The 57671-nt window shown below is 49.4% G+C and carries 51 protein-coding genes, 1 other RNA gene, 1 riboswitch and 1 other annotated feature (2 of these 54 cut by a window edge); of the genes, 11 read left to right on the plus strand and 41 right to left on the minus strand.

Features of this window, described 5'->3' with window-relative positions:
* On the minus strand, positions 1-96 hold the 5' end (the start) of the coding sequence (locus tag LBCZ_RS16395) for an acyltransferase family protein (RefSeq protein ID WP_225421675.1). 276 nt of this gene lie to the left of the window's left edge; only the first 96 of its 372 coding nucleotides appear in the window; its start codon is at positions 94-96; its stop codon lies beyond the left edge, outside the window.
* A gap of 134 nt (positions 97-230) precedes the next feature.
* Here LBCZ_RS16395 and LBCZ_RS10335 point away from each other — a divergent pair, with 134 nt between their 5' ends.
* A complete protein-coding gene (locus tag LBCZ_RS10335; protein ID WP_025012734.1) occupies positions 231-1688 on the plus strand; it encodes an MDR family MFS transporter in 1458 nt (485 codons plus the stop codon).
* A complete protein-coding gene (locus LBCZ_RS10340) occupies positions 1685-2188 on the plus strand; it encodes a DUF4811 domain-containing protein (protein ID WP_010491943.1) in 504 nt (167 codons plus the stop codon). The genes LBCZ_RS10335 and LBCZ_RS10340 overlap by 4 nt, the downstream gene beginning before the upstream one ends.
* 331 nt (positions 2189-2519) lie before the next feature.
* On the opposite strand, the gene LBCZ_RS10345 is transcribed toward LBCZ_RS10340, so the two are convergent.
* The 7 genes from LBCZ_RS10345 to groES all read right to left on the minus strand — a co-directional run bounded on the left by LBCZ_RS10345 (position 2520) and on the right by groES (position 12591).
* Complete coding sequence (locus LBCZ_RS10345) at positions 2520-3068, minus strand: Maf family protein (RefSeq protein ID WP_025012733.1); 549 nt, start codon at positions 3066-3068, stop codon at positions 2520-2522.
* The gene (mutL, locus tag LBCZ_RS10350) at positions 3065-5020 is read right to left on the minus strand and encodes a DNA mismatch repair endonuclease MutL (protein ID WP_010491947.1); all 1956 of its coding nucleotides are present in this window, start codon (positions 5018-5020) and stop codon (positions 3065-3067) included. Before mutL ends, LBCZ_RS10345 begins: the two co-directional genes overlap by 4 nt.
* Positions 5021-5024: 4 nt before the next feature.
* On the minus strand, positions 5025-7598 hold the full coding sequence (mutS, locus tag LBCZ_RS10355; protein WP_025012732.1) for a DNA mismatch repair protein MutS: 2574 nt from the start codon (positions 7596-7598) through the stop codon (positions 5025-5027).
* A gap of 177 nt (positions 7599-7775) precedes the next feature.
* On the minus strand, positions 7776-9605 hold the full coding sequence (locus LBCZ_RS10360; protein WP_039639293.1) for an APC family permease: 1830 nt from the start codon (positions 9603-9605) through the stop codon (positions 7776-7778).
* Between the two features lie 468 nt (positions 9606-10073).
* Positions 10074-10415: a DUF1827 family protein gene (locus LBCZ_RS10365; RefSeq protein WP_025012731.1), complete on the minus strand. Its 342-nt coding sequence runs from the start codon at positions 10413-10415 to the stop codon at positions 10074-10076.
* A 221-nt stretch (positions 10416-10636) separates the two neighbouring features.
* The gene (groL, locus tag LBCZ_RS10370) at positions 10637-12274 is read right to left on the minus strand and encodes a chaperonin GroEL (protein ID WP_010491955.1); all 1638 of its coding nucleotides are present in this window, start codon (positions 12272-12274) and stop codon (positions 10637-10639) included.
* A 35-nt stretch (positions 12275-12309) separates the two neighbouring features.
* Positions 12310-12591: a co-chaperone GroES gene (gene groES / locus LBCZ_RS10375; RefSeq protein WP_003567052.1), complete on the minus strand. Its 282-nt coding sequence runs from the start codon at positions 12589-12591 to the stop codon at positions 12310-12312.
* A gap of 154 nt (positions 12592-12745) precedes the next feature.
* Between groES and LBCZ_RS10380 the strand changes: the two genes are divergently transcribed.
* Entirely contained in the window at positions 12746-13390 is a 645-nt protein-coding gene (locus LBCZ_RS10380; protein ID WP_025012730.1) for a CPBP family intramembrane glutamic endopeptidase, read from the plus strand.
* An 80-nt stretch (positions 13391-13470) separates the two neighbouring features.
* Positions 13471-14529, plus strand: a complete 1059-nt coding sequence (locus LBCZ_RS10385; RefSeq protein ID WP_025012729.1) for an LCP family protein — start codon at positions 13471-13473, stop codon at positions 14527-14529.
* 78 nt (positions 14530-14607) lie between these two features.
* On the opposite strand, the gene LBCZ_RS10390 is transcribed toward LBCZ_RS10385, so the two are convergent.
* From LBCZ_RS10390 to LBCZ_RS10405, 4 genes are all read right to left on the minus strand, one after another.
* A complete protein-coding gene (locus LBCZ_RS10390; RefSeq protein WP_025012728.1) occupies positions 14608-15651 on the minus strand; it encodes a hypothetical protein in 1044 nt (347 codons plus the stop codon).
* A complete protein-coding gene (locus LBCZ_RS10395; RefSeq protein ID WP_025012727.1) occupies positions 15652-16539 on the minus strand; it encodes an ATP-binding cassette domain-containing protein in 888 nt (295 codons plus the stop codon). It lies immediately after the preceding gene.
* Entirely contained in the window at positions 16536-16904 is a 369-nt protein-coding gene (locus LBCZ_RS10400; RefSeq protein WP_025012726.1) for a GntR family transcriptional regulator, read from the minus strand. The genes LBCZ_RS10395 and LBCZ_RS10400 overlap by 4 nt, the downstream gene beginning before the upstream one ends.
* A 107-nt stretch (positions 16905-17011) precedes the next feature.
* Positions 17012-17665 (minus strand): redox-sensing transcriptional repressor Rex, encoded by a 654-nt coding sequence (locus LBCZ_RS10405; RefSeq protein WP_010491991.1) that lies wholly within the window; start codon positions 17663-17665, stop codon positions 17012-17014.
* Positions 17666-17882: 217 nt separating this feature from the next.
* On the opposite strand from LBCZ_RS10405, the gene LBCZ_RS10410 reads away from it, so the two are divergent.
* The gene (locus tag LBCZ_RS10410) at positions 17883-19835 is read left to right on the plus strand and encodes an ABC-F family ATP-binding cassette domain-containing protein (protein ID WP_039639296.1); all 1953 of its coding nucleotides are present in this window, start codon (positions 17883-17885) and stop codon (positions 19833-19835) included.
* A 108-nt stretch (positions 19836-19943) separates the two neighbouring features.
* Here LBCZ_RS10410 and LBCZ_RS10415 read toward each other — a convergent pair whose 3' ends face one another.
* The 6 genes from LBCZ_RS10415 to LBCZ_RS10440 form a co-directional block, all read right to left on the minus strand.
* Positions 19944-20270 carry a PTS sugar transporter subunit IIB gene (locus LBCZ_RS10415; RefSeq protein WP_010491995.1) on the minus strand — a complete coding sequence of 109 codons (327 nt, stop codon included), beginning with the start codon at positions 20268-20270 and terminating at the stop codon, positions 19944-19946.
* A 97-nt stretch (positions 20271-20367) separates the two neighbouring features.
* Positions 20368-21390 carry a tRNA (adenosine(37)-N6)-threonylcarbamoyltransferase complex transferase subunit TsaD gene (gene tsaD, locus LBCZ_RS10420; protein ID WP_025012725.1) on the minus strand — a complete coding sequence of 341 codons (1023 nt, stop codon included), beginning with the start codon at positions 21388-21390 and terminating at the stop codon, positions 20368-20370.
* Between the two features lie 35 nt (positions 21391-21425).
* Complete coding sequence (gene rimI / locus LBCZ_RS10425; RefSeq protein WP_025012724.1) at positions 21426-21959, minus strand: ribosomal protein S18-alanine N-acetyltransferase; 534 nt, start codon at positions 21957-21959, stop codon at positions 21426-21428.
* The gene (gene tsaB, locus LBCZ_RS10430) at positions 21943-22665 is read right to left on the minus strand and encodes a tRNA (adenosine(37)-N6)-threonylcarbamoyltransferase complex dimerization subunit type 1 TsaB (RefSeq protein ID WP_010492002.1); all 723 of its coding nucleotides are present in this window, start codon (positions 22663-22665) and stop codon (positions 21943-21945) included. Before tsaB ends, rimI begins: the two co-directional genes overlap by 17 nt.
* Positions 22666-22813: 148 nt before the next feature.
* A complete protein-coding gene (locus LBCZ_RS10435) occupies positions 22814-23425 on the minus strand; it encodes a hypothetical protein (RefSeq protein ID WP_025012723.1) in 612 nt (203 codons plus the stop codon).
* 304 nt (positions 23426-23729) lie between these two features.
* Complete coding sequence (locus LBCZ_RS10440) at positions 23730-24248, minus strand: folate family ECF transporter S component (protein ID WP_039639299.1); 519 nt, start codon at positions 24246-24248, stop codon at positions 23730-23732.
* 37 nt (positions 24249-24285) lie between these two features.
* A riboswitch (THF riboswitch) is annotated at positions 24286-24380 on the minus strand.
* A gap of 524 nt (positions 24381-24904) precedes the next feature.
* Here LBCZ_RS10440 and LBCZ_RS10445 point away from each other — a divergent pair.
* Positions 24905-25885, plus strand: coding sequence for an asparaginase (locus LBCZ_RS10445; protein WP_025012722.1), 981 nt, complete (start codon positions 24905-24907; stop codon positions 25883-25885).
* Between the two features lie 88 nt (positions 25886-25973).
* On the opposite strand, the gene LBCZ_RS10450 is transcribed toward LBCZ_RS10445, so the two are convergent.
* The 15 genes from LBCZ_RS10450 to mprF all read right to left on the minus strand — a co-directional run bounded on the left by LBCZ_RS10450 (position 25974) and on the right by mprF (position 38306).
* The gene (locus LBCZ_RS10450; RefSeq protein ID WP_039639301.1) at positions 25974-26717 is read right to left on the minus strand and encodes an acyl-[acyl-carrier-protein] thioesterase; all 744 of its coding nucleotides are present in this window, start codon (positions 26715-26717) and stop codon (positions 25974-25976) included.
* Positions 26718-26898: 181 nt separating this feature from the next.
* Complete coding sequence (gene rsmI / locus LBCZ_RS10455; RefSeq protein WP_025012720.1) at positions 26899-27774, minus strand: 16S rRNA (cytidine(1402)-2'-O)-methyltransferase; 876 nt, start codon at positions 27772-27774, stop codon at positions 26899-26901.
* A 1-nt stretch (position 27775) separates the two neighbouring features.
* Entirely contained in the window at positions 27776-28114 is a 339-nt protein-coding gene (locus LBCZ_RS10460) for a DNA replication initiation control protein YabA (protein ID WP_025012719.1), read from the minus strand.
* A 4-nt stretch (positions 28115-28118) separates the two neighbouring features.
* Positions 28119-29096, minus strand: coding sequence for a DNA polymerase III subunit delta' (gene holB, locus LBCZ_RS10465; protein ID WP_025012718.1), 978 nt, complete (start codon positions 29094-29096; stop codon positions 28119-28121).
* The gene (locus LBCZ_RS10470; RefSeq protein ID WP_010492028.1) at positions 29096-29425 is read right to left on the minus strand and encodes a cyclic-di-AMP receptor; all 330 of its coding nucleotides are present in this window, start codon (positions 29423-29425) and stop codon (positions 29096-29098) included. Before LBCZ_RS10470 ends, holB begins: the two co-directional genes overlap by 1 nt.
* Positions 29426-29588: 163 nt before the next feature.
* On the minus strand, positions 29589-30233 hold the full coding sequence (tmk, locus tag LBCZ_RS10475; protein WP_025012717.1) for a dTMP kinase: 645 nt from the start codon (positions 30231-30233) through the stop codon (positions 29589-29591).
* 246 nt (positions 30234-30479) lie between these two features.
* On the minus strand, positions 30480-30743 hold the full coding sequence (locus tag LBCZ_RS10480; protein WP_025012716.1) for a YaaL family protein: 264 nt from the start codon (positions 30741-30743) through the stop codon (positions 30480-30482).
* On the minus strand, positions 30743-31342 hold the full coding sequence (gene recR, locus LBCZ_RS10485; RefSeq protein ID WP_010492034.1) for a recombination mediator RecR: 600 nt from the start codon (positions 31340-31342) through the stop codon (positions 30743-30745). The genes LBCZ_RS10480 and recR overlap by 1 nt, the downstream gene beginning before the upstream one ends.
* Positions 31343-31426: 84 nt before the next feature.
* Positions 31427-31735, minus strand: coding sequence for a YbaB/EbfC family nucleoid-associated protein (locus LBCZ_RS10490; protein WP_025012715.1), 309 nt, complete (start codon positions 31733-31735; stop codon positions 31427-31429).
* Between the two features lie 16 nt (positions 31736-31751).
* Positions 31752-33452 carry a DNA polymerase III subunit gamma/tau gene (dnaX, locus tag LBCZ_RS10495; protein WP_025012714.1) on the minus strand — a complete coding sequence of 567 codons (1701 nt, stop codon included), beginning with the start codon at positions 33450-33452 and terminating at the stop codon, positions 31752-31754.
* 190 nt (positions 33453-33642) lie between these two features.
* An RNA gene (gene ffs / locus LBCZ_RS14445) (signal recognition particle sRNA small type) lies at positions 33643-33729 on the minus strand.
* A 16-nt stretch (positions 33730-33745) separates the two neighbouring features.
* Positions 33746-34252, minus strand: coding sequence for a tRNA adenosine(34) deaminase TadA (tadA, locus tag LBCZ_RS10500; RefSeq protein ID WP_025012713.1), 507 nt, complete (start codon positions 34250-34252; stop codon positions 33746-33748).
* Positions 34253-34629: 377 nt separating this feature from the next.
* Complete coding sequence (locus tag LBCZ_RS10505; protein ID WP_025012712.1) at positions 34630-34956, minus strand: hypothetical protein; 327 nt, start codon at positions 34954-34956, stop codon at positions 34630-34632.
* 57 nt (positions 34957-35013) lie between these two features.
* Complete coding sequence (locus tag LBCZ_RS10510; protein WP_039639304.1) at positions 35014-35610, minus strand: class I SAM-dependent methyltransferase; 597 nt, start codon at positions 35608-35610, stop codon at positions 35014-35016.
* 86 nt (positions 35611-35696) lie between these two features.
* Positions 35697-38306 (minus strand): bifunctional lysylphosphatidylglycerol flippase/synthetase MprF, encoded by a 2610-nt coding sequence (gene mprF / locus LBCZ_RS10515; protein WP_039639307.1) that lies wholly within the window; start codon positions 38304-38306, stop codon positions 35697-35699.
* 318 nt (positions 38307-38624) lie between these two features.
* On the opposite strand from mprF, the gene LBCZ_RS10520 reads away from it, so the two are divergent.
* Together LBCZ_RS10520 and LBCZ_RS10525 are read left to right on the plus strand one after the other, a co-directional pair.
* The gene (locus LBCZ_RS10520) at positions 38625-39038 is read left to right on the plus strand and encodes a hypothetical protein (RefSeq protein WP_025012711.1); all 414 of its coding nucleotides are present in this window, start codon (positions 38625-38627) and stop codon (positions 39036-39038) included.
* A gap of 113 nt (positions 39039-39151) precedes the next feature.
* Positions 39152-40087, plus strand: coding sequence for a LacI family DNA-binding transcriptional regulator (locus tag LBCZ_RS10525; protein ID WP_025012710.1), 936 nt, complete (start codon positions 39152-39154; stop codon positions 40085-40087).
* Between the two features lie 163 nt (positions 40088-40250).
* Here LBCZ_RS10525 and LBCZ_RS10530 read toward each other — a convergent pair whose 3' ends face one another.
* Positions 40251-46133 (minus strand): S8 family serine peptidase, encoded by a 5883-nt coding sequence (locus LBCZ_RS10530; RefSeq protein ID WP_025012709.1) that lies wholly within the window; start codon positions 46131-46133, stop codon positions 40251-40253.
* A 286-nt stretch (positions 46134-46419) separates the two neighbouring features.
* Between LBCZ_RS10530 and LBCZ_RS10535 the strand changes: the two genes are divergently transcribed.
* Entirely contained in the window at positions 46420-47322 is a 903-nt protein-coding gene (locus LBCZ_RS10535; RefSeq protein WP_039639310.1) for a peptidylprolyl isomerase PrsA, read from the plus strand.
* Between the two features lie 173 nt (positions 47323-47495).
* Here the strand turns inward: LBCZ_RS10535 and rplL are convergent, their stop codons facing one another.
* Positions 47496-47864 (minus strand): 50S ribosomal protein L7/L12, encoded by a 369-nt coding sequence (gene rplL / locus LBCZ_RS10540; RefSeq protein WP_025012707.1) that lies wholly within the window; start codon positions 47862-47864, stop codon positions 47496-47498.
* Between the two features lie 41 nt (positions 47865-47905).
* On the minus strand, positions 47906-48412 hold the full coding sequence (gene rplJ, locus LBCZ_RS10545) for a 50S ribosomal protein L10 (RefSeq protein ID WP_010492058.1): 507 nt from the start codon (positions 48410-48412) through the stop codon (positions 47906-47908).
* Between the two features lie 31 nt (positions 48413-48443).
* Positions 48444-48567, minus strand: a sequence feature (ribosomal protein L10 leader region).
* A 167-nt stretch (positions 48568-48734) separates the two neighbouring features.
* On the opposite strand from rplJ, the gene LBCZ_RS10550 reads away from it, so the two are divergent.
* A complete protein-coding gene (locus LBCZ_RS10550; protein ID WP_025012706.1) occupies positions 48735-49967 on the plus strand; it encodes an MFS transporter in 1233 nt (410 codons plus the stop codon).
* Between the two features lie 139 nt (positions 49968-50106).
* Here the strand turns inward: LBCZ_RS10550 and LBCZ_RS10555 are convergent, their stop codons facing one another.
* Positions 50107-50637, minus strand: coding sequence for a hypothetical protein (locus LBCZ_RS10555; RefSeq protein ID WP_025012705.1), 531 nt, complete (start codon positions 50635-50637; stop codon positions 50107-50109).
* Positions 50638-50892: 255 nt separating this feature from the next.
* On the opposite strand from LBCZ_RS10555, the gene LBCZ_RS10560 reads away from it, so the two are divergent.
* Positions 50893-52116, plus strand: a complete 1224-nt coding sequence (locus tag LBCZ_RS10560; RefSeq protein WP_039639312.1) for an MFS transporter — start codon at positions 50893-50895, stop codon at positions 52114-52116.
* Positions 52117-52302: 186 nt separating this feature from the next.
* Here the strand turns inward: LBCZ_RS10560 and LBCZ_RS16625 are convergent, their stop codons facing one another.
* The 4 genes from LBCZ_RS16625 to LBCZ_RS10575 all read right to left on the minus strand — a co-directional run.
* Positions 52303-54276 (minus strand): LPXTG cell wall anchor domain-containing protein, encoded by a 1974-nt coding sequence (locus LBCZ_RS16625; protein WP_052253359.1) that lies wholly within the window; start codon positions 54274-54276, stop codon positions 52303-52305.
* Entirely contained in the window at positions 54212-56131 is a 1920-nt protein-coding gene (locus LBCZ_RS16630) for a hypothetical protein (protein WP_052253360.1), read from the minus strand. Before LBCZ_RS16630 ends, LBCZ_RS16625 begins: the two co-directional genes overlap by 65 nt.
* Positions 56132-56293: 162 nt before the next feature.
* Positions 56294-57346 (minus strand): IS30 family transposase, encoded by a 1053-nt coding sequence (locus LBCZ_RS10570; protein ID WP_041084764.1) that lies wholly within the window; start codon positions 57344-57346, stop codon positions 56294-56296.
* Positions 57347-57456: 110 nt separating this feature from the next.
* On the minus strand, positions 57457-57671 hold the 3' portion of the coding sequence (locus tag LBCZ_RS10575; protein WP_039639314.1) for a pectate lyase-like adhesive domain-containing protein. It continues 187 nt past the right edge of the window; the window shows 215 of its 402 coding nt (coding positions 188-402); its start codon lies beyond the right edge, outside the window — the gene reads right to left on this strand; the stop codon is at positions 57457-57459.

Below are 57671 nucleotides of genomic sequence, written 5' to 3' on the forward strand. Positions count from 1 at the left end.
TGCAATGATTCCGAGGCCTTTGGCAACATCAATCCATTCAATGCGTTGATGCGTCGATTGGACTTTCACGTTTTGAAACGCCCCTTCCGTATTCATTAACTTACTTTTAGGCTAACAAGTCGCAACGATGTTTTTTTGATACCTTTTTAAAGATTTTGTGAAGGCCATTCACCCAAACCTGCTGTTGACGTGCTAGACTGGATTATAACGTTTTTAGAAAGGACACGATTTTGTTGACACCAACTGATGTTAATGGGCATCCATATAATCGTTTGCTACTTGTCATCACCCTATTGATCGGCACGTTTACGACCTTCTTAACTCAAACCATTCTCACCACGGCTTATCCGACACTGATGGCTGATTTTCATATTAGCGCCAGCGCGGTTCAGTGGCTGACAACCGGCTTCATGTTAATTATGGGTATCATGATTCCGGTTTCCGCGTGGCTGTTGGACAAATTCAACGTCAAACACCTTTATTTGACGGCCATGACCATTTTCTTCTTAGGTTCGCTGATTTGCTGGCTTGCCGGCGATTTTCAGATGCTGCTGGCCGGCCGCCTCATCCAGGCGATTGGTGTCGGCATGTCCATGCCCACCTTTCAGACCGTGATGTTCACTATCTTCCCGCCGGAAAAACGCGGCAGCGCCATGGGCTTAGCGGGCATCGTCATTGGCTTGGCGCCGGCAATCGGTCCGACGCTTTCCGGCTGGATTTTGCTGCATCATACCTGGCGTGCGTTATTCGCCGTCATCATGCCAATTGCTGCCGGGGTTGTGTTACTGGCCACTTACAGCATGCGGAAAGTTTTGCCGACGTCACATCCCAAGATTGACGTGCCATCGATTATTGCTTCGACGCTTGGGTTTGGCGGCTTATTGTATGGCTTCTCAACAGTCGGCGATGCCGGCTGGACGGACACTCAGGTTCTGATCAGTCTCGCGATTGGCATTATCTTTGTCGCCTTGTTCTGCTGGCGGCAACTGCATCTCAAAACACCGCTACTGGAATTGCGAGTCTTTAAATCCAAGACCTTCACGTTAAGTGTCATTTTGACCGCGGTCGCCTTTATGTCGATGGTCGGGGTTGAAATGGTGCTGCCGATGTATATTCAGACAATTCGTGGCGAAAGTGCCTTTCATTCCGGGATGATTTTGTTCCCGGGGGCAATTATGATGGGGATCATGAGTCCGATCACCGGCCGGATTTTCGATCGAATTGGCGCCAAACGTTTGGCTGTCGCTGGCCTGTTTCTGCTGGTCACCGGCACCTTGCCGTTGATGACGTTAACTGAAACCACGCCGCTGATTTATATCACGACAGTTTATACCGTGCGGATGTTCGGGATCACCATGGTCACTATGCCGGTCACGACTGCCGGGATGAACGCCTTACCGACGCATTTAATAAACCACGGAACGGCCGTGAACAACACGATTCGGCAAGTGGCGGCATCAATTGGGACCGCGATCCTGGTCTCTGTTTTGTCGGTCGTCACCAAGGGCGCAACGCCGGCAGCTAGCGGCAAGGCCCTTGATCCAATTGATTACGCCAACGCGCTACATCAGGCCACCTTGGCTGGCTATCGGGCGGCTTTTGCCGTTTCGTTGGTCATGGCAGCGCTAGGCTTAATACTGAGCTTCTTCTTGAAAAATGACGCCATGGATCGGAGGGACGCCTCATGATTATCTTATTGTTGATCATCGGTGCCATCGCCTTTTTCTGGGCTGTCGTGTTAATGAAACCCAGCCGCCAGCGGCCATTAGCCATCATTGTGAGTGGCTTGCTGGTTTTAGGCCCGATTGCTTTGTTGAGTGTGAATGATCTTTACCATGTTGGGTTTACGATTGACGAAACCACCGAGTTGCAACCACTGGCACCCATGAATGACCAATTGCAGATTATCAGCCAGCCCATCGGTACGGCTAAAAAACATATTGCTTACCGCTACCGGATTTCCGGCGACGCCATCGATCACACAGTCAAGCCAAGTGCCACCATCAAGACGAAACTGAAACACGGCACCATTCCGCAAGTCGCTGTCACCGAGCAGAAACTCAAATACAGCAACGTCTTTGCCGCCATCATGTTTGCCGGCTCCGGGGAACAAGGCAAAACCATCGGCAAGGTCTACACCTTCACCCTACCAAGCAACTGGCAGGTTGTTAAATCACCTAAGAGTTAGAGATATTGAATAATCCATTAGTGACAGCATTCAAAAAAGACAAATGGCGCCCTATAACCCACACACGGGAGGAGCGTCATTTGTCTTTTGTTTTCGGATAGACAATTTATACAAGCCTAAGAATTGTAGTGCCAAAGCGGAGCAATCGTAGGCCAGATGGGGCTCAGGGGTGCAATTGTTGTTGGTGGGGCGACTTTTGCCCCGCCTACAACAAGGCCGAGCTTAGAGACTCTGCCGATTTTGCAGAGGCTCTAAGTCGTGCCCACCCCGTTCCAGCCCCAGCTGGCCGGAGATTGCGGAGTTTGGCACGGCAAAGAATTCTTTTTATAAGCTAAGCCAACAACATGCGATACAACGTGCTGATCGGTAGACCCATCACATTGTAAAAGTCGCCGTGAATGGACTTAACCAGCAAGGCTCCGGCATCTTGAATCCCGTAAGCACCGGCCTTGTCTTGATAAGCATCTTCCTGCAAATAGGACTCGATTTCTGCTTCCTCAAGTGGCCAGAAGGTGACGTCGGTGCCTACGACTTGTTGGCGCACCGTGCCATTATCCAAACGTACCCATAAGCCGGTATACACTTGATGGGTTTGGCCGCCAAGTGCGGTGATCATCTGCTTGGCTTCTTGCCGGCTATGCGGCTTGCCCAGCAATTTGCCCTGAAACGCCACCATAGTATCTGCCGCGATAATCGTAGAACCCGGATAGCTGGGCACCAGCGATTCGCCTTTTGCCTTCGCGAGACTCTGGACATATTCCGGCGGCGCTAAAACCGGCAGCGCCCGCTCATTAATCGCGGCCGGATGGCTCTCAAAACTGGGAATAATTCGCTTGAGCAATTCCTGCCGCCGCGGTGAGTGACTTGCCAATATGATCATGCCTGCATTTCCCCGCTTTCATGACTATCTTGAATCCGTTTGAACATTTTCTCCAGATCTGTATTGGAAAAGTGCACCAGAACCGGCCGGCCATGCGGGCAATTAAACGGATTCTCGCATTGCGGCAGCTTTTGAATCAGTGCGCGCGCCTGCTTGTCGTCCAAATGATGATTAGCCTTGATGGCCCGTTTACAGCTCATCATGATGGCGGTTTTTTCCCGAAACGCCGCCACCGTAATTTTACCGTCGCGCAGCACCCAATCCACCATTTCCTTGATCGTATCCTCTTCCTGGCCGGCTTTAAACCAAGTCGGGTGATGTTCAACTACAAAACTATTTTGGCCGAAGTCTTCCAGATACAGGCCGACTGATTCCAAAACATCGCGGTGCGTCCGAATATCAATCGCATCGGCGGCGGAATAATCCAGGACAATCGGCACTAATAAGTGTTGCTGATCGGTGCTGACTTTGCCGATTTCCTGACGATAAAATTCGTAGTTGACCCGCTCCTGCGCGGCATGCTGATCCAAAATATACAGACCGTCGCTGGACTCAGCTAGCAAGTAAGTGCCGTGAACCTGCGCCAAATACGTTAAATCCGGAAATCGCTCAGCTGGTTCGTTCCGCTTCAGATCTTGCGCTGGCAAGTCTTCCACCAGCGCTGGCGCTACATTGGCATCCAACTGCTGATAACGCTGATCCCACGCAGCCAGCCGTTGCGGTTCGCTAAAGATTGGCCGATCATCCAAATCATCCATGGTTAAGTCCGGCGCTGTCTCGGCAGACGGCGTTGATCCAGCTTGAGGCGTATTTACAGGCTGGTCATGGGTTTCTTCGCGTAGTTCAGTTCCCTGCGGCGGCGTTGGTGCAGCTGTTTTCGGGCTGATTTTATTCAGCGTTAATTCCAGCTGATCCAGGTCATAGTGCTCACGTTTAGGCAGGTTATCCAACGCGTCTGGAATGAGATTTTCTTTTGCTAACCGACTCCGAATCGCTTCACTCAGCAGATGGCTGAGCTGATCTTCCTTGCTCAGACGCACTTCCGCTTTCGTCGGATGCACGTTGACATCGACCAAGGCTGCATCCATCTGAATCGTGATGACACCCATCGGATACCGCCCGACCATGAGCTTGGAGCCGTAACCGGCAATCACGGCTTTGGTGAGCTGAAAATTCTTGATATAACGACCATTGACGACCAGGCTCAAGTAATTGCGCGAGGCCCGCGTGGTTTCTGGCAAACTGGTTAACCCACTCACTTGAAAATCAAGATCCTGCGCCTGAAAGTCAACCATCGACCGCGCTACTGGCAAGCCATAGATTCCCGCAAGCGTCTGCCGCAGATCGCCTTGACCCGCAGTCCGAACGACCATATTGCCATCGTGCGACACCGTAAAAGCAATGCTGGGATTAGCCAAGGCCAGCCGACTAACGATATCGACAATTTTCCCAAGCTCGGTCTGCTGTGACTTCATGTACTTCAGGCGCGCTGGTGTATTGAAGAACAGATCAGACACTTCAACATCCGTGCCCCGGCGATGCGCCGCCGTAGTTTGATCCTCGACTTTGCCACCCTTCACGTGAATCTTGGCGCCGATGCCAGAATCTGTCGCCGTCGTTAACGTGACATCGGCAACCGCCGCAATACTGGCCAAAGCTTCACCGCGAAACCCTAACGAATGCACATTAAACAAATCCCGCGTCGTCAGAATTTTGCTCGTCGCATGGCGCAAAAAGGCGGTCGCAACATCGTCAGGATCAATCCCGACCCCGTTGTCGCTGACCTGAATTTTCTGCAAGCCAGCTGCTGACACCTTCACGTCAATCTGGGTTGCCTGGGCATCGATGCTGTTTTCCACTAATTCTTTTACCACGCTGGCCGGGCGTTCAATGACTTCCCCGGCAGCAATCTGATTACTTAACGTGGCCGATAGCTGATGAATTTTTGGCATAAAATCACTTCTTCTTTAAACGTTTCTGAAGGTCGAAAATCAAATTCATGGCGTCCATTGGCGTCGCATCCATCAAATCAAACTTAGCTAGTTTCGCCAAAATCGGACTGTTCTTCGGTTGCGGTTTAGGCTCTTCAAAAAGCGACAATTGTTGGTCCGTCACCTGGCTTGGGGCTGCAGGCACGGTTTTCTCCGGCGTGGCGGCTTCAAGCTGCTTCAGAATCGCATCGGCACGATTCAATAAGTCTGACGGCAGGCCAGCCAATTTGGCCACATGAATCCCATAGCTTTTATCTGCCGGCCCCGGCATCATTTTGTGCAGGAAAACCAGGTTGCCATGCTCTTCGACCGCACCGACATGGACATTCTTGAGCTTCGCCAATGAATCCGACAGACTGGTCAGTTCATGATAATGGGTGGAAAATAGCGTCTTGGCATGCACGTGATCATGCAAATATTCGATAATCGCCTGTGCCAGCGCCATGCCATCATAAGTCGCCGTTCCGCGTCCGATTTCATCAAAGAGAATCAGACTCGAAGCCGTTGCATGACTCAGTGCCGCGTTGGCCTCTAGCATTTCGACCATAAACGTGCTTTCCCCATTCGCCAAGTCGTCCGCCGCGCCAATGCGGGTGAAGATTTGATCAAAAATCGGTAAATCCGCAGCATCAGCCGGGACGAATGATCCAGCTTGTGCCATGATCACAATTAACGCCAACTGCCGCATGTAGGTACTTTTCCCGGACATGTTAGGGCCGGTAATCAGCAGCATATCCGTATCCTGATCCATGATGACATCGTTAGGGATATAGCTGTCTTGCCCCAAAACGTGTTCGACAACCGGATGGCGGCCGCCTTTAACATTAATGTCGTGGGTGCCGGCATGCATCGTCGGCCGGACATAGTGATTGTTTTCAGCCACTGTCGCAAAACTTTGCAAGACATCCAATGCCGAAATCTGGGCGGCTAACGCTTGGAGTCGTTTAATCTGAGCTTTGACCTGATCGCGAATATCCTGAAAAAGATCATACTCCAGCGCGGTTGAACTTTCCTGTGCTTCAAGAATCAAGGTTTCTTTTTCCTTCAGCTCAGGCGTGATAAACCGTTCGGCATTTGTCAGCGTCTGTTTGCGCTCGTAGCGGCCTTCCGGTACCTTGTCCAAATTGGACTTAGTAACCTCGATAAAGTAGCCAAACACCTTGTTATAACGGATTTTCAAGTTGTGGATGCCGGTGGCCTTGCGTTCTGATGCTTCCAGTTCCGCAATCCACTGCTTGGAATTCTTCATGGCATCGCGGTACTCGTCTAACTTCTTATTGTAGCCGCGTAAAATCAGGCCGCCGTCGGTCACCGAAATCGGCGGCTCCGGCTCGATCGCCCGGCGAATCAACCCGGCAACATCACTGACTGGGTCGATTTTACCGCGAAGTGCCTTAAAACTGCCATCATCAAGCTTGCTTAAGACATCCTGAATCGCCGGCACCTGATCAAGTGAAGTTTGCAGCTGAATCAAGTCGCGCCCGTTAACCGTACCAAAAGCCACGCGACCGGCTAACCGCTCCAGATCATAAACCTTTGTCAGACGTTCCTGTAACTCGCTACGTTCAAAAAAGTGATCCAGCAAGTCCTGAACCTGATTTTGTCGTACGCTGATCGCGCCAATATCCAGCAGCGGCCGCTCTAACCACTGCTTCAGCAAACGCCCGCCCATCGCGGTTTTCGTTGCGTCCAGCAAAGACAATAACGTATCGCCTTTGCGCCCGGTACGACTGTTTTGCAGAATATCAAGATTGCTGCGGGCATCCTGATCCATTTCCAGATACGCTGACGGTTGGTAAGCCACGGCTTTTTGGATATGGGCCAAGCTCCGTTTCTGCGTGTTCAACAAATAAGCCATCAGCATTTGCACAACGGCGGCTTCGGCGGGATCGGTCAGATCTTGCGACACATAACTGCCTTCACTCGTTGGCTGACTGTCAGGCTGAACTGACAACAAACGCTCGCCTTTTTTCAACATGGCTGCGTCATCATCAGTCAGGTCTTCTGGCACCACGATTTCTTTGGTCGCGAGGGCACTCAATTCGTTTTCCAAGGCAAATTTACTTTTGAGATCGGTCACCTTCAGCTCGCCGGTGGAAACATCGCCATAAGCAAAGGCATAACCGCCAGCGTGTGGCAAAACAGCAGTAATGTAATTATTTGTCTTTGCGGCGCCGGCTTTGATGTCGACATTGGTCCCCGGGGTAATCAGCTGGATCACGGCGCGCTTGACCATCCCCACGGCTTTTTTAGGATCTTCCATTTGCTCACAGATAGCGACTTTATACCCATGATCAATCAGAATATCAACATAACTCTGCACCGCATGATGCGGCACCCCCGCCATCGGAATCGGATCATCCGCACTCTTATTTCGTGCCGTCAAGGTCAGCTCAAGCAACTGTGCGCCTTTAATGGCATCATCGTTGAACAATTCGTAAAAATCGCCAATTCGATAAAATAAAAATGCATCCGGATACTGCGCCTTAATCGCATTATACTGTTGCATCATTGGCGTATCACTGGTTTTTTGCGGCACAAACTTCACCCTTTGTCTTTGACTATCTCTGACGTTCTATAACCTATATTTTAACAGGTGCGTCAACTTCACGCCAAACCTGTTCAAAACTGTTTAGCAGAAAACAAAAAGCGAATGAACCCACACCTATGGAATTCATCCGCCTCTATTGCATGTCTCTCCAACCTGCCTAAACGGTCACTTCTTCAAATGATAACTGTAAGTGGCAATAATCACGTTTTCGCGGCTTGCAAACGCAGCGCGTAAACGGAAGTTGGTTTGGTTATGGAGAATATTTTGCCATTTTTTGCGCGGTACGAATTGCGGAATTAGCACCGTGGTCGTGAAGTTGCGTTTAGCAGCATTCCGCGCCACGATGTCGACGAAGCGAATTGTCGGTACCTCAATCGAACGATACGACGAGTGAATATCGACAAACCGGACATCCGGAAAATCAGCCCGAAATTCGCTTTGCGTTTCTTTTTCCTTATTCGGATTCTCATCCATCGAGACGTGCATCGCAATGACATAATCGCCGATGGACTGCGCATAATTCAGCGCGGCGCGGGTCACCCGCGTCACATTCCCGACAAGCACAATGACGGTGCTGCCATCGTACTCATGCTCCTCAACATCTGCCGGCAATCGTAACTGCGCGGCCACTTTACGATAATGATCATGAATCTTGTAAAACATAAAGATGGCGAGCGGCATGACGATGAAGAACGGCCAGATATCAAACAGCCGGTAAGCAAATAAGATGACCAGAATCGCGAACGAAATCAATGCACCAGAAAGGTTGGCGACCGTTTTGCCAATCCAGCCCTTGCCGCGGTGCCGGAACCAGTGAATGATCATCCCGGTTTGCGACAACGTAAACGGAATGAACACGCCTACCGCATACAACGGAATCAGGCGCTCCGTGGAGCCTTGGAAAATGGTGATCAACGCCGCCGAGCCCAGCGCCAAGGTCAAAATCCCATTGGAATAACCCAACCGATCGCCGCGATCCAGGTACATATGCGGCATAAACTTGTCCTTAGCCAAGTTAAACGCTAAGACCGGGAAAGCCGAAAACCCTGTGTTGGCAGCAACCGCCAAAATTAACGCGGTCGCAAATTGAACGACATAATACATGATGCCGGTGCCACCAAATGTTTCTTTGGCAACCTGTGAAAGTACCGTCACCTTCGCCATCGGCACTAAACCATACCAGTAGTTCAAGAACGTGATCCCGGCAAAGAAGAACCCCAGAATGCCAGCCATAATCGCTAACGTTTTGGCTGCATTCTTTTCCTTGGGCAACTTGAAAAACGGCACCGCATTACTGATCGCTTCAACCCCGGTCAGTGAACTGGATCCGCTGGAAAACGCCCGGAAAATCAACGCCATCGACACGCCGGGAATCGCTGCGCCGACCAGTGAAGTTGCCTTATACGGAATGGCACCACTGACAACCTGATAAAGTCCCCAGACGATCATCACGGTCATCACAAGCACAAATAGATAAACCGGAATCATCAGAAAATTAGCCGATTCGCTCATGCCACGTAAGTTCATGCCCATCAAGATAAAAATGATGATCAGCGAAATCGCCACCTGATGGCCATACAGCGCAGGAATCGCACTAGTGATCGCCTCGGCGCCGGCCGAAACCGAAACCGATACCGTCAGCATGTAATCAATCAGCAACGAAGCACCGGCCGTTAAACCGGCATTGCGGCCCAAATTCTCGCTGGCAACAACATAGGCTCCGCCACCACTAGGGTAAGCATGGATAATCTGCCGATATGAAAGTGTCAGCGAAATCAGCAAGACTAAAACGAACGCCGCAATCGGTAACGAATACCAAATTGCCGCAGCCGACAGTGTCGTGAGGACCAAGACAATCTGCTCGGTCCCATAAGCCACACTGGACAAAGCATCTGACGACAGCATCGCCAATGCTTTGAAGATGTTAAGCTGTTGACCACCTTCCTCGGAAGATTTCAAAGGCCGCCCAATGAACAGCCGTTTCAAGTGCATCATTTTCTAAACTCCTATTAACCCACACCGGTTCAAAAATTTTAATGAATCGTAAACAAACATGCATTAGTGTACTCTAAATTTCGGCTTACGCCCACCTTGTTTCATCTTAACTTATATGTGCCGCCAGAAACACCGGTTGGATTGATATTTGTCAGCGGGTATGGTTCGGAAAAAGCCGCGATCAGGCACTGCTCTATAAAGAAGCTAAGGGGTGCCGTTGACTGCTAAGTTCTGTAGCGCGTTTGGTAGCCCAGAAATTCAGGTGCAAGAACCTCAACCCCAATGGCAAAAACCGCCATTGGGGTTGAGACTACTTACGCTTTATTGAAGCATGCCGGTTCACGCTCGACCATAACGCGCTCACCGGCGCAGAAGTCTGCGTGTAAGGACCTTGGTCGCAATGGTCAAAGCCCGACCATCACGCCCAAGGCCACTTACACTCCGACTTCTAACCGCGCCGGTTCACGCTCACTTCTCGATAATAACAACATCATGCACTTTCAATTTACGATGAACTTCATGTTCGATCTCGCTTTTGGCGGCGTGGTCGATTTTTAGCTCGGTCTTTGGTGTGTCTGGCAATAGTTTCTCGAGGACAAAATCAATTTCGGCATCTTTGATGGTGCGCTTGTCATGAGTCAGGACAATATCGATTTGGTCGAATCCTTCCACATAATAAACATGTACCGATCCTAACGTGTAAAGTTCAAAATACTTGACCGGCTTGCGACTATATAAAAAGCGCATGGTGTGCGGAAGCATTTTGTGTAAACTGGCATTAAGCCGAATGGGATTTTGAACTAATTTCATATAAATCGTCCCTTCTGTCTGACATTGAAAAAGTGACTTTAACTGTTTACCAATTTTATTTTATCAGGGAAACGTGGTCAATGCCTATGATAACGCTTGGAACGTGCTCGTGAGGCACAATATACAGGTTACAACGCACTCCTGATCGCGGTGCACAAAAAAACACCAGCAAAGTTCGCTGGTGTTTTATTTGTGTTCTTCTTTTTAAGGATAGGACGAAATTACATCATGCCGCCCATACCACCGGCTGCCGGGTTTGCACCTGCAGCACCCGCGTTGTTATCCTTTGGTTCTGGCTTGTCAGCAACAACCGCTTCAGTGGTCAGCATCAAAGCAGCAACTGATGCAGCATTTTGCAATGCGGAACGGGTAACCTTGGTTGGGTCGATGATACCTGACTTAGCCATGTCTTCCCATTCACCGGTTGAAGCATTGTAACCAATGCCTTGCTTTTCCTTCTTCAATTGTTCAACGATGACAGAACCTTCGCGGCCAGCGTTTTCGGCAATCTGGCGAACAGGTTCTTCAAGGGCACGCAGAACGATGTTGATCCCGGTCTGAACATCGCCTTCTTCTTTCAAAGCAGCAACGGCAGGGATGACGTCAACCAAGGCAGTACCACCGCCGGCAACGTAACCTTCTTCAACGGCAGCACGGGTCGCGTTCAAAGCATCTTCGATCCGATACTTACGTTCCTTCAATTCGGTTTCGGTTGCAGCACCGACCTTGACAACCGCAACCCCGCCGGCTAACTTAGCCAGACGTTCTTGCAACTTCTCACGATCGAAGTCGCTGGTTGTGTCGTCAATTTGCTTCTTGATGATGTTAACCCGTTCAGCAATGGCATCCTTGGAACCTGCGCCATCAACAATCGTGGTGTTGTCCTTGGTAACGGTAACTTTGCCGGCACGACCCAATTGTTCAATCTTGGTATCCTTCAGATCCAAGCCAAGATCGGAACTGATCACGGTGCCACCGGTCAAGGTTGCAATGTCTTCCAGTTGTGCCTTGCGCCGATCGCCAAAGCCAGGGGCCTTAACTGCAACAACATTGAAGGTACCACGAATCTTGTTAAGAACCAGGGTTGGCAATGCTTCGCCGGCAACATCGTCAGCAATGATTAACAGTGCCTTACCTTGTTGAACGATTTCTTGTAATAGTGGAAGAATGTCCTGGATGTTGGAAATCTTCTTATCGGTAATCAGGATATATGGATCGTCCAGATCAGCTTCCATTTTATCATTGTCGGTTACCATGTATTGACTCAGATAGCCGCGATCAAACTGCATCCCTTCAACAACGGAAAGTTCAGTGTCGATCCCTTTGCTTTCTTCGATGGTAATAACACCATCATGGCCAACTTTTTCCATAGCGTCCGCAATCAGATTGCCGACTTCTTCATTGGAAGATGAAACCGAAGCAACCTGGGCGATTTCCTTCTTGCCGTTAACCTTGTGGCTGATCTTGTGCAGTTCATCAACCGCTGCCTTGGTCGCCTTTTCGATACCGGTCCGAATGCCAACTGGGTTAGCACCGGCAGTTACGTTCTTCATACCTTCACGAATGATGCTTTGTGCCAGAACCGTTGCGGTTGTGGTACCATCACCGGCGATATCGTTTGTCTTGGATGCAACTTCCGCTACCAACTTAGCGCCCATGTTTTCGTAATGGTCTTCTAAGTCAATTGACTTGGCGATCGTAACACCGTCGTTGGTGATTTCCGGTGCGCCATAGCTCTTATCCAAAACAACGTTGCGGCCTTTTGGTCCTAAAGTTGTTTTTACCGTGTTTGCTAACTGATCCACGCCACGCAGCATAGCGGTACGTGCATCCTCAGAGAATTTAATTTCTTTTGCCATTGTTTTTATTCACCTCAAAATTGATCGATTATTTTTTACGCAATTGCCATAATGTCTTTTTCGTGCAGTACGAGGTAGTCTTGACCTTCATACTTTACTTCAGAGCCGGCGTATTTGTCGTATAATACAGTATCACCAACTTTGACAGCCATTGGCAGACGCTTGCCTTCCGGTGTCAAGGCGCCTTCACCTACTGCGACAACTTTGCCGGTTTGCGGCTTTTGCTTGGCATTATTGGCTAAGACAATGCCGCCAACAGTCTGTTCCTCTTCTTCAACGACCTCGACAATCACGCGATCTCCTAATGGTTTTAACAAGGCAATCCCTCCACATTACATTTTTTGATTTAGCACTCGCTATGTCTAAGTGCTAACTACAAAAGTAACTATAACGAGTTTTCCGGGTGAATGCAACCCCAAAACCCGGGAATGTTATACTAATTTCAGATATTTTTTCAAAGGAGTCCCCTATATGTCACTGCAAAAACATGCCTTTTCCGTTATCGGTGCTTACCTCGTCACGTTTATCGCTAACCTTTTGATTTTCCAATTCATGCCGGTTGGGCGGCTCAGCCTTGGTATTGTGACCTTAATCAGTGTCATCGCAATGATTGCTGCGGCCTATAGCGAACGGCAACTGGTCATTGCCAACGCGATTGAAGCCCCTGGCGTCCTCGCACCACAACAGCGCGTTTTCTGGGGTGTCATCGGCATTGCTGGCGTCTTGGCTGCTCAGTTAGTCGGCTCATGGCTTGAAATGTTCCTTTTTAAAATGCCGCAAACCAATAGCCAGATTCATCAGCAGCTTCCCAGTATGACCACCAATCCCTGGTACTTTTTGGCAATCGGCCTCGCCATTCCCGTTCTGGAGGAGCTGGCTTTTCGTAAAGTATTGTTCGGTAATCTGGTTAATGTCACTGGCGTTTTCGGTGGCGCTTTGATCGCCAGTCTGTTATTTGCCGTGACTCAACCAGGCGGCCACTGGCTCAGCGCGACCTTGGTTGGATTGGTTCTGGCCTATGATTACCGTCACACCGGCGCCATCAGCACTGCCATCATCTCCCATGTCGGTGCACTATGGGTGGTTTGGCTATATTACATTGCCCACGCGCTGTAAACGTAATCGAATATTAATCTCGTTGGCGCATTCAATCTTCTATAATGGAAATAATGTTTTTATAAAGGAGCCGTTCAAAAATGGAGACCCGTTCAAATCACCGCCACCGTCAACCGCCTAAACGTTTTCGCTGGGGACGCCTCATCGGCTTAATCGTCATTGTCGGCCTGTTTACGGTTGGCGCCTATGCCCTGCGCCTCTATAGCCAGGCAAAATATGCCATCGATAATACATACCATGCCACCAAACACGTCAGCACGGACATCGCCCAAAAGAAGCCATTTGCAGTACTCCTGCTCGGGGTCGACACCGGTGCTGAAGGACGCGTTGAAAAGGGCAACTCCGATACCATGATTGTGGCCGTCGTCAATCCGAAGACCAACAAAACCACCATGGTCAGCATCCCCCGCGATACGGCTGCTGAATTGATTGGCACCAAAGAGTTCAATATGCAGAAAATCAACGCTGCATACAATGTCGGCGGTTCTGATATGGCCATCAACACAGTCTCTAAACTTGTGAATGTGCCGATTTCTTATTATCTGACGATCAACATGGGCGCGCTGGAAAAAGTCGTCAATGCGGTCGGTGGGATTGACGTTGATGTTCCGTTTTCATTCCAGGATCCATACACTGGCAACCAGAAATTCAAAAAGGGCCGCATGCATTTAAATGGCAACATGGCACTTGCCTACTCACGAATGCGCCACGCTGATCCGGAAGGCGACTATGGCCGGCAAAAGCGTCAACAGCAAGTGATCAAGGCCATTTTGAAAAAAGCCGTTTCTGTCGGATCGCTTGGTAACTTCACCAAACTCATGGACACGATTTCCAAAAACATTGCCACTAATCTGAGTTTTGCCGATATGCAAAGCATTTTCATGAACTATCGCGGCGCTGCCAAAACCATCACAACAGATCATCTCAAAGGGGTTAATGCATGGGTCGGTGACGGTGCTTATCAAATCGCCTCAGATGCCGAAATGCAGCGGGTTTCCGATAAGCTGCGCAAAGCACTGGGCCTGCAAACCGAAACCATCAGCAACGAAGAAACCAAACAAAATGCCAAGAACACCCAGTTTGATTTCAAGGCAACAACCGATCAGAATTACATTATCTTCACACCTTATGATCGTTAACATGCATGTAAGCAAAAACCGCCTACCGACTTATGACGTCGGCGGCGGTTTTTTAGTGGCATAGAACTCTGCTCAGAATTATCGAACCATCAGTTGTTCTTGCGCACGCTCGCGATGCAGCCACCAGAGACCGAGCGCGAGAACACCGATAATGGAGACACTGTAGGACAACAATTCATTTTGGAACAGCCAATCGCCAAAATTGAAAGGGACAACAATCAAGGCATAGACAAAAATGACCCAGCGGAGTTTTGGCAACAATAGGATGTCGCCCTCGTTTTCCAGTGAAATCCGGTCAAATAGCCAGCGGGTGAGCCAGTAACCAGCCACGCTAATCGTTAACGCCAGTATAAACAAGGGCAGGAATAACTGATCGCCACGCGGTAAAAGTGACCAATAAGAACGGTGGTTCACAGCGTTATAAACCATGAACCGTTGAATCGCACTGGCACCAAGCCACCCGCCAAAAAGCCCAAAGACAAACATGCCGAACAACGTGGAAAAAATACTGCCAACGCCAATGCCAACGGTGAACAAAAAGCTGTCAATGGCCAGATTCATCATCAATAAGCCCAAAATATTCAAGCCGCTAATGCCAACATACTCGGTCGGCACGCCAACGAAAATACCAAGCAGAAGAATGCCGATGCCAAGTGTTGTAGTTCCGAGTAAACACGTCAGCCCATACCAGTAACGGGCAGCAAAAAATTGTCTTCGCTTAAATCGGCTTTTAAACATGGCCACATTAAAACTGCTTGCCTGATCCATCCCAGCCATAGCTAATCCGAGCAGTAATGGGATTGCGTAATGGATGATCGTTATGATTTGTCCGACCACTAAAGACGAATAAAGCTTATCGCGTTGCGGCATAACAAAATAACGTTGTTCCTTAAGGTAAGTTGCATAACTTTCATTTACAAGGCTTGTATCATGATATTTAGCCGCTCTTTTTTTCTCCTCAATAAACTGTGTGAACGTCATAGTATTTTTTTGTTGCTCGTGATACGTGTTTAACGACTCACCCGTATTAAGCAGCGCCAGCAAAATGACAAAGATAAACATGACCCGGATCAGCACCTTATGCCTAATCCGAACAAGTTTCAACAACTGATGATCACCCATCTAGCCCACCTCCGCATGTTTTTTTCGAAATTCAACTTTAAACAAATCCGACAACGACAATGGCAGGCTTTCGTTCAAAACCGGCTGCTCAGCTTGCAGTGCCGCTTGCACATCTGGTGTGAAATCAGGAAAAACGACTTCAATGACGCGCCCACGGATATTCAAAATGCGGCCATGCTGTTTGATCACCGCCGGAATTTCCTTGGTTCGGAATACCAGCTGCAGTTTCACCGCTTGCTGACGGACATTTTCCAACGTAAGATCGCGGCTGATGCGGCCATCTTTGACGAATAAAACACGATCGGATAAACCGTCTAATTCGGCGAGATTGTGGGACGCAATCAGAAAAGTCCGCTGACCATCGGCTACCGCATCCACCACCAAATTGACAATGCGCTCACGAATCAAGACATCCAGCCCGTCGAATGGTTCATCGAGAAAAACATACGGGGATTGGCTCGCCAAAGCCATCGCCACCATGACCAGCGCCTGATACCCTTTGGATAGCCCCTGAAACCGTTGGCCACCGGTTAACCCGAATTTTTTAATCAGGTGCAGAAACGCTGCTTGATCGAATGAAGGGTAAAGCAAGGCATACGTTGTCGCAATTTTGGCCAATGCATACTTGCGAAAGAATAAATGTTGCTGATCTAAGTAAAAAATGGCTGCTTGTTGCGGCGATTCGTTTGTCAGATCATGCTGATCCAACGTGACCGTCCCGCCGTCAGCGATATACTGGCGGGTGACGGTACGAAAAATCGTGGTTTTGCCGATACCATTTGGGCCGACCAATCCAACAACCTGGCCGCGATCCAGCGAAAACGTGATATCGCGCAGGACTTCCTGATTGGCGATTCTTTTTTGCAATTTAGTCACGATTAAACTCATACACGATGCTCCTCCTTTTCAGCCAACCATGCTTGCAATGTCGCTAAACTGATGCCTAGGCTTTGTGCTTCCACGACAATTGCATCAAACTTTGGACGGAACGCCGCCACTGCTCTTGAATTCGCGTGTTTTAATGGCTCAGCCACAAATGTGCCGCGCCCAGGTTCAACGTAAATCACGCCGTCCGCCTCCAGTTGCTTGTAGGCTTTGGCGACGGTATTGGGATTCAGCTGTTCTTGCTTCGCCATTTCCCGCACCGATGGCAGTTTATCGCCCGGCTGCATAATGCCTTGTAGAATCCGGGTCTTAATCTGCAACACCAAGCGTTCATAGTACGCCAAATGAGTATATGAATCGGTTGCCATTCCGGCGCCCCCTTTCGTACTACGTGTACTATTATACATAGTACACTCAACAACGCAAGAAAAAAACGCCGTCCATCTGTCATGGACGACGCATTTTCTTTTTTCAGTTAAGCTTCCGGTTCGTTGAGCGTTGGCCCATAATGTTCCAGGAAGTAAATCAAGGTCTGTAGTTCCGTTGCCAAATCCACATTTTGTACCCGCACGTAGCTAGGCACCGAAATGCGAATCGGGGTGAAGTTCATGATCCCCTTAATCCCGGCTTTAACCAAATCATCGGTGATATGCTGGGCGGCATCAATTGGCACCGTCAAAATCACGATTTCAATCTGCTGATCTTTAATTTGCTTAATCATTTCATCCATGGGATAAATTGGTACCCCACTTTGAATGGTTCCGGCTAAATCAGGGTTGATATCGAATCCGGCACTAATCCGAATGTTGTTAGCCTGTCGAAAATTATAATTCAACAAGGCATGGCCAAGATTGCCGACACCAACCAGCCCGACATTAGTTAGCCGATCCTGATTCAGAATCTTTTTAAAGAATTTCAGCAAATCGTTGACGTCATAGCCGTAGCCGCGTTTGCCCAATGCACCGAAATAAGAAAAATCACGCCGAATCGTTGCCGAGTCAACTTTCACCGCGTCCGACAGTTCAGTTGAACTGATCTTGGTTGTCCCGGAATTCGCCAAGAAATTCAAATATCGGTAGTACACGGGTAGGCGTTTCGCCGTTGCTTTGGGGATGATTGTTTCCGCCATGTAAGCAAGCCTCCTGTAGAAGTATTCCCATGCAGAACATGTGAACTGTCCAACATAGTATCTTCTGCTAATATTAGCTGGTTTATGGCCTGAACGCAAGCGGATACATCTTCACAAGCATATTTTATTGTGCGAATGCATCATCAGGGAACGCACGCCCATGAACAAAACTATGGTATATTAGGTTTTAACGATTATTGTGAAAGAAGGTATTCCTGTGATCATTTTGCAGGCACAACAAGTTAGCCGCAGCTTCAATGGCAACGAATTATTTGCCAATGTGAATCTTGAAGTCCAAGATGGCGCGCGCATCGGCCTTGTTGGCCCCAACGGGATTGGTAAAACCACCCTGCTGGAAATCCTGACTGGGATCGCGCCACCGGATAGCGGTCAGGTGACGACCATGAAGAATCTATCCATTGGCTATTTGGCCCAAAACTCTGGCCTTGATTCGGATAAAACGATTTTCAAAGAAATGTTGACGGTCTTCGCCCCGCTGCAGGCAATGGCGCGACAAATCCATACTTTAGAGGCCAAACTCGGCGATCCTAAACTCATTGCGGACAAGCCGGCGTTTGCCGCAACCATGAAACAGTACGATCAGCTGCAACACGATTTTAATGAGCAAAACGGTTATGGCTATGAGGCCGAAATCCGTTCGGTCCTCCATGGCTTCCAGTTTGGTGAAGACACTTACGACAAGCCGGTCGGCACCTTGTCCGGCGGCGAACGTTCCCGTCTGGCTTTGGCCAAGCTCCTGCTGGAAAAGCATGACCTGATCATCCTCGACGAGCCAACCAACCACCTTGATATCGAAACACTCAGCTGGTTGGAAGGCTATCTCAAAACTTACCCCGGCGCCATTTTAACGGTCAGCCACGATCAATATTTTCTTGATCACGTGGTCACCGAAATTTACGAACTGGATCACCACCACGCGACCCATTACAAAACCAATTACAGCGGATATCTCAAGCAAAAGGCTGAGCGCCGGGCGCAGGCTTGGAAAGCGTACACCAAGCAGCAAGAAGAAATCGCCAAGCTCCAGGATTTCGTGGACAAGAATATTGTCCGCGCCAGCACCACCAAGCAGGCCCAAGCGCGCCGGAAACAATTGGAAAAAATGGATGTTCTGGAAAAACCGACTGGTGACGACAAAAGTGTGCATTTTAACTTCACGCCCAATCGTCCCAGCGGCAATGAAGTGCTCAAAGTCAACCAAGCAACGGTGGGGTACGTAGCTGATCACCCGATGGCCGGTCCTATCGATTTCCAAGTCAATAAATTCGATCGGATTGCCATTATCGGACCAAACGGGGTCGGTAAATCGACTTTACTCAAAAGTATTTTAGGCAAAATCCCGTTTCTGGCTGGATCGGCAAAATTCGGCGCTAACGTTGATGTCGGCTACTACGACCAGGAGATCCAACAACTCAATCCCAAAAATACCGTGATTGACGAAATCTGGGATGAGCACCCAATGATGCCGGAAAAAGATGTTCGTTCCGTTCTGGCTGCCTTTTTGTTCGGCCCAGACGATATTCAAAAGCCGGTCAGTGCCTTATCCGGCGGGCAAAAAGCGCGGCTGGAGTTGACCAAGTTAGCGCTCAAACATGATAATTTTCTGGTGCTTGATGAACCGACCAACCACTTGGACATCAACAGTAAGGAAGTCCTTGAACAGGCATTAAAAGATTTTAATGGCACCGTTTTGTTCGTGTCCCATGACCGTTACTTCATCAACGAACTGGCAACCAACGTCATTGCCATCGCCCCGACCGGCAGCACCACTTACCTCGGCAACTGGGACTATTATCAGGAAAAGCTGGCCGAGACCAAGGCAGAGGCCGAAGCTGCGGCTGCTGAACAGCCAACCGCCAAAACCGAAACCGCGGGCGCCACCTCGTATCAACAGTCCAAAGAAGATGCCCGCGCAACCCGTAAGTTACAGCGGGAAGTTGCTGACTTAGAGGCACAAATGCAGAAGCTTGGCGACCAAGCGACCACGATCCAAAAAGAAATGACTGCCCCCGATGTTTTGAGCGACTATGTTAAAATGCAAAAGCTGCAAACCAAGCTCGAAGAAGTTCAAAAACAAACCACGGACGTTGAGAATGCTTGGGAAGAAAAAAGCATTCAGCTTGAAGACATGGAAACTGCCGACAAGTAGGCTGCGAAAATTAGCCCCCGATCAAGATCAATTAACCGCAAAAAAGCTGGTACTGGAATACCCACTTGTTTCCGGTGCCAGCTTTTTTATATTTTTTAATTGCTACGTTTAAACTTTTTGATCCAGCAACCCGATTGCCTGCTGTAAAACTTTCTCGCCATCCATCATCCCATAGGCTTTCATGTCAATAACGGCCATCGGAATTTTTTTAGCGTCGGCTTTGGCTTTGAACTGACTTTCCATGAAACGGACTTGCGGGCCGAGCATCAGTACCGAAACTGGCTCGGATGCCAGTTTATTGTCGGCATCGGCGGCTGCGGTGGCAAAAACATCAACGTCCATACCGTCTGCTGCAGCTGCTTTTTTCATTCGCTGCACCAACATTGAGGTGGACATACCGGCGGAGCACACTAACATAATTGTTTTTTCAGCCATGGGAATCATCCTTTCGTTAACAAACTTATCGATAAGTTAAGTTTAACTAAATCAACGAACCCCCGTCAACGAAAGTGCTGATGATTCACTCATGGCCCTAAGCATGGGCAAAGCTCAGGCCCGGATTCGCATTGAGATTCTCGGAGGCAAGGTGGCGCTTCGCCAATTCAATGTGTGCGGCTGCGCCGATCATGGCACCGTTATCGCCGGTTAAGCGCAACGGCGGAACGATTACGTCCACATCCGGAAAATGCACGGCCAGCGCTTCGTTCATGGCTTCTTTGAGTCCTTGATTGGCTGCTACCCCGCCAGCGACAATCAGCTGTTTGACCGGATAGTTTGTCAGGGCTTTCTGGGTTTTGTGAACCAGCACATCCACCACCGCAGCCTGGAAACTGGCCGCAAGATCTTCGCGACTTAGCGTTTCACCGATTTGATCGGCATGATGCACCGTATTGATCACAGCGGACTTCAAGCCGCTGAAACTGAAGTCCAGGTTATCCTCTTTATCCATGGCACGCGGAAAATGGAAGGTATCGTGACCCAAGTGTGCCAAACGATCGACTTCTTTCCCTGCCGGATATGGGATGCCCAGAATCCGTCCCACTTTGTCATAGGCTTCACCAGCGGCATCATCCCGGGTATCACCAATAATCTCGAACTCACCAGCAGCTTTCATGTAAACCAGCTCGGTATGGCCACCAGAAACCGCCAGTGCCAATAATGGATAAATTAGCGGCTTAACAAAGCGGGCGGCGTAAATATGCCCAGCCATATGATTGACCGGAATGAGCGGTAAGTGATGGGCATAAGCAATCGTTTTGGCAGCTGTCACGCCGATCAGCAGTGCGCCAACCAGACCCGGGCCGTATGTGACTGCTACGGCCGTTAAGTCGGTATAGGTCACCCCAGCTTCTTTTAGTGCTGCGTCTGTTACCAGCGTAATCTGTTCGACATGGTGCCGACTGGCGACTTCCGGAACGACGCCGCCAAAACGCTGGTGGCTCTTGATTTGCGTCGCGATAATATTCGATAAAATTTTGTTACCATTTTCAACGACAGCCACACTGGTTTCGTCGCAGCTGCTTTCAAATGCTAAGATCAATTCCCTTGCTGCCACATTGTTCTCCTCTACAAACATGATGGTTCCAGATGTTACGGCAAAGGCCGATACATATCCAGTGCATCATCGTGATTGCTGACATAATAACCTTTTTTTACTTTGCCATCTTGAAAACCGAGCGAGTGATAAAGCCGCTTGGCAATGTCATTATTTGTTCTAACCTCAAGCGTGACCTTTTCACTGCCGTATTCAATGGCCCGGCCAATCATAAACTGCATCAAAAAGCGACCCAGCCCCATATGCTGGTAAGCTGGATCAACGGCAATATTGGTAACGTGAGCCTCACTCATTGTAAACCACGTGCCAATCAACGCAACCATCTGACCGGCGTCTTCAACGGCAAGATACAACGAATGGCGCACTTTGCGTAATTCAGAGAAAAACGCATAGCGATCCCACGGCGTATCATGATAAATCCGCCGCTCGATTGCCAACGCTGCGTCAACATCAGCCTCCGTCATGCGTCGTAATAAATATTCCTTATTCCGGACAGTGATCGTCCGCGGTTCAAACTGCAGTTCATCAGGCGTCGTGCGGTCAAACCACGACCTAAACTTTCTCAACATAAACATCATGTCCTTTGCCGGGATGCGCCTTAAGCCAGTTGTTTTCGGCTTCCGTTAAGCGTAAATAGCGCGGCACAAAATCATAGACAGAAACCGGTGGTAAATCTTTGCCTAGCTGACCCAGTCGTAACGCTTGCGGCAGATTTAACCAATCTGGGGCAAAATGAGCCAAACCGCCCAATGCCTCGATAATCTGTCCGCGAAACATCGCTGCATCGGATCCGACAAAGATGACCGGCTGCCGCAACGTTGTCAACTCGGTGAGTAAAAGCGTCAGCGGAACGTGACGATCCGTGACCACATTGATCAGTTGGCCTTTGTCCCACTGGTAAACACCTGTGAAGACATTGTTGCGCCGTGCATTCATAATCGGCACAATCATGGCTTTGGTGTCTGTGATATTCGCCGCTAACACTTCCAGGCTGGAGACACCGACCAATGCGATGTTCAGCGTATATGCCAGGGTTTTCCCGGTAGTCACGGCAATGCGGATGCCCGTGTAGGAACCCGGACCGTCCGCAACAATAATTTTATCAAGATCTTCAGGTTGCAAGCCACTTGCCGCAACCAAATCGTCAATCGTTGGTAATAACTGTTCACTATGAGTCCGCTCATGATTAATGGTCGTCTGCGCCAATAACCGATCATTGTCCAACACGGCAACCGACATCGCCTCATTTGAGGTATCAAGTGCTAATAATCGCATAATTCAGGCCTCCCTTCGGCGATACAATCATGGCAATAGTTTATCACAAATGGCCTTAGAGCGTGAGTGGTATATTCGTGCGGCTGCATACAGGCCGCTAGCAGCCCGCCTCTCACCGAACCAAACGAACCCCAAGCATGACCCTCAACTACAAGGATAACCACGCTTCGCCGGGATTAGGCAGTTCCCCGTTCAACGCCGCAAGCAAAATGAGAATGCTACCAATCATTAAAAGAATCTGTAATAGAATCTTAAGCCATAAGCGTTGATGAATGATATTTTCCGGCGTCCAGTACAAGTCCGCGGCACTCTGGATCCCGGTCGCCTCGTTGGCAGCCAGCAGCTGATCATGCAACCATTTTGCCAGCCACATCCAGGCAAACCCGGCAACGACCGCACTGATGGCCAGTACCCACAACGCTTGATTGCGCGTGGTTAAATAATCTGCCGTAAAAATATATAATCGCCTAATAAGCGGCAAGTGACTCAGTTCGTTGTAAAACTGATTCCCAATCGCAAAAGCGAACGCTAAGCCGCTGATCCAACTGCCTGTCAGTCCGACACGGCGGATCTGCTGCGCCAAAGCATTTTCACGATATAAGTTGCGGACATACGTTTTCCGGCCAGTACGTACCTGATTCGGGTACATCATCTTGTGCGTCGTCAGCTGCATAGCGACAATTTTACGCTCCAAGGACCACGCCCATAAACCGGTTCCGGCCAATGCGACCGCGATCAGACCAAGCAATAAAAGATCCATCGTCCGCCTTCCTTTCCAGAAACTTTGATTCGCCTATTTTAGCAATTAATCCAGTGAGTGACCAGTTAGACGAATCAGATGGCTCTCATAGAAAACGCGTTCTCTGGCGCAGAAGTCTGCGTGTAAGGACCTTGGTCGCAATGGCCAAAGCCCGGCCATTACGCCCAAGGCCACTTACACTCCGACTTCTAACCGCGCCAGTTCACGCTCTCAAAAAAGCAGCAGCAACCTTCTCAGTCACCTAGAAGATGACCGAGAAACTTGCCACTGCTTATCTAAACGTTTTTTAAAAGACAATCGTCAATTAAAGATGCGGCCGAATCCGTTCGACGGCTTTTAACGTCCCATAAGACAGTGCCGTCTGGATCGGTAACATGACCACGTTCTTAATCGTTCGTGGCCAGATAATTCCCTGCCAAGGCGTCCCCATCATGTTCAGCCACAGCGTTGTCAAAATGACATTACTGATCAGCAACACCAACCCGACACCAAGTAACGTCCGCATAACCGTTACCTTCTTGCCGTGGAAGAACATGCCGTAAATCATCGCAGCAATTGCGGCACTAAGCGTGAACCCGGGAAAATTGGCGCCCGGATTGAAGACCATAATCGACAACTGGTCATTCAAAGCAGCGGCACCCGCGGCCAGCCATGGTCCGAAATAATACCCCATCAAAATGGTGGCGAAAAATGCCGGACTGATCTTAAGCCATGGCGTACCAAAAGAAAAACGGCCCAAAACAATCTGCATCGCCATCAACATGGCCATATACACGATATTCCGGGTGGAAAGCTTGGGACTACTGAACGATAAAACTTGCATAAGCTGCAATCTCCTTTTTTGCGGAGACGCCTAAATATCAGGCGAATGCGGCATCTGCACCGCGACTTTCGTCTTCGTCTGCCGTTCACATTCCGTTCCAGCAGCACTTAACGCGCAGATTCCTACTCCTAGATTTTGGCACGAGTTCTATCGTACACCGAAAGTTAACCAAAAGAAACCCCTTGAACGTTCGCATCAGCACTTAAAGGCAGGCTCAACCATTGACGCCATCGTGAAAATTATCTCACGACTTTCTCGGTATTTTTTAGCGCTACACCAAGTCTGCTACCAGATTGGTCCGCTAAAATGATGCCTCGTAAGCAAATTTTTCTTAGTTGCTCAAAACTCCCTGACAAAGGGATTCCCTCAAAGGCGGTGTACTCAGAATTTTGGGTACGCCGCCAATTTTATGTGAGCGTGAGCCAGCGCGCTTAGGAGTCGGAGTGTAAGCGGCCTTGGGCGTGATGGCCCGGGCTTAGGCCATCACGCCCAAGGCCCTTACACGCAAACTCCTCCGCCGGCGAACGCGTCATGGTGAACGCGTTATGGGCGTAAGAACACCATAACCCACCAAATACTGCAACAATCTCACTTCCCGCATAGACTTGCACTCAAAACTCCGTATAATAAGTCTCGATAACCTTTGAAAGGAAGCTTTGACCGTGACTAAACATATTCTCGTTTTACATACTGGCGGCACCATCTCCATGACCGAAACCAGAGACGGCGACATCATGCCCAGCAAGCATAATCCATTGCTCGGCGCCGATAGTTTTGTGCCAGCCGGCGTCGAACTGACTAGTGAGGAGATTTTTAATCTACCATCGCCGCACATGACTCCGGAGCGGATGCTCACCTTAGTCAAACGCATCCGCCAAGCGGAAAAAGACGGCGCTGACGGGGTGGTCGTCACCCACGGTACGGATACTTTAGAAGAAACCGCCTATTTTTTGGATCTCACCCTGGATTCCGCCATGCCGGTCGTTGTCACCGGCGCCATGCGTTCCAGTAACGAAATTGGCAGCGATGGGCTAGAAAATCTGCAAAGCGCGATTAAAACCGCTGCCAGCGACGAGTCGCGGAACAAGGGCACCTTGGTCGTGATGAATGATGAAATCCATACCGCCCGTTTTGTGACCAAAACCCACACCACCAACGTCGCAACTTTTCGGACGCCGACATTCGGGCCGGTTGGGCTTGTCACCAAAGATGGTGTGCGTTTCTTCCAAGAGTTGATCAACCAGGAAGTCTGTGCCATTGACCACCTTGTCGACCACGTCTTCTTGATCAAGGCATACGCAGGAATGGACGGCACGTTGTTTGACGCGCTCCCGGAAAACATCCACGGTCTGACCATTGAAGCACTCGGCGCCGGTAATCTCCCACCAGCCACCTTGCCGGCTATCCAGCGGCTACTAGACCGGCACGTGCCGATCGTGCTGGTCTCCCGCTGCTTCAATGGGGTTGCTCAAGCCGTCTACAATTACGAAGGCGGCGGCGTCCAGCTCAAAAAAATGGGCATCATCTTCTGTCAGGGACTCAACGGCCAGAAAGCGCGCATCAAGCTGCAAGTTGGTCTGAGTGATGGCAAACGCGGCCAAGCGCTCGCTGACTTCGTTGATAATGCCGTGAGTTAATTGAGCTAATGAATGAAAAGCAGTTCTAGGCGACAGATTTTGTCCCTAGAACTGCTTTTTTGGCACTTTAGCATGAGTCATACAAAACTTACGCTTTAAAATCATCCCAAATCATCTGGGCCTCGGCGTTCACTTCACCATCGGTAATAACCCGATGTAAGGTTCGCATGGGGTCATCCGGATCAGCCTGAAATTGGGCTTTTGGACTCGTCCCATACGCCACTTCGCGCTCGTAACGAATGTCGGCACCTCGCAAGGTATGTGAACTCAAAAAGTCATAGCCAAGGCTATTTTCCATCCACTCCAGATAATGGGCATTGTTCACATGGCCATTGCTGTCAATGTCAAAATAGCGCACATGAAACGTCTCTTCGCCATCCGGTTGATCAACCTTCTTGAATCGCGGGAACCGTTTGATTTTGCGATCGGAAACCGCACCAACCCGTTCAACAAGCTCAGGAATAACGTCAACGATCTTACGCGTGCGCAAGTCCATAATGACCCAATTGCTGCTGACGGAAACAAGCCGGTTACCTTGCGCATCGTCAATCCAGTAATCACGGTAAGTAAAATATTTATTGTAAGTCGTAGCTTCGGTCCCGACCCGCAGCAGTTCTTCGATTTTTGGCATACGTTGGATTTCCATGTGATATTGGGTGATCACCCAACCTGCGTGGAATTCACTGATGGCATCAATGCCGGCATGCAGCTTCTCCAACTGACGTTCAGACACTTCTAGCATCACATTCATCGTATTGGCTAAGCCCGCACGGCCAAACCGATCACCCAGAAAGCCTGGAATGCGATAATCTTCTTCATAGACTTTTCCCATGAAAATCCCTTCTCTTTCGTTTCGACTTGTTTCTGTTAGTCGGTGCTCAAGCGCGCGTACTGGCGCTGGTTCACGCTCTCCCTTAAACGCGCTCACTGGCGCAGAAGTCTGCGTGTAAGGACCTCAGGCATAATGGCCTTAGCCCGGGCCATCACACCTGAGGCCACTTACACTCCGACTTCTAACCGCGCCGGTTCACGCTTCTCCCTAATTCGTGATAAGCATCATACACCACTTGTTTAGCAACCCCGTTTTGCTTGGCGACCAGCTTGATCGCTGCATTCGGTTTGGCGCCGGTGGCAACGATGGCGGCCACTTGGTCTTTGAACGGTGCCGCGCTTTTGACAACTGGCTTATCCGGTGCTCCTGCTACCATGATCACAAATTCGCCTTTCAACTCATTCTCGGCATACGTTTGCAGTTCCGTGATCGTCCCGCGGATAAAGGTTTCGAACTTTTTGGTCAATTCTCGCGCCAAAACGGCCTGGCGATCACCGAACGCTTCCAACATCGCAGCAAGGGTTTTCCCGACCCGATGTGGGCTTTCATAGAACAAAAGCGTTGCCGGTTCAGTCGCCAACTTGGCCAAAATGCGTTGCTTTTCGCCGGCTTTGCGCGGTAGAAACCCATAAAACAAAAATGGCTGTGGCGCCAATCCGGAGGCAATCAAGGCCGTTGTCGCAGCATTGGCCCCTGGTAGCGGAACCACCGGCACACCATGTTCAATCGCCGCATGGACCAATTCCTTACCGGGATCGGAAATCGACGGCATCCCCGCGTCACTCACCTGAGCAATCGTCTGCCCGGCCTCCAGTTTCGCCAACAACTCCGGAATGCGCATTTGGGTATTATGTTCGTGAAATGAAATGGTTTTGGTCGTAATCGCAAAATGATTCAACAACATCTGCGTATGGCGCGTATCTTCCGCGGCAATTAAATCAGCCGTTTTCAAAATTGCCACCGCCCGAAAAGTCATATCGTCCAGATTTCCGATCGGCGTCGGCACCAGATACAAAGTCCCGGTGGTATGCGACCCAAAGCTTCGTCGCTGCTCCAAATCAATTCTCCCCATAAATAATATCAAGACAAAAGGCGCATGGCTCGTCATTAACCCGGCGCTGGCCATAAAACATCGGGCAAACGTGGAATCCTTCATTGTAGAGGCTTTCCAGGTTCTGCTTCGACTTGGATAACTCGACGCCGCCATCGCTGGTTTTGTTGTCATCTTTTTCCAGCTCTGCCAGGTGCTGACGCAGATGCTTATTCTCGATTTCAAGTTCCGCGTTACATTCTAGCGTCTCCGCCATATCGTCTTTCATCGCCGCAATTTCCTTGAGCATCTGCTGGGCGTGTTTCTCAAGGACTAAGAAACCATCGTACAGTTCTTTCTTTTCCACAAGATCACCCTTCTAAGAGTTTAAGCATTAACTGTTCTGTTGCCGACTGAAACGTCACATTCTGGCTCAAGCGCACCTGCGCCGTTAAAATGGCCTGCAAATCATCGGTCAGTTGCCGACTCGATAACTTCGCCAACGCAGCAACCGCCGGGATATCCAGCTGTTGCGTCGCCGCAATTTCAAAATGGCGATTCAAGGCATCGGCATACGCCAAGCCGATCAGCGCTAAAATCTGACGTTGTGCCGCAGCATCCTTGGCAACCGGTAACAATTGGGTCTGCACCCGCACAAAGCTTTCAGGATCATGGTCAGCCAAACGGTCCAACAACTGAAACACGCGATTGACCCGATCCTGGAAGTCCTCGGCAGTCAATAATTCCTGAGCTTCGCTGACATTACCGGTTAACCGGCCAGCCACCCGCGCCAATTGCGGATTGGCACCGTCTTCTTCTAATTTGGCAATCACCGCTTGCCGATCAGGGCTTTGGAACGTAATCACCTGCGCCCGCGATAAAATCGTTGGCAAAAGTTGATTTTTCGATGATGCAGTGAGAATCACCGTCATGCCCGGCACTGGTTCTTCAAAAAACTTCAGCAGCGAATTAGCCGCTCCTGCCGTCATTTTATCAGCATCTTCAACGATAAACACGCGGCGGTTGCCTTCCACACCGGTTTTGCTCATTTCCTGTTTCAAGTTGCGAATATCATCCACCTTAATGCTTTGGGTACTGGTTTTGAGCACCATCACATCCGGGTGATTGTGATTCAAAATACGTTCACACTCAGGACATTCGCCACAAGGAGCACCGTCTTGGACATTTTGGCAAAATAGGCGCAAGGCAATCCATTCAGCCAGTTCCAACTTACCGGCACCTTTTGGCCCCACAAACAAATAGGATTGGGCCAGTTGCTTGCGGTCAATGATTCGGGCAAATTGGGCGACTAACTTAGGCTGCAACGAATCAATCAAAAACTTAGCCATTAGAAGCGGTGAAAAGATTCAATCGGCAAGACAAAGACGGTGGCGCCGCCGACTTGAACCTCAACTGGATAAGCCATGGAACTGTCTGATGTCGCATCAAGATTAACCGGCGGCGTCATAAACTGTTGCCGGGTCTGCGAGGTTTCCTTGATAATCTTCAACACGTCATCGACCCGTTCATCCGCAACCCCGATGATAAACGTCGTATTCCCCGCCTTCAGAAAGCCGCCCGTGGTGGACAACTTGGTCGCCTGAATGTTGGCATCAATAAATTGACTGCTGAGTAAGTTACTATCTTTATCTTGAACAATTGCGAGAATGAGTTTCATGTGTCTTTTGCCTCCTTGTGAGAGTGAGCGTGAGCCAGCCCGGTTAGAAACCGGAGTGTAAGCGGCCTTGAGCATGATGGCCCGGGCTTAGGCCATTGCGCTCAAGGTCCTTACACGCAGGTTTCTGGGCTGGCGAACGCGTTATGGTGAGCATGCAGCACCATCATCCAAACAACGATGGGAATCGCTTCGTAATCGCCGTCTCTGCTGCCGTGATGACGAACGCAAGCGGCTGAGTGGCATCAACCGTGACAATTCGCGTTGGATTATCCGCCACCAACTTCATATAAGCCGAATGAACGCGTTCGTGAAAGGCTAGGCTTTCCTGATCGAGTCGGTCATATTGGCGCTCATGTTGATGGGCCGCAATCCGATCCAAACCGATCTGCACCGGCACGTCTAAGTAAATCGTTAAATCCGGCTCAAGCCCGGCTGTTGCAAACTGATTCATTTGCAAAACCGCCTGTGTACCGATTTGCCGACCACCGCCTTGATAGGCAACGGAGCTATCGACAAACCGGTCACAGATAACAATATCACCTTGTGCAAGCGCCGGTTTGATCACCTCGACCAAATGCTGTCGTCTAGAAGCCGCATAGAGTAATGCTTCGGTACGCGCATCCATCTCTGTATTAGCTGGATCAAGGATCACGTCACGAATCTTTTCGGAAATCTTGGCGCCTCCGGGTTCTCTGGTGAGATGCAAAGCGGCCTGTGATTGCGACTTAAGCCTTGGAATTAATGCTTGCAAGACACTGGTTTTTCCTGCACCATCCGGGCCTTCAAATGTGATAAACGTCCCTGTCACGATATGCTGCTCCTTTTTTAGAATTAAGTCTATTTTACTTGATATGTTTCACAATTAAAAATTTATCTGCGCCGGTGAACATTCAAAACGCCCCAACGATGATACTGAAAAAAGAAAAACGGCCATGGTCGATCTTATCGTGCGATCATCACCATTTGCCGTCAATCGAAAAGCTATATTCAGTGAATCAGAATCATCTTATGGTCTATTTAACATGGTACGCGGTCCATAACTAAGTCGGCGCTTTTACAAATCCCTAAACTCCGCAATCTGCTCGGCAGCGACCTTAGCAACAACCTCACCTTTGATCTTACGAGTGCGCGCCTCGCGGTAGAGAAAATCAAACAAGGCAGCTTCAAGCGCCACCTGTGATTTCGTCTCTTCGTCGACTTCGCGGAAAGTCGCAACAAGTTTGCGCTGAGCTGCCATCTGGTCACGAACTCGGTAAACAAGCATCATGAGTTCTTCGTCTTTTTCCTCTTTGACCTTGATCCGCTTGCGTCCAAACATTACAGTTCAGTCCTTCCTTCAACGGCCTTCATTAACGTCATTTGATCGGCATATTCAATGTCACTGCCGACTGCCAGCCCGTGGGCAAGCCGGGTCACCTTGATGCCGGCCGGTTTGATGAGTCGCGCAAGGTATTGCGCGGTGGCTTCCCCTTCAGGCGTTGCGTTCGTCGCAATAATCACTTCTTTGACAGCCGTGTTCGTCTTCAAGCGCTTCAACAGACTTTCAATGTTCAGGTCTTCCGGTCCCCGGCCTTCAATCGGCGAAAGCACCCCATGAAGAACGTGGTAGAGGCCGTGATAATCCTGAGCCCGATCAATGCTCATCACATCTTTAGGCTGCTCAACGACCAGAATCGTACTTTGATCGCGGCTTTTATCCCGACAGATCGAACAAGGATCTTCATCGGTAATATTGCCGCAAATCGAGCAATAATGCAGGTCTTCTTTAGCTGCCACCAGACTTTTGGCAAAAGCCGTCACATCATCCTTGTCCATATCAATCGTGTAAAAAGCCAGTCGGGTGGCTGTCTTCGCTCCGATGCCGGGCAAACGCATGTAACTGTCAATCAATTTACTGATTGGTTCCGGATATTGCATAGTCATCCCTCTTGCTGAAAACGTTCAAAACATTATGTGGCTGCAGTCGTCATCCTACCAAGTTGGATAGACTGGCGCGGCACGCTACATCGGCAAGCCGCGGGTATATTTACCTAACTTGTCCTGAGTTTGCTTATCAATTTCACTCATCGCATGATTAACTGCCTCGAGGATCAAATCCTGCAACATATCAGGATCGTCAGGATCAATGGCTTCCGGCTTGATCTGAATATCTTTCATAACCTTTTCACCGGTGAATTTAACGATGACCATATCAGACGCTGACTTGCCCTCGAATTCCGTTGCATAAAGTTCCTTCTGTGCCGCCTGCATTTCCTTTTGCATCTTTTGCATTTGGCGCATCATACCTTGCATATTGCCCATTCCACGCATATTTGATCATCCTTTTCTAATCGTTTTTAATCGTCACATTAGGCGCATCTTTGCCAAAAAGTTCAGTCATCTTGTTAACAACCGGTGGCGTTTTTGGCTTGGTGTCGGCGCTTTTTCCTTTTGCCGCCGGTGCTTTAAGTTCCTGAATATAATCCTTACGAATCGTTGGCCAGACATCGCTTTGAACCAGCACGATCTTAGGCTGCTTGCCGGTCAGCTTCTGTAAGCCGTTTTCCAACTCGGTCATCAATGCGGCATCATTCATGGCGCGTTCAACCAAAATATCGTAATCAAAGCTGACAATCACGCCGTCAGGACTGGCGGCGACCGGCTCGCTGACTTTCATCATGGCGCGTTTGGTGATGCTCAACATCCCCAGTAAATCCGGCCAGACGTCCTTCAGATTAGTCAGATCCTGCTTCGTAGCCGCACCAAGAATCGGATAAATGGCCTTGCGGTTGACATGGCTGGCTTTGGCCTTCACATGCTTCCGCGTTCGGGTTGGCGGTGGTACTGTGCCGCCATTTGCCTCAACCCGTTTGAGTTGATCACTCAACTGTTTGACCTTAGCCGAAAGCTGGTCCAGTTTCGGCGAGTCGGCCGGCTCCGCAGCCACGGGGGCAGCAGCAGGCGCGGCGGTTTCACTTAGCCGAACTGTGGCCACTTCCAGATAAATTTCCGGATGATTGGTCATTCGTAGCTGTTGCTGCGTATTGTTCAACACATCAATCATGTGATAAATCTGCGCCGGCTTGAAATTTTCACTTAAAATTTTGAACTGATCGTCTAGCAGACTCTTTTCCAAGTCTCCTAGTAAGGATGGTGCCTGTTGATTGACCAGCAAGTCGCGTAAATATTCGATCAAGTCTTCAATGAGTCGGCCAGCATCTTTACCGGCCGCCAGCAAATCCTCGATCATTTTCAACGCCTGGGCATGATCTTTGGCGAGCACTGCTGCCAGATACTTGCCGAGAACCGCGGTTGTCACGCCACCGGTGACATCCAAGGCATCCTCGGTGGTGACATGATTATCGCCAAAACTCAGTACCTGATCCAAAATGGACAAGGCATCGCGCATCCCGCCTTCAGCCGCCTTGGCGATGACCTTGAGCGCGGCGTCATCATAGGTGATTTTTTTGTCATCCAGGATGAAGCGCATCCGTTTGACAATGTCTTCCGGCGTAATGCGGCGAAAATCAAAGCGTTGTGTTCGGGAAATAATCGTTGCCGGAATTTTATGCGGTTCGGTGGTCGCCAGAATGAAGACCACGTGTGCCGGTGGTTCCTCTAACGTTTTCAGCAAAGCATTGAAGGCACCGCTTGAAAGCATGTGCACTTCATCAATGATATAAACCTTAACGCGCGCACGGGTCGGCGCATACTTCGCTTTGTCCCGAATATCACGGATTTCATCGACCCCGTTATTAGAGGCCGCATCGATTTCAATCACATCAGTCAGACTGCCATCATTAATCGCCTGACAGATTTCACAGGTATTATCCGGCTCGCCATCTTTCAGGTTCAGACAGTTCAATGCCTTCGCCAAGATCTTGGCAACGGACGTTTTCCCAGTGCCGCGCGGGCCGGTAAAAAGATAGGCGTGACTTGTCTGTCCGGTGATCAACGCATTCTTCAGCGTCTTGGTAATCGCATCTTGGCCAATGACATGTTTAAACTGTTGCGGGCGCCAGACCCGATACAACGCTTGATAACTCACCTTAACGCCCCTTTCAACCTGTTGCAGATGCCACAGGTTCACTTAAACGATTTGTTGACTATTGACGTCTACCCTCATCGTGACAGACGTCAAAATCTCATTTTAGTTTACCATAGCTCGGAACAAATTTGCCTGACATGATGACAACAAAAACGGCCGCTTCGTGATGAAAGCGACCGGTCAATTTCTCAATAACAAAAGGCACATGACGAGCTTACCTTAGTGCTGCTTCCTTCCGGACCTGACACAATTTGGAAAGTCACCATTGCCTTAAGGCCTTGCGGCAAAAACCATTATACCTGATTTTCACGCGTTTGACCAGCCTGTTTAGCGGCTTTTCGTTTTGCGCGAATGGTTCGGAAAAAACTTTGCAGCAGTTCGGCGCTGGCCGCGGCTTTAATCCCGCCAACGACCGCAACTTGATGGTTAAACCGCGAATCTTCCAGCAGGTTGTAAAAAGTGCCGGCAACACCTGCCTTAGGATCGGTTGCGCCAAAATAGCACGTGGCAATCCGGGCATTGATCATCGCGCCGGCACACATGGGACAAGGCTCCAGTGTGACAAATAATTGGCAATCTTCCAGGCGCCAGGTGCCAAGTTTGCGACAGGCTGCCTGAATGGCGATGATCTCGGCGTGTTGCGTGGCATCTTGAGAAGTCTCGCGCAGGTTGTGACCCCGGCCGACAATCTGGCCTTCGTGAACAACCACAGCGCCAATCGGCACCTCGCCAATCGCAGCGGCTTTTCTGGCCTCGGCTAGTGCGGCCTCCATATATTGGTTGATGTTTGATTCTTCGATCGCTGTCACGCGAAACCTGCCTCCGTTTTTATCGAAGGCTCAAGCGCCGTGCCAAACTCCACGATTTCCGGCCAGCTGGGGCTGGAACGTGGTGGGCACGACTTTGAGCCTCAGCAAAACCGGCTGAGTCTCAAAGCTCGGCCTTGTTGTAGGCGGGGCAAAAACCGCCCCACCAACAACAATTTCACCACTGAGCCCCAGCTGGCCTCCAATCGTTCCGCTTTGGCACTATGTTCTTATTCCAAAGTCCAAAACTAACTGTTAAATCGAAAAGCGATCGCATATTCCAAAATATAAGTTGGAAACACGATCGTCTTCATTTCTTATTTTCTGATATACAATCCTAATTTGGCTACAACAACTGCCGGTTAGGCCAACTATCGATTCAAAGCGCTCTTCAACCGATCAAGCGCGGCCATGCCTTGTTCGCGTGCCGACCCGGCGTATTCGCTGGCGCTGTCTTTGAGGCTGCGTAGCTTGTCGCTGACCCGGAGCAGACTGGCAACGTCTTCGTCACTCAGTTTATCCAGAATGCCCTGAACCCGATCGCTGTCACCGAAAATCTTCTTCACAAAGCCTTCAACCTGCTTGCGTTGTTGCCTGCGTTCAAAATATTCCGTCAGATTTTTGGCACAAACAAACGCACCGGTTGCAAGGACAGCCGCCGCAATGGCACCTGCTGCTAAGTACTTCGATTTTGTCATCTAAATCTGCTCCTTTCTATCCTTACTACGAGTTTACCACGTCAAGTATTGAAACTGTTATTGACTCGCCTTGAGAATGTAATAACCATGCTCTTTTTTAATGACTTCCGCCGTTTTATAAGTCGCTTTCATTAGCTTCAAGGCTGATGGCGTACCTTGTTTCTTTTGGATCACCGCATATAACTGGCCACCAGGCAATAAATGCTCGGCTGCTCCGGCGAGAATCCCGGAAACAATTGCCTTACCGGCTCGAATCGGCGGATTGGTCACGATGACGCCGAACTGTCCGTCAATTTGGTCGTACATCGAACTTTCAACGATGCTCACATTGGTAATCCCATTATCGGCAGCATTTTTCTTGGCTAACGCAAGCGCCCGTTCATTCACATCGCTCATGGTAATCTGCCGCTCAGGAAAATATTTGGCCAAGGCAAGTCCGATCGGTCCGTAACCCGTTCCCACGTCCAGAATCGGCCCGTCAGGCAGAGATGCCGCTAAAACGCTAGCAATCAAAACCCGACTGCCAAAATCAACGGTGTGTTTTGAAAAAACGCCATTATCGGTCGTCAAGTGCAAAACGTGACCGCCGAGCTCAAAATCAAAGCTGTGTTCATCATGGGCTAAATCAGGATCGTTCGTATAATAATGCTGCATCGATAAGCCGCCTTCCTATTTGCCTGGCACTACCAGTATTTTACACGTTAATGGCGCTTTTTCGCACCTTTATTCGTATCATTCGGCTACTTATCAATCCCCTGACCAAGACGGCTGACCCAAGCCAATCGTTTTGGCCACCAACTGTCAGAAGTCGTCAAGGTCACCTTTTGGCTCACCACCATCATGATTTGCAACAGTGTAAAGAGTAATGACGTCCGCTTGCGATAAGCAACGTACTTTGGTACCCATTCCGTTACATATTTGTTTTTATAGGAGCGCAACCCTTGGAACCCGTAAAACCGATAGCCATACTCGTACACCAAATGGGCAATCTTTTCTTCGACAAAGGAATAATTCGATGTCCCGACGTTTGCCAGCGGGGCCATCCCCATATTGAAGTACTTGTAGCCGCGTTCCTTTGCCAATCGGAACAGATTGATAAAGACCTCGTCCATAATGCCAGACGGTGCATCGGTACTTGACCGCATCAAATCAATACTCGTGACTTCATGATTACCACTTGGCATATCTGACGCAAATGCCACAATTTTGCCTTCCGGGCTATGCACCACTGCAATTGGAGCCTCATTCAGATAATGCTCGTCAAAAAATCCCAGACTAAAGCCTTTCTCACTGCGCCCGTCTAACCAAGAGTCAGACACGGCCTTTAATTCGTGCATTAACGTGTCATCAAACGGTGGCTTAAGCAGCTCAACAGTATAGCCTTCACGCTCAAACTTATGCATCAAGGCCCGTTCACCTTTGCGCTTTGTGCCGGCCAGCGTGAAGGTTGTCACATCGACATAGCCTTCCTCGCCAAACTTCATAAAATCAAACCCGAACTCATGCAGCTTCATCGTCAGGTTTTCATTGATTTCATAGAACACCAGCGACATATCCTGCTTATCGGCTTCTTTCATGAAATCGCCGATCGCAGCGGCCATCTGGGTCTCATCCCCAATCGGTTCGCCCATGATAATCAGCTTGTCCGCCTTTTTCTTAAACTGGAAGAAAACCCGATCTTCACCATCGACTTGATAAAACCGCAATGATTTGTCGCGCATCAAGGCCAGGTGACTAACCTCATTGCCGCCGTATTTTTCAACCACTGCCTTCAACCGCTCCTCGTCATAAGGATCAGCCAAATCTTTGGTCGGCGCCGATAGATATCGAAAGATCAAATAAACCGTCAACGCTGCCAGCATGACACCAATCAGGGTTGTAAAGAACATGCGCTCTGATGGGAAAAGGAACACATCCGGCACCCGGCGATGATGAATTGCCGGCGCATTGTAAAACGCGGCAAACGCATAAAAGATAAACGTCATACCAAACACTGCGCCGTCGATCAACTTGTTGCCCCACGATAAGGCGAGTCGCTCGCGGGTCAGCTCACGACGCGTCAGTATCAACGCCAAGACAACGAGCACCAGGAAAATAATGAACCGCAGATGATTATCTTCACGCAAGGAGGCTACCATCGCAACGATCAAAACGATCACGGTTGGCCAATAAGCCCGCTTCACCCGGCTGGCAATGCCGCGTCCGAACCCAAGAATCAAAAAGGCGACAACCACATTGGTAACCCGATCCAAAAACAGGAAGGTATATGGATAAAGCCGTTGATAAAGCGTGTTACTGAAAGCAAGATCCGGCGCAACCCCGCGCAATAGCAACATAATCCCCGAAAAGTACAGGAAGACGACCAGAAAACCAAAGGCTGCCTTTCGAATCAGCTGAACCGGCAAACCTTCAAGATAAGCATTCAGTCGTTTCCCTGCATCCTGCGCGAACAAACCAGCGCCGATCAGAAAGGGAATCACATAATAAAACAACCGATAAAACAGCAGCCAAACAACCGCAACATTACTATCGAGTCCCATTTGACCAAGCTCGACAATCATCAGGACATCAAACGAACCCAAGCCGCCGGGTACCATCGAAACGACCCCGATAACATTAGCCACCATGAACAATGGCAAAATCGACAGCAACGGCACATGCACTTCAAGAAAGTACCCGATCAACAAGAAGAATGCAGCACAACTGCCCCACTCAAGGAACGAGCCCAAGGTCAAGCGCAGTTGCCGCTTCAACGGCATATCCGCAAAAAATTCGCTATTTCGTAAATGGGTGACCAACATCAACAACGGAAAATAAGCGGCACCGCCAACCAGCCAAATCCAGTAATTCGAGAATTCCTGACCAATCCCGAACACGAAAATAACCACGATGCCAATCATCGACCACAATGACAGTCCCGCCAACAAAAACAATGCTATTTTCGAAATGGCAAATAGAACCTGCTTTTGGGTCGCCTTTTCGTGGTAGAAATTGGCGCGCAAGCTAGCACCCAACAAGCCGCCAAAACCGGCAATATTGGTAAAAGTATTGACGATCCAGCCGGACTTCACAACATACCTGCGTTTATAATGGCCCGGCAGCAGTTCCGTGATTACAAAATCATAAATCAGCATTGGTGTGACGGCGATTAAGCCCACCACCAACAAAATCAGTAACGAAACCGGACTTTGGGTTGCCAGGCTGGCTCGCATTTGCTCGCCACTGAGATCCTGACTGATCCGTCCGACTTGAACAATCACAAACACCAGGACTGCCAACACAAATAGCACCTTTAGCGTTGTGAGATGTTTTTTTAAAAACGTTCCGACTTCTCGAAAGAGTCTCTTCATTTTTTCTGCGTCCTCCGTGCCTGTATTCTCATTCATTATAGGGAAAACCCGCCTCGGCCGCACCCATTCTGACTTTTTTGTAAGACGGTGTAAGGTTGCGCTGACATCTGAAAGCACGCCAAAAATTTTTGAATAAAAACGCTTGACCTGAAACGCGTTACACAAATTACACTGTGTTTGCAGTTAGGAAATAACAAACATGTGTGATCACCATTAAGAAATCAATTGTTACATCAGTTGTTTTCGCGACTGTTCCACCGATACAAATCACACTTGTTAATGAAGGTCCCTGAACGTTTCACTAAAGGAGGATGCACCATGTTAATGCAAGCACACTTTTACCCAGAACTTTCCGTTTATCAAGACACACAAATCGGTGCTTTGAAAGGTATTGCACTGAAACTAACCAATGATTATGATTTTGACTATCAAGAAGTATTGAGTTCGTTGCTGGCCAGTGCCGCGGAGCCGACGCAAACGATGGGCGATCAAGTGGTACTGACGTATGGTCATGTCAGCAAGTTGACTGAACCGATTGTCATCGGCTTTGACTTTGGCAAGTCCTTACCATGGGCCGGTAACCATCAGATCAGCGGTGCTGTGGTCTTGCTCGTCCCAGTGGCAACCGATGATGTTACGATCCACGAGTGGCTGGCAACCATTGCAGCAGCTAATGATCCCGATCAAAGCCTAGAAAGCATGACCCAAAGTGCGACTACCGCGATTGCCTAAAATGTGTGCATTACCATAGGCCGACATGCCGGGTGGCGTTATCCACCACGCGCATGCCGGCTTTTGCCTGTTACAAAAACAGGCTCTGTTATACTGAATGGGGAGATGATAATGTGGCAAATATTCACGATATTGCGCGGCTTTCAGGCTATTCAACGGCAACGGTTTCCCGTGTCTTGAATCTCCATCCCTACGTCTCGGCTTCGGCACGCGCTAAAATCCAAGCCGTCATTGATCAGCTAGACTATGTGCCCAGCACCATGGCGCAAAACCTAAGCGCTGGCAAAACGCGCACAATCGGCGTTATTCTGCCGCACACCGACCATCCTTATTTCCAACAATTGGTCACAGGCATACTCAATGCCGCCATGGCTGGCAACTATCATGCCGTTATTTTGCCTTCGCGTTACGACCAGAAGCTCGAAGAAACCTATCTGGAAGCCTTACGCCGCCATGCTTTTGATGGACTTATTTTCACCTCCCATGGGCTCAGTTTGACAACGATTGCCGCTTACCAAAAATATGGTCCTATTGTCGTTTGTGAAAATCCCGGCCGTGTCAAATTGGCAGCTGCATACGCCGAGCGGACGCCCGCTTATCGAAAAGCGTTTAGATGGATGCAAGCGCAAGGTTATCTCAAAATTGCTTTGCTGCTAAGCCGTCCGTACGCGCAAAGTGCTACCAGTAAACTGACCATCAACAGCTACGTAGACGTTTTCGGGCAACGTCCCCCACATTCGCTGGTCGTTTATCAAATGCGGACCTTTCAGGATGGCTATCACGCCGGCGCTGAATTGGCGCCGCAGCATCCCGATTTTATTCTCGGCAATGGGGATGATATTGCCGCCGGCGTACGCCAATATTTTGTTGATCATCACCTTCCTGTTCCACCATTAATGGGTCAGGAAAATCAGCTCTCCAGCCATCTGCTGAACATGAGTACCATTGATCATCATGTCACAGCAATCGGTGCAGCGGCTCTAAAGCTGGCATTACGCGCAGAAGTCGCGCAAACGGTGATTCAGTCGGATTTAATTCTTCGAGATTAACCTTAACTCGTCAGCGCTCATCAGCATATAAAACAATTCAAAAACGGCACGCAATGACAGGGACCACCCTGATTGCGTGCCGCTTTTGTTGAAAATGGAACCACGAACCTGAACTTCGTGACGATCAGTTAATATCGAGAATCACTGAGCTCAGTGCCCGTCGTTAATGTTCTTTACGCCGACGATTAACCCCAAGAAACCCGACGATGCTTGTGATGAAAGCGCCGAGGAATGCCAACCCGGCTGTCTGAGTGACTTCAGCCGTTTTCGGCAAGGTGTCTTTCTTGGATGCTTGCTGATTTGTACCGTGTGAGGAAGTGCCACCACCTTGACCAGTTGATGTCGGTGGTTGCGGTGTCGTGTCATCTTTCCCAGCCGTTCCTAGTGGTTGCGTCCCGTCGCCGATTGGTGTCGATGGTTGTTGTTTTGTGTCAGATGGCGTGCCACCGCCATCACCTGGCGTTTGGCCCTTTCCGGTTCCTGGATTCGGCGTTTCGCCACCACCATTATTCGAATCGTTACCGGTGCCATCGTTAGTTGCGCCACCGTTGTTCGAATCGCCGTGGGTATCACCGCCACTTGAACCACCATTATTGGAGCTACTGCCGCTGCCTCCGTTAGTTGTGCCACCGTTATTCGAATTGCTACCGTTGTCACCAGCTTGTTTAGCAGCCTCAACCGCCGCAGCAATTTTGGTCTTTAAGCCAAACAAGCCTTGTAACTGAGCAATCTTCTGTGTGTCAGTGGTTGCTGTCGTCCCAGCTTTCAACGCGGAATCAATCTCTGCGTACCAAGTCAGACCAGTGGTAGTGTCCTTAGTATCGCCAACCGATGCCGGGGTGCCGTCTTTAACTGTTTTCGCCAATTGCGTCAGGGCCGCATCCAACATCTTATTGAAGTTGGCATCAAGTTGGTCGGCGGTGCTCGTGCCGGCCTTGGTTTCTGCAGTCAACGCGTCTAACTCGGCATTGAATGTCATTCCGGTTGCTGAATTTGTCTGACCACTAAACGTTGTTCCTAGAACATCTTTAGCCGACTGCAGTTTATTAAGCAGTGCGTCTTGCTGATCGGCTGGCAGTTTAAGCACCAGATGGTTGAGTGCCGTCGTTAACTGATTATTAGCAGCGGTCAATGAATCGACCGTTGCATCACTTTGATCCAGTGCCGCTTGTGCCGTCGTAACTGCGGAATTCAGCGCTGTAAGCGAAGCGTCGAGATACTTGCCGGTTGCGGCTGTTGTCTTTGCCTTGGCGATCAAATCCTGCAAGGCCGTTTTCGCCTGCTGTAACTGAGCCGGATCATCCGTCTTGATATTTTTAACAACATAGTCTACCGCCGGCGATTCATTGCCATACAAGTCAACGGCCTTAAACTTAAAGGTGCCATTAGCCGTCGCATTTAGACCATTTGCCGGAAGATCCTGATACGTCTTGCCGTCATCCGCACTGTATTGAACGGTTTCACCAGTTGCTGCGGCTTTGGCGGTCAACGTCACCTGCTTAGCCGGATCGGTCGTACTTGGCGTGACAGTTGGTTCAGCTAAGGTTTTCTTTGGTTCGTAATACACCGTCAGCTTCTTGGTGGTGACATTCTTGCCACTGTCAGTAACCGCAACGGTTAAAACATTTTTACCTTCGAGCAGTTTCACAGTCTGATCAATTGCCATATGTCCCGGTTTACCGCTGTTCATATCGACATCGGCGTACTGACTGGCAACATTGCTGCCGTTGATCGCAAGTTCCAGGTAATTCACATTGTCAGTCGCTGTTCCGGTAATCCCGAAATTAGGATCATTCGTGTAAACCGGTTTGTCGGTTGGCTGATCCAAGGACAACGTTGGTGCGATCGCGTCCAAAGTGAACGTTAAAGCCTCTTGGAAAGTCTTGTTTTGGGTCGTATCGCCGACAACAACGCCAAACGGTTTTTGTCCCGCGGTGCCTAAGTTCAGCGTGAAACTGAAGGTCAGATCATTCATAATCGGTACTTGCTTCTCATCAACCTGCAGTGTCGTGGTTGGATGCTTGACTTTACCGGTGATGGTCGCGATCCCGGTCTTCGCATCATAGTATTTGACCTGCTTAATGTTCGACAGATCGTTCGCCCCGAAGTGAACACCTTCATCGAAGGTCACTGCGTCCTTTAGCACGTCAGGGTCATAGGTCGAATTTACCTTTTGCTCTTTAACCGTGGTGTTGCCATCTTCATCTTCAGCTGTCACTTTCAGCGTGTTGTCACCATAGTTGACCGGCACGTCGACACTGAACTGATGCTTGTTATCCAACGTTACCGGTGTTTTGGTGCTGCCGTTCGTGATCGTGACTTGCTTCGCATCCGCACTGGCGGTTCCGGTGACTTTAACCGTGCTTTCAGAGGTCTGGTCTTGGTTATTGTTGATCTTCAAGTCGCGGAAAGTCGGAGCGGTCAGGCGAACATCGGTGTCAAAATGCTTTAGCAACTGTGTGTGCGCCTTGTCGGCATACAGATCAACCTTGGTGACATAATCATCCGCCGTCAATGCCATAGAGGCGGTGAAGCTATTAGTTGCAGCATCATACGAGGTCGTCAGGTCATGCTTTTTGCCTTGTGCATCGGTGTAGGTGCCATAAACCGGCGCAGGATACGTGCCACTAAAGGTATACTTACCGCCTTGCTTGCCCGCTTCATAGTTCTCGGTTGTGCTTGAAATCTTATCCGGTAACCCACCGCCATTGACAATCAGACTGAAGGTCGTTGATCCCGGTTTCTGAACCGCGGCCGATTGATACGTCGGGTTCGATGCGTTATCAGTGAGGTAAACTTCAACCTGATTATCACCTTCGCCTAAAGCCTGCGCCTGTTTATCCGTCAAAGGCACTTCGAGTTGTGTGTAACCGTCAGCAGTTGTGCCGGTCGTTGTGAACGTCCCGTCCAGATTGGTGACGTCATTAATGGATGTTTTGATATCCTTTGCTGCATCCAATCCACTGAGCTCATCCTTGGCTTCGACTTTAAGATAGTACGCCGTTTTCCCGTTTTCATTTTTGGAGGTTAACGACAGGTTGCGAACATCCGGCGCTTTGGAGTCAAGCTTGAACGGCACATCGTAAGTCTGCCGCTTGTTGCCGCCTTCAGGAACACCTGAAAGTCGATACGTGTAGCTTCCATCTTGAGCAGTCTTAATGTTGCCATCACGCTGATCGTAGTAAGTGCCATCCCAAGTCGGCGCCTGATAATAAATGTACATACCAGCATTCGCATCATAATAAGTCTTCGTCTGATTGGTCGAGCTGCTAAGCATTGTCAGCTTATTGCCTTGCCCATCTAACACGTCAACCTGAACATTGCTGATGTTGCGCAGTAGATAATACTGCATGCTAATTCCGTTATAAATAGCATCCTTGCTACTGGAGATAGCGATGGCCTTCTCATCAATCGTCGGGTTACCACTGGCATCGTTCACCAAACCGCCAATAAACTGATTCTTTGTTTTGCGACTGGTAATGACAGGCACGGTCCCGTAGTTACCACTGGCAGGCGCATAAGTCTGGCCGTTAATGCTATCGACAATCTTGCCGTCATTCCAATCACCAAAGAAGCCCATATATGGCAGATTCAATCGTGAACCGTCACTGCCTTTGAAATTCAGGAAACCTTCGACAAATTGCTGTTGGTCAAAAGATTTAGGCAACGATAACGTGAAGCCCACCTGAACTGACTGGCCTGCCGGTACCACGATTTCGCCATCTGGCTTAATCGCCGCACCATTGATCTTTTTATCATAAAGCACACCGGAATTTAGATCGGTCGCGGAAGTATAGACAGCATTGGTATCTTCGTTACTGTCCATTTGATAAGTCAGCTCATGCTTGGTGCGGTTAGTGAAGGTCAGCTTGAACGTCTTGTCGGTGCTGGTAAAATCTTTTAATTCAACTGCCGGATAGCCATTTTCGGAAACAACCGTCGACGGGTTCTTTTCCAGCGCATCGATGGCAGCCTTAACATCGACAAACCCTGCCCCTTGCCGCCGCGGCGAGACAATAACGTTGTTGTAATTGATGTCATTGACTGGCTGGGCGGTGTTCATTTCAATGGTTTTAAGGAAATCGGTCAAATCCGTACCTTTTAGCTTCTTGTAGTCAGCGTAGAACGGATTGTCCTTGTTATTGAGTGCTTGCTTCAACAAGGCTTGTGAGCCGGCGATGAACGGCGACGCCATCGAGGTGCCAGACAAGTTAGTGTAACCATTGTTATTTTGTGTGGACCAGATATTACCGCCTGGCGCCGTGATATCCGGCTTAAAGGCCAGATTGGAAACCGGACCATAAGACGTAAAATCTGACATCCGGTCGGCGTTGTATTTCTGGTTAGGTAACAAGGCCAACCCGATTTTGACACCCAATTCATCATTCGGGTGCGCCGTTACCCAATCAACCAGCTTCTGGCCGGTGACACTGGACAAACCAAATGTCGGGAAGGTCGCATCGAGTTTGATCGAGGTTAGCGCAGTAGCTGTCCCGTCATTATTGACAATGATCAAACCGGACGCGCCTGCTTCTTCGGCATACTTTTGCTTGTCGGTGAATGCAATGTCGCCGCGCTTGACAATGGCAATCTTTCCTTTGGCGTCGGCCGTGTAATCGCTGGCGCCGCCGATGCTGAGTTTACCAGTGGCATCTTTCACCACGTAGAACTTCTTCTTGTCAAAACTATCGATAAAATCGTTGCTTGAAAGTTGAATCGTCTCCGGCCCGAGTTTCAGCCCACTGCCGTCGGTAATTGTCGCGCTTTGACCGATCACGTCGGTATTCTCAGCCGACGCCACAGTGGTTGCGCCACGCGCCGTCCCGGGACTGCCCACTGTTTCGTTATCCTGCAAGCCATAATAATCTTTGTTGACGCCTTCGGTTGCCGAGCCGGATGTGCCGGAGTTCCCGGCAGAAATAACCGCTGCCGTGCCGGATTCATTGGCATTTTGGACCGCGGCAATTTCCGGATCTGCAAGCGTTTGGTTGCCGGAAACCGAACCAAGCGACATGTTCAGCACATCAGCTCCTAACTTGGCCGAATCTTCAATTGCCGAAACCAACGTCGATGATCCCGTCGTTGCGGAAGTGTCTGAATTGGTGAACACCTTCATCGCCAGCAATTGTGATTCCGGAGCGACGCCGACAACCGATTTGGTCGGGTCACTGCCGGTACCGTTTGCGCCGATGATCCCTGCCACATGCATCCCGTGTTGCTCGTCGACGGTATCATCGGTAATGGTGTCATTGTTATCCGCATAGTTAAACCCATACGGTACTTTGTCGGTAAAATACCGGCCATGCTTAGCGATTTTGGTAAATTGTTCGACATCCGCTCGCTTTAGCTTGGCCTTTTTGTCATCACTCAGCCGCATATCCTTGTGCGTCGGGTCAATGCCAGTATCGATGACTGAAACAACGGTTCCTTCACCTTTGTATTTGTAATTGGACCAAACTGCCTGGACATTCGCCATCGAATTGGCCTTGGCATCGGTCGGATAATAAACTTTGGCGAGTGTGACGGTTTTGACACCGGCAATTTGCTTCAACTGCGGAATGTCCGCCACTCTGACCTTCGTGGTAAAGCCATTGACCACATAGCCATAACTTTCCCCGGCTGCCTGGTGGGTCACCTGTTCGACCGCGGCTTTCACGCTTGCTTGCGCGGCAATGACCTTGTTCGTCTCTTGTTGAATCTCGGCGGTGCTGGAGTAATCCGTCTTCAAGGTGCCATTTTCAGATGCAGGTGCTGCACTCATCTGAACAATCACATCCACATAAGTATCCTGCTGTTGCACCTTGTTCAGCTTGTGATAATCAATGCCTTTTGCCGCTAACTGGGTTGCAATGGCCTGATTCGTGACGGCGCTTGTTGTATCGGTCGCCGTTTGTCCGGCCGCAACGGTCTTTGCAAGTGACTTTTCCTTGGTCTGTTGCGAGATAGCTGCCTTAGCCTGGACCTCGCCGACCGGTAAAACCGCCAGCGCGCCCAATGCAACAGTGCTGGCTAAGAGAATAGATAGCCCTTTCTTTTTCGTTTGCATCCAATACCCTCCAATTCCCGGTAGTTCCACAACCAATCAAAACCCTGCTCGATATAGTTAGGATTATATACGATTAAAAAAGACTTTCAACAATTTTCTTAATCTTAACTTAATTTTATTATCTGTAAATTTTCATCTATCTTTGTCACATCAAGGAATCAGAATTCATTTTTTCGATTCAAAAATTAGATTATGTGATTATGAGGAAATATATTGAGTTTTTTAATTTTAAACGTTAAAATGTAACCACGTTATGCCGTCAGCTTGTCATAGGGGGATCAATGAAATGAAAAATAAACTGCGCGTTCAAGGCTTGTTAGCCACGATGGCCGCATCACTCGTGCTACTAACCGGATGCCAAACCAAACAGGCGGATGATCCGACTGTTGCAACTTATTCAGGTGGCCAGGTTACCCAAGCGAGTTTATACAAAGAACTCAAACAATCACCCACAACCAAAACAGTTTTGGCTAATTTATTGATTTACCGCGCACTAGACCATGCATATGGCAAATCCGTCAGTGCCAAAGCCGTCAACACCACTTACGACAGCTATAAAAACCAATACGGTGAAAACTTCACCAGCTTCTTAACGCAAAACGGCTTCAGCAAAGCCACCTTTCGGCAAAGCATTCGTACCAACCTGTTAAGCGAAGTCGCACTTAAAAAGCTTAAGAAAGTCACCAACAGCCAACTTAAAGAAGCGTGGAAAACCTATCAACCCAAAGTCACCGTTCAACATATTTTGACCAGCGATGAAGCGACGGCCAAGCAAGTCATCAGCGATTTAGCAGCTGGTAAAGATTTCACAACATTAGCCAAAACATATTCAATTGATACCGCAACCAAAGACAACGGCGGGAAAGCCAGCTTTGAAGCCAGCAGCAAAAGTTTTGATTCGACCTTTAAAGATGCAGCATACAAGTTAAAAAATGGCGATTATACCCAGTCACCGGTCAAAGTAACCAACGGCTATGAGGTTATCAAGATGGTCAACCATCCGGCTAAAGGCTCTTTTGAAAGTAATAAAAAAGCGCTGACAGCTAGTGTTTACGCAAAATGGTCGCGCAATTCCAGCGTCATGCAACGGGTGATTAGTCAGGTGTTGAAAGACCAGCACGTGACGATCAAAGATAAAGATCTGTCAGACGCGCTGGATAGTTACAAGCAAAATGTCGCGAAGGATTAGTTTCATATGGATCCTGTCACCGCAGGGTTCTTTTGCGTTAAAACTTATGGTATCGATTCCATAAAACCAGTCGATTCACCATCGCCAAATTACAACCATCAAAAAAGCACCCCGCTCAACCACAGCCTTAACGACTGTACTGAGCGAGGTGCCTTTTCGAAAATGAAGCTTAATTATTTCAAAGTTATCGTTGCGCCAACTTCTTCAAGCTGTTCCTTGATCTTGTTAGCGTCGTCTTCGGACAAGCCTTCCTTGATAACCTTAGGAGCGGCGTCAACCAGACCCTTGGCATCCTTCAGACCTTGGCCTGTGATTTCACGAACAGCCTTGATAACCTTAACCTTTTCTTGGCCGGCTTCGGTCAATTCAACGTCATAGGTATCCTTGGTAGCTGCAGCGTCGCCACCAGCAGCGGCACCGGCAGCAACAGGAGCAGCTGCCTTAACACCGAATTCATCTTCGATTGACTTAACTAAGTCATTGAGTTCCAAAATGGAAGCATCTTTAAGTTGTGCAATGATGCCATCTACATCTAAAGCCATGTTTTGTTTCCTCCGTTTTTTAAATAGTTTGTAACGTCATATTATGCAGCAGGTTCTTCGTCTTTGGCTTCTGCAACTGCTTTAACAACAAGTGCAAAGTCGCGGACAGGTGCCTGCAAGACAGAAGCAAGTTGCGACAACAGACCTTCGCGATCTGGCATCTTGGCCATTTCCATAATGGTGTCCAAAGAAGCAACTTTATTTTCGATGATGCCGCCCTTGATCTGCAATGCATCAAATTGGTCAGCGTACTTGGCCATGATACGTGCCGGAGCAACAGGATCGTCATTGGAGAAGGCAACGGCTGTAGGGCCCTTGAAAACATCGTCCAATGCTTCGTAACCGTTGGCATCAGCGGCACGACGCAGGTAGGTGTTCTTCAGAACTTCCATCTTGACACCGGCCTCGCGCAGTTCCTTACGTAATGCGGTTACTTGCTCAACCGTTAAGCCCAGATAGTCAACAACGACAGCACTGGTAGCATTCTTGAATTGTTCAGAAATCGTCTTAACGAGTTCAGCTTTTTTTGCGATAGCTTGTTCACTCATGTTTTTCACCTCCATTAGTTTGGTTGAAGTTTTTAGCAATAAAAAAACTCCATGCCTACCAAGACATAGAGGTATCTTATGTTTCCGATACCACCTCGGCAGGATGATTAAGGCTTTTACGCCCCCTGAGTCTTAGGCAGAGTGACTAATCACAACGAGTAGAATACCATGGTAACCAAGGCATGTCAAAATTATTTGGTGTGTATTTTAAATCCGACTAAATTTTCAATTCTGTTTTTTCTGCAGTCGCGCCAATTGTATCCCTTTTTTGATTGCGTTATATTAGTTGGGTAACTATTTTTCTGAAAGGAAGTTGGCGATCTTGCCAAGTAAACTTAAAAGTCTCGAACCATGGCAGCAAAATCTGGCTGTCTTATGGCTTGGTACCTTCATCGCCGGCATGGGCTTCAGTGAGGTCTCGCCGTTTATCTCATTATATGTCGACCAACTCGGCAATTTTACGAAAGGCCAACTCAGTATTTATTCCGGGATTACCTTTGGGGTTACCTTCATGGTCGTTGCCATTGTCAGTCCGCTTTGGGGCCGATTGGCTGATCGCCGCGGCCGTAAGCTCATGTTATTGCGTTCCAGTTTTGGCATGGCAATTATCATTGGCGCCTGCGGATTCGTGCACAATGTCTACGCGTTAATCGCGCTGCGTTTTCTGCAAGGACTGGCGGCAGGCTATATTCCTAATGCCAGCGCGTTAATTGCGACCGAAACCCCGAAAGCCAAAAGCGGAACGGCGATTGGCATTCTCACAACCGGTTATGTTTCCGGTAATTTAATCGGTCCGATTCTCGGCGGTTTTCTCGCCCAGACATTCTCGATTCGGCTGACCTTCATCATCACCGGCGCGTTGCTGCTGATCGTGTTTGTTCTAAGTCTCACGATGGTTCACGAACACTATACGCCTGATCCGCGCCTGTTGAAAAAGGAAAAACGGCCGGGGCTGCTTACCCAAGTCAGCAACCCTAAAGCGATTATGGTGCTCCTCATCTCAACCGCGATCATTCAGCTGGGCAACATGTCGATCTACCCGATTATCAGTCTTTACGTCAAAGAGTTAATGCACAACGTCGGGCCAATCACAGTTGTCGCCGGCATTATCGCAGCACTGCCCGGGATCTCGAACTTAATGGCGGCCCCGCGTTTAGGTCAGTTAGGTGACCGGATCGGTTCCGGCAAAATTCTGGTCAGTGGCCTGATCTTTGCCGTCATCATGTACATCCCTCAAGGCATTGTCGGCAGCATCTGGGCACTAGGCTTTCTCCGGCTCATGATCGGCGTCTCGGATGGCGCACTTTTCCCAACCATCCAGACCCTGCTTTCCAAACTGACACCGGTGAGCTATACCGGAACGGTTTTCAGTTGGAATCAAAGCGCTCAGGCATTTGGTTCCATGGCCGGATCACTGGCTGGTGGTTTTATCTCCAATATTTTCGACTACAACGGCGTTTTCATTTTTACCGCTTTGTGCCTAGCGCTTGATCTTGTGATGGTCTGGACGTTCATTCCGCACATCTGGTCCAGCCGCCCGCAGCAGCAGGAATAATCGTCTGCTGTGATAAGTGGTAACAGAATATTTGTATTCAAAAAGGTTCCGCAGACGTTAAATTTGTCTGCGGAATCTTTTTGATGTCTGCGTACTTCGAATAACTCTGGAATTTGCTCCGGCCTCCGTCTATCTGGTCTCAGCCGTTATCCTCAGTATCCTTTTTGTGCTCCCAAGTGCCATGCAAATGCAGGTACCCATAACCAAACCGGCAAATGCCGTACGCGATTGGCAACATCACGCCGATCCAGAAATGATTTGTCAGGTAATATTGCGGTAGCGGGTTCATGTCCATCGCGGCTTCATAAGCCATTTCAATCGCAAAAATCGCCACCGCCAGCATCAGCGCAGACAAAACGCCGCGGGCAACTGCCAGCCAAACGTACTGGTGATAGGCTTCAGGCGTATCAACTTCAATCACCTGCAGTCGGTAGTAATGTAAGCTAACCGTGTTCATCAAGCCAATGATCATCGTCACCAGCAACAGAATCCATGTGCTTGCAGTGATCATTTTCAAACTATTGGCATCAATAAAAATGGCCGTCGCACTGGCAATCAGCAGCATTAACTCTGCCGTCAGCATGTTGCGGCCCATGATCGCGTCATAAGTTCGTTGCTTGAAGCGATCCTTAAGTGAAATGCCGTAATACCATTCTGTGATTTTCTTCATAAAACTTTGCCTTCCTCGCTTTTTTGCTATGTTGTTCCATCTTAACATGCAGCATCGTTCATTCCCCAAGGTTGATACAAGTTTTGAAAATTATTTTGCTTTCTAAACACTTGAAATCATTGAGGTCTTATCCGCTTGTGATGCATCTCATGAAAATTCTTATTGACAGAATCCCCCTTTTTTGATGAAATTAAGCTCATACAAGCGGGTGTCAAGACACCTAATTTGTGATGGTATTCATCAAGGGGGATAAAAATGACAAAAAAAGCACCGAGTCATGCGCGGTTGATCGTCGGCATTGGCATTGCCTGGCTGTTTGACGCGATGGATGTGGGCATGCTGAGTTTCGTTATCGCAGCCTTACATAAGGAATGGCAACTAAGTACTGTTGAAATGGGGTGGATCGGCAGCGTCAGTTCGATCGGCATGGCGTTTGGCGCCATTTTGTTCGGAATGATGGCCGATCGTTTTGGCCGCAAAGCTATCCTCATTCTCACACTATTGGTCTTTTCGATTGGAAGCGGCATTTCCGCTTTTGCAACGGGTTATGGTATTTTTCTTGTTTTACGCTTTATCATCGGCGCCGGGCTTGGCGGCGAGCTGCCAGTGGCTTCTACGCTGGTCTCCGAAAGTGTGCCGGTCGAGAAACGCGGCCGTAGCGTTGTATTGTTAGAAAGCTTCTGGGCGGCCGGCTGGTTACTAGCAGCCATTATCTCTTACTTCATCATGCCAGTCTGGGGCTGGCGCGTTGCCGTTTTCGCGACCGGTTTAGCCGGCCTATACGCCTTCTACTTCCGCGAAGGCATCAACGAATCACGCGCCTTCAAAAAGGTTGCCCGCCCAAGCTTGATCAAAACGCTCACGACACTCTGGCATCCGCCTTACGTGCGCTCAACCATCATGCTGTGGATTGTCTGGTTCATGGTCGTCTTCTCCTATTACGGCATGTTCCTTTGGCTGCCAAGTGTAATGGTGCTTAAAGGCTTCAGCCTCATTAATAGCTTCGGTTATGTGCTGATCATGACGTTAGCACAATTGCCCGGTTATTTTGTAGCCGCATGGTTAATCGAAAAATGGGGCCGTAAGCTCGTCTTAAGCCTGTTTCTCCTCGGCACTGCCGCCAGTGCACTGGCCTTCGGAATGGCAACGAGTCTGCCAATGCTATTAACTGCCGGTATGTTGCTCTCATTCTTCAACCTTGGTGCATGGGGTGCCCTCTACGCCTACTCACCGGAACAATACCCAACCATCGTCCGCAGCAGCGGCTCAGGCATGGCAGCCGGCATCGGCCGCATCGGCGGTATTGTCGGTCCCCTGCTTGTCGGCCACCTGTTAGGCGCCAACTGGTCAGTCACCAGCATCTTTGCCATTTTTACCGCATCCATCCTCATCGCTATCGTCGCCATTGTCTTTTTGGGACAGGAAACCATGGGGGTCAAGTTAGTTGATTCGATTGAGACAGCGCCGTCAAAGTCATAATAAACGCCTTTACGCATACCGGCATCTAGAATAATTAAAAAAAGAGGACAACCATTTCGGCTGCCCTCTTTTTAATGCCAAGCAAAAAGAGTGGTGCAAGAAACGTGTAAACGTTCCTCACACCACTCTCTATTTGTGTCAAAGCTTAGTCGCGTAACAGTGTTTAACGACCATCGTTACTCAGCTTTACTTTGATGCTTTGTCATCCTTGCGACGTCTGGTTCCTGCAAGGCCGAACAATCCCATCAGACTGACCATAAGCAGACCGAGAACAGGAGCATCTTGATCGCTTGCCTCACCGGTTTGCGGCAATGTGTGTTTGCCACTATTACCGTTTTCCGATGATGAACCTGTCTGACCCGTTGTACCACCGGTTGTTGGCAACGTGTTGCTGCTACCATTTCCGGTTTGCGATGATGAACCTCCACCATTAGCGGAGTTGCCACCATTGCCACCGTTGCCTGGCTGCGCGCCACTGCCGTTGCCACCGTTACCACCAGCTGCACTTGATGATGAGCTGCTGGACGATGAGCCGTTGCCACCGGTATCAGGTAAGACGTGGTGACTTGCGGCTGAGCTTGCTGCGGCGCTTGCGGCACTGCTTGCAGTACTTTCAGCACTGGAGGCTACCGAGTTATCTGAGCTTGCAGCACTTGCGGCACTGGAAGCTGTTGAGTCATCGGAAGCAGCAGCACTTGCAGCACTGCTTGCAGTACTTTCAGCGCTAGATGCAGTGCTTGCTGCGGAACTTGCGGCACTGGAATAGCTGCTTGCGGCACTGCTGTCACCAGAGTTAGCGGCACTGGATGCAGCACTCGCGGCGCTGTTTGCGGTACTTGCTGCACTGCTTGCAACTGAATCAGCGCTTGAAGCAATGCTTGCCTGATTGCTTGCATCACTTGCAGCTGACGAAGCAGTCGATGATTCGCTATTGGCGTGACTAGCCGCGCTGTTTGCGGTACTTGCGGCGCTGGAAGCCGTGCTTGCATCAGACTTGATCCCACTATCACTTGGGTAGTTAGAAGCAGCTGACGATGCGGCACTTGCTTGACTCGAAGCGCTGCTTGCATGGCTTGTTGCTTCACTAGCACTGGAACTAGCGTTGCTTGCATATGAGCTGGCTTCACTGGCGCTAGAGTTGGCGTTGCTTGCATAGCTCGAAGTTGCTGTCGATGAGCTATCAGCACCACTTGCACTGGAACTGGCACCACTAGCACTGGAACTGGCAGCAGACTTATCGGCAGCAGACTTTTCAGCTGCACTAGCCGCGCTGCTTGCAGTACTTGCAGCACTGGATGCTACCGAATTGTCAGTGCTTGCAGCGCTTGCGGCACTGGAAGCTACCGAATCATCAGAAGCTGCAGCACTTGCGGCATTGCTTGCTTGACTCTCGGCACTCTTGGCACTGCTCGAGGCAGCACTTGCGGCGCTAGAGAAGGCACTGGCAGCACTGCTGTTACCATCCTTCGCTGCACTGGATGCGGCACTGGATGCACTATCAGCATCTTTGGCTGCGCTACTTGCTTTAGCATCCGCACTCGAAGCGATGCTTGCTTGGTCACTGGCAGCTTTGTCATAACCAGCCGCAGCTTTAGCAGCAGATGATGCTAATGAATCATCGGAAGCTGCTTTGCCCGCGGCAGCACTGACAACGGACTCAGCACTCTTGGCAGTGTCTGCAGCAGCACGGGCAGCAGCAGAGTAACTAGCGGCAGCCTTACTGTCACCAGCCTTGGATGCGCTGCCCGCAGCACTGGCAGCACTGTTTGCAGTACTTGCAGCAGTACTTGCATCTGTATCAGCACTGGCAGCTGTCTTCGCTTGGTCACTGGCATCACTGGCAGCAGTTGATCCAGCTGTGGCAGCACTATTGGCCATGCTTGCATTACTATCTGCTTGAGCAGCAGCACTCTTGGCCGCATTCGCATACGACTGGATCCCGCTATCCTTTGGATACTCAGAAGCAGCTGAGGCAGCTGTACTTGCATGTTTGTCGGCTGTGCTTGACTGACCCGTGGCATCACTGGCACTGGACTTTGCATTGTCTGCATAGGAACCAGCTTCACTGGCGCTTGAACTTGCAGCACTCGCATATTCATGCGTTGTGGGTTGAAGCACTATCAGCTTGACTAGCGCTGGAACTGGCACCACTGGCGTCACTGTTTAATGCATCCTTGATCTTATTCAAATCATCGAGTGCCTGCTTGCTTGCAGCTGATGCAGCTGCCGCACTCTTGACGGCTTCGCTTTGAGCGGCTGCAGCTGCAACGGCTGCACTACTTGCAACGATTGCATCACTTGCGGCTACTTTTGCGGCTGTCTGGGCGTCAGACAATGCCCCATTCATTTGCGCAGCAGCAGCACTTGCGGCAGATGACGCTGTTGCAAGACCTGCCGAGTCATTGACTGCAGAAGCAGCACTGGCTTCGGCTGCGTATGAGTCATATGCAGCGGCGGCAGAACTTGCTAAGGCATCGTCACTGGCTACAGCAGCAGCCGCGGATGATGCTTCACTGGCGGCGTTTGCTGCAGATTTAGCTGCTGCAGCAGCGGCGGTCGAGTTCTTGCTTGCCACAGCTTCGGCGTCAGATGCTAAGCTTGCCTGCTTCTGGGCATCGCTTGCTAGTGACTGAATCGTCGCATTAGAAGCCTGACTCTTGGCAATCGTCTCCGCTTCACTTGCATAACTTGCTGCAGCACTTGCAAAACTGTTTGTTGCTGCTTCTTGCGAACTAGTTCCGTCAGCGGCAGTGCTCGTTGTCTTTGAACTATCAGCAGCACTAGAAGCCTGTTTTGGTGTTTCGGCATCATTAACAACCACCGTTGCGGTTTTAACGATGAAGGCATCGCTTGAAACCACTTTAAAGGATGTATTTGCTGTCAATGTGACACCGGCAGGCAGCTTATAACTCCAGTTCCCATTGTCATCAGCTTGTACTAAATACTTGGTCGAATCATATGGGTCTGCCATCAGAGTGCCAGCAGGAAGTCCCTTTAACCCGGTAATCGTTACATAACCATCCGCACCGGTTTTACCTGTGAGGGTTGTCGTTTCGTTGGTAACTGGATCAACGGTTACAAAATTGTCTGCGGCTGTTACGAATTCAAGGCTAGTATCAGTTGCAAAATCATCAGCAAGGTCCTCGCCTGAAGTTTCAGCGTCCGGAGTTAATCCTTGAACCGTCGCTTTCGTTGATGTAGAACCCTTACCACTTAATGCATATGAAACAGATTTATATGGGCCAAAAGGATTCTTACCATTGTCAGGGATAATCTTGACATATTGGCCAGTTAACGCACCACTGCCAGTAACATCGAAGATACTAGAAGCACTATTCGTATTACCTTCAATGCTGAAAAGAATTGACTTCGGCATATAAATATTGATCTTTGAGTTATTGCCGATGTTGAGTACATAGGCAATACCTGTGCCACCATTAATAGTCAGCTTAGCAGTTGCATCCTGGGCAAAACTCAATTGGCTACTACCCGTCGTCTTGATGACATTAATCGAAGCTGCATCTGTCCCTGTCACATTAATGGCAAGGGTGCTGCCGCTCGCAACATAAAAGCCGCCACTACCAGCGATATTAATGACACCATTAGTGCCGAACGTATCTCCGGTTTGGTTAATGGTCATTGATGAACCTTCATTGAGGTTGACAGTACCATTACCGACAATCTTAATCGGCGTGTTACCAGTCGCACCATCGATATTAACAACTGCATCTTTGTCGACTGTTAAATTGGCACCAGTGTCGATATAAATCGGTGAGAAGTTAGTTTCTTGAAGCTTATTCTTATTAAGAGTAACCTTCGATCCTTCTTTAAACTCCACTGAACCACTTGTATAGATCAGTGCATTAAAACCGTCTTCGTTGGCGCCAACCGCACTGGTTCTCTGTAGGTCAACGGTCGCACCTTTATCGACAATAAACGAGCCACCGTTGTGAACTTGAACAGCCGTGCCACTATAAGTAGTACCCGTATAAGTAGCACCGCTTTTGACTTCCATGTAGCTAACTTCAAAGTTTTGCTGGCCACCATCACCGGGCTGAGTTGATTGGTTCGATTGATCGAACGGTGAAATACGTAAATTGCAAGAACAAGTTAGCCAGTCGTTGAGGACAATCCCAGAACAGGCCGTTATCAAATAGAAGTTGTGGCGCTAGAGAGACTACTGGGCCATGCGGCGAACGCGCCGAGCTTCGGCCTCAAAGTTTTGCTGGGGTGTGCAGTAGCCCTGTTGTTTGCGAGGCAACTGATTCAAGCGGTCTTGCGTGGCCTGCACTTGACTAGGGCTAATGTCATCTAGGGACATGCCCTTAGGGAAGTCCTGGCGGATCATCCGGTTATGTGCCTCGTTGGTGCCACGGTCGCAGGACGTGTAAGGATGGGCGTAGAAGATCTCAGTTTCCGTCCCAGCAAAAGCAGTATTTAAGGCGGTGAACTCGGGTCCGTTGTCGGCTGTGATGGTCTTGATGCAAGCTCCCCATTCGCGCTTGATTCCACGCAATGCATAGCTCACAGAGTCTGCATCTCGTCCTTCGATCAAGCGGAGAAGTTGGCAACGGGTCTTGCGCTCAATCAGAGTCAAGATGACGCTCTCCTTGCCATTGCGTTTACCGACAATGGTATCCGTCTCCCAGTGACCGAACTGCCTGCGTCGTTCAACGACCTTAGGCCGTTCCTCGATACTGCGGCCAGCCAGGCGCTTAGCCTTGGTGTGGTGCTGGTGAGAGGTCTTCCGCTTAGTCTTCTCCAACAGGTCGATATTTCGAATCTCTAGGCGTTGGTCGTCAATGTACTGGTACAAAGTCGAGGCACAAACAAGCTCTTCAGGAGTAAACAGCTTGTGCCGCTTGGCATAGCCGATTGAAGCATCCGGCGACCATTTGTCCTGCTTAGCTCGCTGTACGTACCAGGCTAAGAAGACCTGTACGCTGGCGAACTTGTCAGGACGATGGCAGCTCAAGCGTGCAGTCTCGTAACGTGCCTGAGCAGCCTCTGGCAGGTATTGTCGATGGTAGACGCGCTTGCCATTACTCTTCTTGACCTGATCTACTGTACCTCGCTTGATTTCATTATTAATGGTCTGCGGGCAGACGCCAATTTCAGCAGCAATCCAACGATTGGACTTCCCAGCTTGGCGGAATCCGGCCACTTTTCCGCGCTCGAGTGATGTTAAGTGCTGACCTTTTTGGCGGTGTGTGCTATCCTGTTTCTGCATCAAGACAATATCCTCTTCCATTGTTTGTGTAGGAACTTCAATGATACAGGATATCTGTTCTTGATGTTTTTTATTGTCCAAAAAATTTTGAGACAGTGGCTAACTTGATTCTAAAATGCGCGGAACGGTGAAATATAGGATTTTACGGAATTAACCGTTGTCTTTCCGTCGATGTAAACCTTCGTAGTTCGCCCATACATTAATTGGGCACCAGTATAGGTGACGTTATTGAAGGTCACTGAATGATCATAGCCTGAGTTAGGGTTAACCCCCATGATGGTAACCGGGCCCCAGTAACTGTAGCCGTACATGGTTAAGTCATTGA

Source organism: Lacticaseibacillus casei DSM 20011 = JCM 1134 = ATCC 393 (assembly GCF_000829055.1).
In the GTDB taxonomy this organism is placed as follows: Bacteria; Bacillota; Bacilli; order Lactobacillales; family Lactobacillaceae; genus Lacticaseibacillus; species Lacticaseibacillus casei.

Coding starts and splice junctions, on each gene's coding strand:
- LBCZ_RS10380 (WP_025012730.1), top strand. CDS start 12,746: ATGTCACTGCAAAAACATGCCTTTTCCGTTATCGGTGCTTACCTCGTC.
- LBCZ_RS10510 (WP_039639304.1), bottom strand. CDS start 35,610: ATGCAGCATTATTATACGAACGATCCTGATTTAGCCCATGATGAACAC.
- LBCZ_RS10360 (WP_039639293.1), bottom strand. CDS start 9,605: ATGATGCACTTGAAACGGCTGTTCATTGGGCGGCCTTTGAAATCTTCC.
- tsaB (WP_010492002.1), bottom strand. CDS start 22,665: ATGCGATTATTAGCACTTGATACCTCAAATGAGGCGATGTCGGTTGCC.
- LBCZ_RS10560 (WP_039639312.1), top strand. CDS start 50,893: ATGACAAAAAAAGCACCGAGTCATGCGCGGTTGATCGTCGGCATTGGC.
- LBCZ_RS10395 (WP_025012727.1), bottom strand. CDS start 16,539: ATGAGTTTAATCGTGACTAAATTGCAAAAAAGAATCGCCAATCAGGAA.
- groL (WP_010491955.1), bottom strand. CDS start 12,274: ATGGCAAAAGAAATTAAATTCTCTGAGGATGCACGTACCGCTATGCTG.
- LBCZ_RS10385 (WP_025012729.1), top strand. CDS start 13,471: ATGGAGACCCGTTCAAATCACCGCCACCGTCAACCGCCTAAACGTTTT.
- LBCZ_RS10415 (WP_010491995.1), bottom strand. CDS start 20,270: ATGGCTGAAAAAACAATTATGTTAGTGTGCTCCGCCGGTATGTCCACC.
- LBCZ_RS10505 (WP_025012712.1), bottom strand. CDS start 34,956: ATGACAAAATCGAAGTACTTAGCAGCAGGTGCCATTGCGGCGGCTGTC.
- LBCZ_RS10365 (WP_025012731.1), bottom strand. CDS start 10,415: ATGAAATTAGTTCAAAATCCCATTCGGCTTAATGCCAGTTTACACAAA.
- LBCZ_RS10490 (WP_025012715.1), bottom strand. CDS start 31,735: ATGCGTGGAATGGGCAATATGCAAGGTATGATGCGCCAAATGCAAAAG.
- LBCZ_RS10400 (WP_025012726.1), bottom strand. CDS start 16,904: ATGGCAACCGATTCATATACTCATTTGGCGTACTATGAACGCTTGGTG.
- rplJ (WP_010492058.1), bottom strand. CDS start 48,412: ATGAGTGAACAAGCTATCGCAAAAAAAGCTGAACTCGTTAAGACGATT.
- recR (WP_010492034.1), bottom strand. CDS start 31,342: ATGCAATATCCGGAACCAATCAGTAAATTGATTGACAGTTACATGCGT.
- rimI (WP_025012724.1), bottom strand. CDS start 21,959: ATGTTGAGAAAGTTTAGGTCGTGGTTTGACCGCACGACGCCTGATGAA.
- LBCZ_RS10440 (WP_039639299.1), bottom strand. CDS start 24,248: ATGCAAGTTTTATCGTTCAGTAGTCCCAAGCTTTCCACCCGGAATATC.
- LBCZ_RS10480 (WP_025012716.1), bottom strand. CDS start 30,743: ATGTTTGGACGCAAGCGGATCAAGGTCAAAGAGGAAAAAGACGAAGAA.
- LBCZ_RS10450 (WP_039639301.1), bottom strand. CDS start 26,717: ATGGGAAAAGTCTATGAAGAAGATTATCGCATTCCAGGCTTTCTGGGT.
- LBCZ_RS10435 (WP_025012723.1), bottom strand. CDS start 23,425: ATGGATCTTTTATTGCTTGGTCTGATCGCGGTCGCATTGGCCGGAACC.
- LBCZ_RS10535 (WP_039639310.1), top strand. CDS start 46,420: ATGAAAAATAAACTGCGCGTTCAAGGCTTGTTAGCCACGATGGCCGCA.
- LBCZ_RS10555 (WP_025012705.1), bottom strand. CDS start 50,637: ATGAAGAAAATCACAGAATGGTATTACGGCATTTCACTTAAGGATCGC.
- LBCZ_RS10570 (WP_041084764.1), bottom strand. CDS start 57,346: ATGCAGAAACAGGATAGCACACACCGCCAAAAAGGTCAGCACTTAACA.
- LBCZ_RS10390 (WP_025012728.1), bottom strand. CDS start 15,651: ATGGGTGATCATCAGTTGTTGAAACTTGTTCGGATTAGGCATAAGGTG.
- LBCZ_RS10470 (WP_010492028.1), bottom strand. CDS start 29,425: ATGAAACTCATTCTCGCAATTGTTCAAGATAAAGATAGTAACTTACTC.
- LBCZ_RS10520 (WP_025012711.1), top strand. CDS start 38,625: ATGTTAATGCAAGCACACTTTTACCCAGAACTTTCCGTTTATCAAGAC.
- LBCZ_RS10530 (WP_025012709.1), bottom strand. CDS start 46,133: ATGCAAACGAAAAAGAAAGGGCTATCTATTCTCTTAGCCAGCACTGTT.
- LBCZ_RS10340 (WP_010491943.1), top strand. CDS start 1,685: ATGATTATCTTATTGTTGATCATCGGTGCCATCGCCTTTTTCTGGGCT.
- LBCZ_RS10345 (WP_025012733.1), bottom strand. CDS start 3,068: ATGATCATATTGGCAAGTCACTCACCGCGGCGGCAGGAATTGCTCAAG.
- rplL (WP_025012707.1), bottom strand. CDS start 47,864: ATGGCTTTAGATGTAGATGGCATCATTGCACAACTTAAAGATGCTTCC.
- LBCZ_RS16630 (WP_052253360.1), bottom strand. CDS start 56,131: ATGGAAGTCAAAAGCGGTGCTACTTATACGGGTACTACTTATAGTGGC.
- holB (WP_025012718.1), bottom strand. CDS start 29,096: ATGGCTAAGTTTTTGATTGATTCGTTGCAGCCTAAGTTAGTCGCCCAA.
- mprF (WP_039639307.1), bottom strand. CDS start 38,306: ATGAAGAGACTCTTTCGAGAAGTCGGAACGTTTTTAAAAAAACATCTC.
- mutL (WP_010491947.1), bottom strand. CDS start 5,020: ATGCCAAAAATTCATCAGCTATCGGCCACGTTAAGTAATCAGATTGCT.
- LBCZ_RS10405 (WP_010491991.1), bottom strand. CDS start 17,665: ATGGCGGAAACAATCATCCCCAAAGCAACGGCGAAACGCCTACCCGTG.